Raw genomic sequence first — 57,671 nt, 5'->3', positions numbered from 1 at the left:
TGGGCAGAGCCGGCCATTACAACGATACCGATACCGGCATGCATATTTGGCGGATGGCGGCCTATAGCCGGCTGTTGGCGGAAGCGGTAGGTTGGGACTCCGACCGCTGTAAATTATTGGAATTAGCCGCGCCTATGCACGATACCGGCAAAATCGGCATTCCGGATTCGGTATTGAAAAAGCCCGGCAAATTGAATGCGGATGAATGGGCCATCATGAAAACCCACACCCAAATCGGCTACGGCATCTTAAAACAAAGCAACGCGCCGGTGTTTCAATTAGCCGCGGAGGTCGCGCTGAATCATCATGAAAAATGGGACGGCAGCGGTTACCCGAACGGTTTGTCGGGGAAACAAATACCGGAATCCGCGCGTATCGTCGCAGTGGCCGACGTGTTCGACGCACTGTCGATGAAACGGTCGTATAAAGACGTATGGCCGTTGGATCGCATCTTGGGGTATTTTCAAGATAACGCAGGCAACCATTTCGACGAGGGCTTGGTGCAGGTGTTTTTAAGCCGCTTGCCCGACGTTTTGAAAATTCGAGACGAATGGGATAAGCGCGAGCAGGGGATGGAAGACGGCTTCTCCATCAATGAAGGTTAAAAACGCACGGGTAGCGCCTTTGCCGATTCGATGCGGCCGGCGTGGCGCCGGCCGTTAAAGTCCAAGCCTTGCGATGTTTATTTAGGGTGCGGCCGGCGCGTCCAATTGCCGGGTGACCCAACGCTGTTCCGGTATCGGGTAGCCGGCCGCTGCAAACTCCCGGGCAATTGCCTGATTGGTATCGAAATAGACTTGCCAATAATGGTCGTTGTGGCAAAACGGCCGCACGGCCAACACCGTGCCGTACAGGTTGAAATCCAATATTTCCACGCTGGGGGTAGGGTCGGTCAATACGTTAGGAATGCTTGCCAATGCCTGTTGCAAACGGCGTATTGCGTCATTCGGATCTACGCCGTGAGCTAGCTGTGCGATACGCTCGACCCGGCGATAGGGGTTGGCCGAAAAATTCTGGATATTGTCCGAGAAGATTTTGTTGTTGCCGATAGCGGCCATCACGTTATCCGGGGTATTGATGGTCGTCGCGAACAAGCCGATTTGCTTGACAGTTCCGGTGAGGCCGGCCATGGTTACGAAGTCGCCTACTTTGAACGGGCGCAACACGATCAGAAACGCGCCGGCGGCGAAGTTGGCCAATAGGCCGGCCCAAGCCGCGCCGATGGCGATACCCATCGCAGCAATCAATGCGGCAAAAGAGGTGGTTTCCACGCCGAAATAGCCCAGCAATGCGATGATCAGTACAACATTCAAGCCTACCGACACCACGGAGCTGATGTAGCTGACCAGTGTGTGGTCGAAATGCTGACGGTCGAATGCGGCGGACATCAAGCGGATCGCAATCTTGATCAGCCAGCGGCCGATCAGAAACAGCAGCAGCGCGCCTATGACTTTCAAGCCTACTTCGGTTAAATGGGCAAGAGCGGTGTCGGTCAATTTCGATAATTTGTCCGTGTTTATGTCGAGATTCATGGTAGGCCTCGTTTGGTTTTTAGTGTGCGGCACAAAATATTCGCCAGCCGCCGCATGCTACAAGCAGCAGTCTTTTAGGTTTGGCGGAGACGGTCGAGTCTTCGGCTGTTCGTTCGAAAATCAGCCGGACTCACTATAACCTTAGAGCCGGCAATAATTCAAAAATCGCACTGCAAGACTGAGAGCGGCGAGAGAGCATCTCCGCTGAGACACTTCGTAAACCCAAGTCCGGCCATAAAGCGTCTGCCGATTAGCGTATTCGCTCTCCTTGTCTATTCTTTGTAGCGTAAAACTACCCCCCTTTCGGCGCGCAGGGAGCTAGCGCACCCTTGCCGCGATAGGCGCTCTATTTATGGTTTTCGGCGGAGACAAGTAGCGAATGAACAATTTGAAACTGGCGTATAAATTCATAGCGTTAACACTGCTGGCAATCATGATGTTTGCCCCGCCGAGCGCTGCGCTACTGAGCGGCAGCCTGGAACAAATTGCCATGACCGAACAAGAGAAGCACGGCGGCGAATACTTGCACAAGACCGTAAAACTACTGCAGGCAGTACAGATGCATCGTGGCCTCGCTAACCGGGCGCTGGCCGGAGATTCTTCGGTAGCCGAACGCTGGTTGGCGACTCGGCGAGACATCGACGCGCAATTAACCGAGATTGCCGCAATCGACCAAAACCACCCCGAATTAGGCATGGACGCGGATTTGGCGCAATTACGGCAGGAATGGGCGAAGCTGCTTGCCTCCTTACCCCAAACCAAAGCTGACGACAGTTTTTGGCTGCATACCGCTTGGATAGAAAGTCTGTTGCACTTTAACCGGAAAATCGCCGATGCTTCGGCGCTTTCGTTGGACCCGGAAATCGATAGCTATTATTTGCAAGCGTTGTCGGTAAGCCAATTGCCGGAAATGGCCGAACTGTTAGCCAACGTGCGCGGACTGGGAACCAAAGCCTTGATGCAAAAGCAGCTTGCCCGGGACGATTTGGTGCTGATTTTTTATGCGCTGAAGTCGTTTGATAACCAGCAGATGTTGTTGATGGAAAACGTGGTGAAAATTTCGACGCTGAATGCCTCCACCCTCGCCGACATTCAAACGATGATTCAAAAGGCCAAAGGCCTCAGCAAGTTGGTGGAAACCGAGCTTCTGAAAGCGCAAAATTTCGATCTTGCCCCGGACGTATTCATGCGGGACCTAACCGCCGTCATCGACTTGCATTTTTCCGCCTCCGAGGCCTTGAACGGCGCTTTGAACGCGGCGCTGGACGGCAGAATCGCGCGGATTCGGCTTTCCAGTATCAAGCTGTTCGGGACGGTATTGCTGCTGTTGGCGTGCTTCGTTTACGTCAGTTGGACAACCACAACCGGCGTGTTGCGCTCGGTCAAGGCCATGTTGTCGGGCTTGGGCAAGCTGGGCAAAGGAGAAATGCCGGCGCCGGACCATAACGATTACGGTTTGGAGTTCAATCAACTGAAAAACGGTTTGAATTCGGCGGTATCCAGCGTGCATGCTTTGATAGGTGACGTGACCGGTTTATCCGCGGCGGCCGTTGCCGGCAATTTAAGTGCACGCGCCGATGCCAACCGCCATCTCGGCGACTATCGGAAGATCATCAACGGGGTCAATTCGACGCTGGATGCCTTGATCGGTCCGTTGAACATGGCGGCCGGTTCGATCAACGCAATCGCCATGGGCAACATGCCTGCAAAGATCACCGCTGAATACAACGGCGATTTCAATGTCATCAAGAACAATTTAAATACTTGCATCGATGCTATCAACGCCTTGATAAAAGACGCCAACGACCTCGCGGCGGCGGCGGTGGCCGGGCATTTGTCGATGCGTGCGGATGCCGGCAAGCATCAGGGCGATTACTGCAAAATCGTCGAGGGGTTCAATGCGACCTTAGACGCAGTAATAGGCCCGTTGAACACGGCGGCGAATACCATAGACGCTATTTCCAAAGGCAATATTCCGGCAAAAATCAACGCCGAATACCAGGGCGACTTTAACCTGATCAAGCGCAATTTGAACGGGTGCATTGACGCCATCAATGCCTTGGTAGCCGATGCCTTGATGCTGGCTGGTGCCGCACAACAAGGGCAGCTGAGTGCGCGTGCCGATCTCGGCAAACATCAGGGCGATTATCGAAAAATCGTCGAAGGCGTTAACCATACGCTGGATAACCTCATCGCGCCCTTAAGCGAAGCGATAAACGTGCTGAACAGCGTTGAGAACGGCGATTTGACCCGGTCGATGCAAGCTAGTTATCGCGGACAGTTGCAGGCGTTCAAGGATACCGTCAACAACACCATCGACAGGCTGGCCTTGACCATTACCGAAGTAGCCGGTGCCGCAGAACAATTGGCGAACGCCGCAGATCAAATCAGCGCGACTTCGCAATCCTTGGCGCGAGTATCCTGCGAGCAAGCCGCCAATGTCGAGCAAACCTCCGCTAACGTGGCGCAAATGACTTCCACCATCTACCAAAATGCCGAAAATGCCAGAAACACCGAGGCGATTGCCGGTAAAGCGTCCCAGGATGCCGGCGACGGCGCGCAAGCCGTCAAACTCACCGTGGAAGCGATGCGTGACATTGCCGACAAGGTGCGTATCATCGACGACATTGCTTTTCAAACCAATATGTTGGCTTTAAATACCGCTATCGAGGCGGCTAGGGCGGGCGAACACGGCAGAGGATTTGCCGTGGTCGCGGGCGAAGTGCGCAAACTGGCCGAACGCAGTTCGATAGCCTCGCAAGAAATTGGTGAATTGGCGGTGAGCAGCGTCGATACCGCCGAAACGGCGGGAAGCTTGCTTCAGGAAATTGTGCCCGGCATCATCGAGACCTCGAAATTGGTGCAGGAAATTGCTCTGGCCTCCGGCGAACAGGCTAACGGCGTTAATCAAATCAATGCCGCGATGAGTTACATGAATCAAGTGACCCAACAGAATGCCGCGGCTAGCGAGCAGTTGGCGGCCACCGCGCAAGACATGACCAGTCAAACCGAACAATTACAGCGGCTGATGGCCTTTTTTACTCTGAAAGCCGCATAGGCAGACGATTTGTTGGATGTTCAGATTTGGGCCGTTTGCGTCATTTCGAGCAATGTCGTCAAATCCGGTCCGATTTTTGCCGGCATCTGCTCCAGCTGTTCCAACGGCAAGTGCTGGCGGTTGATCCAGGCGGTCGGGTAGCCGAACCAGGCGGCGCCAACCGCATCCCAAGCGCCGAAGGCGGCGAAGGCTATTTCCTGCTTGGTTAGCCCGAAAGCATTCAGCGCCATCGCATAAGCGCGCGGGTCCGGTTTGAAAGCGCTTACCCGGTCGGTGCTGAGCGGTGGATCGAACAGCGCTTGCAAATCGTTGTCGCGGCTCAGTTTCAGCAAGATCGCTTCCGGCAGATTCGACAAAAACGCCAGCCGTATCCCGCGTTCGCGTAATTCGGACAATACCGGTCGTGCGTCCGGCCAGGCCGGCAGTTGTTCGAACACCGCGACCAGATCGTCCCGGTCGCTGTCGGCTAACGGCAAACCAAGCGCGTTTGCCGCATAGGACAGCGCCTGCGCGGTAATGCTGCGAAAACCGGTGTAACGTCCACCCAGGGTACGCAACCAGCTGTATTCGAACTGGCGGCTGCGCCACAGCGCGCTGAGTTCGCTGCCGCGCCCTGGAAAGCGCCGTTCTGTTGCTGCTGCGACCGGTCGCGGGTCGAACACGGTAAAAGCGTCGAAGGCAATGGCTTTGATGGTTGGAGCAGCAGTGCCGCCGGCCTTGATCAGCGATGGCGACAAGGCCGCGCCGGCGGTTGCGCTGGTTAAGGCGAGGAAGCGGCGTCGGGTTAAGGGCATGACGGTTCTCCGGAAGCAAGGGTGTGGTTTTTGACTAAGCCAATCGCAAGCCGGCGATGGCTAGGCAAGGTCTTTACGGATAGTGAGTAATCAGGCGTCGGCGGAGTTGCAAAAGTCGGTCTGCCGGGCGCACTGAGTGGCGAGCAAAATACTACAAAACAACACCAACGCCTAATGTTAGGTGCGAACGCTTGCCAGGCGATTTGGAGTCATGCGGAGCGCATCCTTTGACCGCCGGCCGAACCGGGGATGAGCGGCGGCCGTTCACGGGCGTATCCTGCAGCATAGAAGTATTGCGTTGAGAGATGGCTTGTTTGTCGCGATTTGTGTTGTTATATTATAACAATTATCCGCCGTCTCAAGTGCGCCACTGCTGTCGCTAAACCGAGTGGGTCAAGACTTTGTCCGAAGCATTCGCAGGCGGAAATGCCATTAAATGTCTATTTTTTGTTCAGTCGAGTTGCTGCGAGGTCAGGATTGGTCCAGGGCAATGGATGCTTCGAACATTTAGAGCGAATGCTGGTAACAAACGATAAAGGCATGGGTATGGGTATGGGCTGTAAAAGGCCGGTTACATTGTCGGGATACACTACCCTGCTATCCGCAATCGTAGCGCCGACTGAAACCGGATCGGAATTGACGCGCTGTTTTGCGTCACCAAGAGTGACGATATAACATTGAAAATATGAGTTCAAAACACACCCGACTGATTTTATTAGTAGTGTCCGGCAATTTGCCGGGGCCTGTTTATGCGGAAGAGTCCCTTCCGGTATTGGAAACCGTGGTCGTCACTTCGCCGATTCGCGAAAAACTGTCCGACTTTTTGTCGCCGATTACCGTCTTGAGCGACGACGAATTACGAATGAAAACCGGTCACAGCATCGGCGACACCTTGAAAAACGAGCTAGGCATTTCCAGCCAGTCGTTCGGACCCGGCGTCGGCACGCCGGTGATACGCGGTCAGGCCGGTCCGCGGGTGCGGGTATTGAATAACGGCATCGGCGCCAACGACGTGTCGGCGATCAGTCCGGACCACGCCACCAGCGTCGAACCGCTGCTGGCGGAGCGCATCGAAGTGTTGCGCGGGCCGGCGACCTTACTCTACGGCAGCGGCGCCATGGGCGGGGTAGTCAACGTGATCGACAACCGGATTCCCGGCAAGGCCTTCGACAAAGCCTTGAACGCGGCGTTGGAGCAACGCTTCGACTCCACCAGCGACGAAACCAGCACGACGATGAAAATCGAAGGTAGCCGGGATCACATCGCCTACCACCTGGATGGTTTTTACCGCCACCGCAACAATTTGGACATCGGTGGTCGCGGCATCGACAGCGCCAAGGTAGCGACTACCGATCCGTCGTTGTCTGTCGTCGACAATCCTAAGGGCTATTTAAACAACACCGGGGCGGAAGCGATCAGCGGTTCGGCCGGTTTGTCTTGGATCGACGATTTCGGTTATGCCGGCGCCTCGATCAATAACCTGAACAATACCTACGGCATCGCTCCGGACGGCACCGGCGAAGAAACCGTACAAATCGCAATGCGGCAGAACAAATACGATTTCAAAAGCGAACTGAACAATCCGTTGCCGTTCGCTAAAAGTGTGCGTACCCGTCTTGGTTACACCGATTATCAGCATACCGAAATCGCCAACGGTGAGCCCGGCGCGTTCTTCACCAACAAAAGCTACGAAGGCCGTATCGAACTTAATCACCAGGACATCGGTCCGCTACGCGGCGCGGTCGGTTTTCAAGCCCAGATCAGCGATTTCAACGCAACCGAGAAATTGAGCGGTGCCAGCATCGTGCCGCGATCGGATACCTATAGTTACGGGGTGTTCGGCGTCGAAGCCTTCGATCTCGGCCCGGTAACCTACCAGCTCGGTACTCGCGTCGAGCAAACCGATATTCATCCGGACGGTTTCAGCCCCTTGAGTTATACCCCGGTCAGCGCATCGGCGGCGGCATTATGGAAATTGGACCTTAGCAACAGCATCAATCTGGCTGTGACTCGCTCATCGCGGGCGCCCAATGTCCAGGAACTGCTGGCCAACGGTTACCACGACGCTACTCGCAGCTTCGAAATCGGCAGTTTGAACCTGAACGAAGAAACCGCATACAACCTGGACTTGGGTTACCGCTTCAACGGCGACTGGTTGCGGGCCGAGCTCGACCTGTTTCACAATTGGGCCGGGGATTACATCTACCAACGCCGCACCGGGCAATTCGTCGACGAAGACGGCAACCCGTGCGCGGTGGATTGCAAACCGGTAGTGCAAAGCAGCCAACAGGACGCCATTTTCAAAGGCTACGAAGCCAAGCTGATTTTCCCGATGCTGGAAAACCATTTCGGCCTGCTGGAACTGACCTTGTTCAGCGATTACACCCGCGGCCAATTCGTCAACGGCGGCGACGTGCCGCGCATGCCGCCGCTGCGCTACGGTTTGCAACTGGATTACAATCAGGACAAACTCTCCAGCTATCTGCGTCTGACCCGTGCCGACGAGCAAACTCACGTCGGCGAGTTCGAGACCTCTACCGCAGGGTATTACTTGCTGAACGTCGGCGTCAATTACCAGATTCAAGCGACCAACGACACCCGGTTGCTGGTGTTTGCCAAAGGCAACAACTTGCTGGATCAAAACATCCGCAACGCGACCTCTTATCTGCGCAATTTTGCGCCGGAAGCCGGACGCGGGGCGGAAGTAGGGTTTAGATTAAGTTATTAATTATCGATAGCGGCGAAGGCGCACCGAGAGGAGCGCCTTTTTTTGAATCACCAATTGTTATAATATAACATACCAATGACAGCAATTAATCCTTTTCCTCAACCCAAACTCCCGGTAACCGTGTTATCCGGCTTTCTCGGCGCCGGCAAAACCACGCTGCTGAATCACATACTCAGCAATCGCGAAAACCGGCGAGTGGCGGTGATCGTCAACGACATGAGCGAAGTCAACATCGACGCCGCGCTGGTCAAGAACGAGGTGCAGCTGAATCGCGGCCAGGAAAAACTGGTCGAAATGAGTAACGGGTGCATTTGCGCAACCCATCCTTGGGTTGCGTGCTCCGCACCGGGCCTTGCCCGTCCAAGTTTGCTCCCGGCAAACTTGTGCTGCACCCTGCGAGAGGACTTGCTGATCGAGGTCGGCAACCTGGCCAGGGACGGCCACTTTGACTATCTGGTGATTGACCAATTTGCCGGGAGCAAATTGGGATGCGCAAGCACCGCGCCAGCGGCAAAACCCAAGGATGGGTTTTGTCAATCCACCGGCATCGCCGAACCGCTGCCGATTGCCGAAACCTTCACCTTTCGCGACGAAACCGGCGCTAGCCTGGCCGACATCGCCCGACTGGATACCATGGTAACCGTGGTCGACGCCGTCAACTTCATGCGCAACTACCAGGAAGCCCTGAGTCTGAAGGAGGCCGGCGAGGCTTTGGGCGAAGACGACGAGCGCAATGTCGCCGACCTGCTGGTCGACCAAATCGAATTCGCCAACGTGATCCTGATTTCCAAAATCGATCTGATCGCCAGCGACGAAATCGTCAACCTCAAGGCCATCTTGCACAGCCTGAACCCCGACGCCGAAATCGTGCCGATGGCGATGGGCCAAGTCGACCTCGGCAAAGTATTGAATACCGGGCTATTCGATTTTGAAAAAGCCGAACAGGCTCCCGGCTGGCTCAAGGAATTGCGCGGCGAGCATGTTCCCGAGACGGAAGAATACGGTATCAGCAGCTTTGTGTACTCTGCCCGCCGCCCTTTCCACCCAACACGCTTCTACCAGCATTTGCACGAAGGCGAGTGGGAAAACGGCACGTTGCTGCGCTCCAAAGGCTTTTTTTGGTTGGCTTCCAGACCCGAGCACGCCGGCAACTGGTCGCAAGCCGGCGGCATCATGCGCCACGGTCTGGCCGGACGCTGGTGGGCGTCGGTACCGGAGGATCAATGGCCGGAAGAGTACCTAGAAGACATTCGCGAACATTGGCAAGAACCCTATGGCGATTGCCGCCAGGAACTGGTGTTCATCGGCCAAAACCTCGATGCCGAACAAGTCTGTCGGGAGCTCGACGCTTGCTTACTGACCGAGGCCGAATTGGCGGCAGGCCCCATGGCTTGGCGCCGGTATGCAGACCCGTTTCCGCTTTGGTTCGCGCAATGACGCGCAAGCAAACGGCTCGACCCGCCGGCGATGCAAACCGTATCGCCGGCCTACTTTTCCAACCTTTGCCTTGGAGGGCAATACCATGAAAAAAAACCAACTGTTACCGGTAGCGCTGCTTGCGATGGGATTGAGCATAGCCGGCCAATCCCTCGCTGCCGAGAGTAGCTTGGCCGGCTATTACATCGGTATCGACGGTACCGACACCTTTACGTCCGGCACTTACAACGGCTTGGCAAACCCCAATGCCGGCAATCTGACCTTACTTCTCAACCACGGCAACCATTATCACGGCATCGGCGCCTACGCATACAGTGGCCCAGCAGGGTCGCCAACGACCAACGACACCAATACCAACAACCGCATTCCGGAAATTTCCTCGCTGGATGCGCCTCTGGCACTCAATTGGGGCAGCGGTAGCCTGTATAGCGGCAAACTCACGTCCCAAAACAATCCGTCGGAAGACTACGGCAACCTGACCTTCGCTCGGGTAGACGACCTGGCAGGGCACGAAACCGGCAGCGAACAACAGATTCTGTTCAACAGCAGCAACAACCGCTGGTCGACCTTGCTGGGCGATACCGCTATCGGCCTGCAATTGATCTCCGCCACGGCCGGTTTGTTCGTCGGCGACCAACAAACCGCCAATCTGTTTGCCATCAGCGACACCATCAACCTGGATAGCTACCTTACTACTGGATTCGCGCCGATCTTCTGGACCGCATCCGATGCCGTTGCAGGCACGTATACCGCCGAATTTCGGTTGGTCGGCTTAAATGACGCGAATATCAATTCCGGACGTTTTTACTTCGACTTCGCACCGACCGCGGTTCCGTTGCCGGCGGCGTTTTGGTTTTTTGCATCCGGTTTATTCGGATATATCGGCCTTAGCCGCAAGCGCGGCCTCCCTACGGCATGAGTTCCACCGGTGAAAATAACTCGGCCGGAAGCGACATGTGCAGCGTACCGCCATTACGCATGTGCTTGGCTTGACTAGCCGTGCGCTCCGGCGGCTAGCCATTTTCGTGTAGGAGGATGAGATGACCGGTCTGGATAGTTATCTGCACCTGATAGGCGCTGAACTCTTGATCATTCTCGGCGCCGTGATTCCGTTGTTGGACGATAAAACCCACAAACGGGCGCTCACCCTGGTGTTTTCGGCGGTGCTCGGTTTCATGTTGGCCCATTTCATCTCCCACGTACTGCCGAACCGGTTGGCCGATTTTATCTATAGCTCGCACCGCGATTATCGCTCGCTGAAAAATCCGGGCAAAGAACCGACATGAACAGCGTTTTACCTAGCATTGCCGCTTGCCTTGCCGTCAGCCTGTGCTCGCTGTCGAGCGCGCTTGCGCTGTGGCTGCCGACGGAGCGCCTAAAACAAATCGTGCCGTTCTTAGTTGCCTTGGCGGTAGGGGTATTGCTGGGGGACGCTTTCATCCATCTGATTCCGGACGCCACGGCCAGACAAGGCTCGGTCAGCGATGTATGCCTGATGGTATTGATCGGCGTCTTCGGCTTTTTCGTCATGGAAAAGCTAGTGCGCTGGCGCCACGATCACACTGTCGACACCCAGGCCGAAGCCGGCGAAATTTTGCCTTTGGCCAAAATGAATCTGATCGGCGATGCGATCCACAACTTCGTCGACGGGGTGTTGATTGCCGGCAGCTTCTTGGCCGACCCGGTAGTGGGTTTGACCACCACGTTGGCGATCATTGCCCACGAAGTACCGCAGGAACTGGGCGACGTCGGCGCGTTGCTGCGTGGCGGATATGCACCCAGGCAAGCCGTGTTGTACAACTTTTATTGTTCCTTAACCGTTGTGCCCGGCGCCTTGTTTACCCTGCTGCTCGGCCAAGTCGCCGAATCGTCGTTGATCGTATTGTTACCAATAGCTGCAGGCGGCTTTATCTACATTGCCGCCTCCGACCTGATTCCGGTATTGCACGAGCGTTCGACCTTGCCCCATCTTGGCGGGCAAGCCGTCTCTTTCGCTTTGGGCATTGCTTGCATGCAGGCCGTCGTGCTGTTCGAACAAATTTTGTTAACCGCATAAGGAGGCCTAAATGCCCGTAGCCCATTTTTTGAGGCAAACCTTAAGCCCTGCCGGCCAAGCCGTTCAACACTTAGCGCCGCCATGGCTGCACTCTCCGATGAAAAGCCTGGTTTCCCGCGATTTTGCCGATTTGGCGGATATTTACCGGCACAACGTCAACTTATGCCTGCTCGAACGGACGTTTCCGGTCGACATGGAACATTTTGTTTATACCGCGCTGGCACGGAAAGTCGGCGTCGAAATCAGCCTGCGAATCGATCCACTGCAGTTTGATTTCGGCGAAATTTGGCCTCAAGCATCCGTGCTGCCGGGTTACCAAACTTGGTTGGACGACGTCGAAATGTTGGTCGGGGCATTTTGCGACTTATTCGAGTTGCGTGAGGCCGGATTCCGTCTGTACACGCTGGACAAAGCCATGTGCCCGCGCTTTCACGTCGACCGGGTGCCGGCCCGGTTGATTTGCAGCTACGGCGGCATCGGTACCGAATGGCTGCCCGAGTATGCCTTGGACCGCGGCAAGCTGGGCATGGGCGCTTGCGGAAAGCCGGACGACTGTTCCGGCTTGATCTTGGACCCGACCGCAATCCGGCAAATGCCGGCCTACGCGGTGGGCCTGATGAAGGGCGAACACTGGGAAGGCAACGAAGGCCGCGGCCTGGTGCACCGCTCGCCGGCCCCCACCGCGGTGCAGCCACGCCGCTTGTTGCTGACTTTGGATATGTTGTAAAGCGTAGGTACGCAGTGCGTACCTTTTGGCAAACGATTCATCGGAAACCTTTAATCTGGTACTGGTACGCGGTGCGTATCTACTGACTACCGCAACAAAAACCTACATGCTGATCAAACTGTACAACGGCTCGATTTACGACCCCAGCCAAAACCTGCACGGCGATACCCGCGACCTGTTCATCCGCGACGGGGCGATTGTCGCCGACCCCGGACCGGCCGCGCGTTTCGACGCGGTGTACGACTTGACCGGCAAGATTGTGATGGCCGGCGGCATCGACATCCACAGCCACATCGCCGGCGGCAACGTCAACACCGCCCGGGTATTGTTGCCGGAGCAGCACCGCAATCATATGGCGCGGCGGCTTAACCATCCCTTCAGTTCCGCCAAGTGGTCCAGTACCGACATCGGCTACCGCTACGCGCGGATGGGCTATACCAGCGTGGTCGAACCGGCGATGTTGCCGGTGGGCGCGCTGGACGTGCACCTGCAAATGGCCGACATCCCGATCATAGACACCGCCGCGCTGGCGATCCTGGGCAACGACGAACTGTTGTTGCGACTGCTACGGGCCAAGGCCGGCCAGAACCAAATCAACGATTACGTAGCCTGGACCTTGAACGCCACCCGCGCGCTGGGCTTGAAGATCATCAACGCCGGCGGCGCCAACGCCTTCAAAAGCAACGTCCGCCAATTCGGTCTGGACGACATCGTACCGGATTACGGCGTCAGCTCCCGGCAGATTCTGCAAACCCTGCAAACCGCCGTGCATCAGCTCGGCGTGCCACATCCGCCGCACGTGCATTGCAACAACCTGGGCATCCCCGGCAACGTCGACACCATCGTCGCCACCATGGAAGCCGCGCAAGGCCTGCCGATGCACCTGGCCCACGTGCAGTTTTACGCTTACGGTACGGAAGGCGCCAAAGGCTTTTCCTCGGCGGCGGCCAAACTGCTGGAAGCCTTCAACCGCCACCCCAACATCAGCATGGACGTCGGCCAAGTGCTGTTCGGCCAGACCGTGACCATCTCCGGCGACATCATCGCCCAATATAGCCGCCACGCCGACGCCAGCCCGAGCAAATATGTAATGTGGGACGCCGAAACCGAAGGCTCCGGCGGCGTGGTGCCGTACCGCTACCGCCAAGCCAGCTTCGTCAACACTCTGCAATGGGCGATTGGCCTGGAACTGTTTTTACTGGCCGAGGCGCCGGAGCGGCTGTTTTTCACCACTGACCACCCCAACGGCGCGCCGTTTACCGCCTACCCGGAACTGCTGCGCTTGCTGATGGACGCCGATTACCGACAGGAATGCATGGCCCACCTGAACCAGGAAGCCCTGGCATTGACCTTGCTGCCGAATCTAAAGCGCGAATTGACCCTGAGCGAAGTCGCCAGCATGACCCGCTCCGCCGCCGCCACGCTGCTGGGCCTCAACGACAGAGGCCATCTGGCGCCGGGCGCCATTGCCGACATCGCCGTTTACGATCCTGGTCAGCGTACCGGCGCTCGTCCCGACTACCGGGCAATGTTCGCCGACGCCGCCTTGCTGTTCAAAAACGGCCGGCTGGTGGTACAAGACGGCATCGTGATCGAACGGCCGGCCGGCTTGGCCCAGACCGTTACCCCGGTTTACGACGCCGGCATCATCCGTACTGTCAAACAACACTTCGACCGCTTCTACAGCCTGAAACTCGGCCAATACGCGGTCAACGACGCCGACTTCGGCGAACATCCCAGGTTTAAGGTGCATGAATGACGACATTGCGCTACGAAGTCGAGATTTGTCATCCCCTCTGCCGCGCCGAGCATCGCAGGGTTTGAGCGGAATAGCCCGAAGGGGCGCGGCAAGGATGCCGCGCGTTTTCCGCGGGGGCTGGGAAGCCCCTTCGGAAAACCCCGTTCAAACCCGAGGAGCGCAGGGAATAAGCGGCAGCGGGGGTGGCCTTTTCTTTGGATACTTTCTTTTGGCCACGCAAAAGAAAGTATCTCGGCTGTCGGGCCGAGACCCGACATTAAAAAGCCGTCGCGATAGTGACACAACAATGACAGTCGCCTCGACCAATACACATTAAGCCGTTACAACCAGTAAAAACCATGAACCCCATCGAAGACATCCAGGCCCGCGCCGACAGCCGCCGTATCGCCATCGACAAAGTCGGCATCAAGGACATTCTGCATCCGGTGCGGGTGCGGGATAAAAACGGCGGCGAACAACATACCGTGGCTCGTTTTGATATGTACGTGAATCTGCCGCACGACTTCAAGGGCACCCACATGTCGCGCTTCGTGGAAATCTTGAACGGCCACGACCGGGAGATCAGCATTGCTTCGTTTCCGGTCATGTTGCAGGAAATGCTACAGCGGCTGGAAGCCGAATCCGGCTACATCGACATGCGTTTTCCGTATTTCGTCGAAAAGGCCGCGCCGGTCAGCGGCGTGCGCAGTCTGCTGGATTACCAAGTCGGTTTTATCGGCGAAATCGACGCCCAGGGTTGCCGCACCAAAGTCAAAATCGTGGTGCCGGTGACCAGCTTGTGCCCATGTTCCAAGGAAATCTCGGAACGCGGCGCCCACAACCAGCGCTCCCACGTCAGAGTCACGGTAGCAACCTCGCAATTCATCTGGATCGAAGATCTGATCGCGCTGGTCGAGGCCGAAGCCTCGTCGCCTATCTACGGCTTGCTGAAGCGTCCGGACGAAAAATACGTCACCGAATACGCTTACGACCACCCCAAATTCGTCGAGGACATGGTGCGCGACGTTGCCGCCCGCCTGGACGCCGAGCCGCGCATCGGCGCCTACACGGTGGAATCGGAAAACTTCGAGTCGATACACAACCACTCGGCTTATGCGCTGGTCGAGCGCCGTAAACCGACGCTATGAATTTCCATGCCTTAATCGTTCGTCCTTGACGACGGACGAGTCATTCCCCCCCAAGGAGACCGCCATGCAAACCGCCCCAAAACTCAACTACCCGGTACCCGTGACGATATTGACCGGCTTTCTCGGCGCCGGCAAAACCACACTGCTGAACCGCATCCTCACCGAACAGCACGGCCGCCGCATCGCGGTGATCGAAAACGAATTCGGCGAAACCGGCATCGACAACGAACTGCTGGTACAAACCGACGAGCAAATCGTCACGATGAACAACGGCTGTATCTGCTGCACCGTGCGCGGTGACCTGGTACGCATCCTGGCCGAATTGTCCGAGCGGCGGGAAAGCGGCGTTATCCACTTCGAACGGGTCATCATAGAAACCACCGGTCTGGCCGATCCGGCGCCAGTGGCGCAAACCTTTTTCATCGAACCCGACATCGCCGAAAATTACAAACTGGACGCCATCGTCACCGTGGTCGACGCGGTGCATGCCCACATGCAATTGCAAGAGCATCACGAAGCGCAAGAACAAGTCGGTTTTGCCGACCGGATTTTGCTATCGAAAACCGATTTGCAGGAAGCCGAAGTGGTTGCCGACCTGGAAACCCGCTTGCGGGCGATGAACCCCAGGGCGCCGATCAAGCGCGTGCATTTCGGCGCCACCGAGTTGCACGACATACTGGACATCGACGGTTTCAACCTGGACGACATCCTGAAAATCGAGCCGGATTTTTTAGACGACGTCAGTCACGAGCATGAAGACGACATCGGTTCGTTCGTGTTCCGTACCGACCGTCCGCTCGATGCGGCCCGCATCTTGGCGTTTCTGGACATCATGGTGCGCGACTACGGCAACGACCTGCTGCGCTACAAAGGCATCCTCAATATCGCCGGCTGCGACAAGCGGGTCATTTATCAAGGCGTGCACATGCTGATGACCGAGGGTTTCGGCAGCCCGTGGCCGGACGGCGCGGCTAGGGAATCGAATCTGGTATTCATCGGCCGCAATTTACCCAAGCAGGAGATGCTGGAGGCGTTGGCAGCCTGTCAGCTTGCGGTTTGAATGACGTTGCCCGCATCATTCTTGACCTCTCGCGCTACGCGTCGCCACGCGCCAAGTCTCCGAGAGTTGGGCCCATTTCATGAATAAGCCATGCGGAGGTGAGATCGCGCGAATGATCCCGTCAGGCTAGCCTTAGGGAGCAGCACAAATGACATTGTGCTCCTGTATGAGATGTTATAATATAACATAGTGACTTGGTTCACACAGCTCGTCGCCTAGAGTCAGGCCGGGCTTTCACTTGCATAACAGGAGAACGTTCATGAGTAATCTTTGGTTAAAACCCGCGTTGATACTGGGTTTAAGCATCAATCTGTCCGCGCCGCTGGCGGCGGAGCAACACGACGGCGACATTCAGCCTTGGAAACAAGGCGGGCAAATCGAATTGAACGGCACGTTGTTCGAAGCCGATTTCGGCGACCTATCCGGCGGCGCTTACCGTACCGACGATCCGGGCTACGATGCCGACACCGCGTTAGGCGCATTCGGAGACGGTAACTGGCTATGGTTTCAAGGCATCGGTTCCTTGCAATTCTGGAACGGCTCGGCTTGGAGCAATTCGGTATTGAACGGCGAACACATCCAAATCGAAGACGCGCTTGGCAACACCTCGGTATTTTCGGCTGACGGCGTAAGCAACGGCGCCGGGGTAATAGGGCAATTCGACAGCAATGGCGATATTCACGAACATCTGGACATGGCGATTCGCAACGCCAGCAACGCTTTAGGCGGCAGCGTAGGCGCCTATTGGATTACGCTGCAATTGTTCGAGACGGTTGCTGAATCGCAAACTCCGCTGGCGATTTCGGCAAGCTACGACATCATTTTCAACCGCGGCTTGGCTAGCGCAGACTTCGAAGCGGCGGTCTCTGCGGCAACCGCACCGGTACCGCTGCCGGCCGCCGTGTGGATGTTCGGTTCCGCCTTGATGGGCTGGCTGTACACAGGACGCCGCCGCCAAGCGCATGTTTAAAGCGTCGTCCGCTTGCCGACCTGCAATTGAGCTCGCCGCCGGGGGTGGGGTTTAACTCCCCCCTCGGCCCTTGCGGCACCGCAAAAATTTTTAAGCAATGCAACGATTCCCGATCATCAGGCCGCGCAGTTGCGCTCCCCCGCGCCCCCCCCGGCCTATTCCCAGCGGCCCCAATCGGCTTGAGCCAACAAGGTTTGCTTGCGTTTTCCGGCACAGCCCGTTGTGTGCACGCTTGACGCTAACCGCGTTTTTGCTGACGCTCAGCCCGCTAGCAAGCGCCGCCGACCCGGCGGCTACGGATTTTGAACGCAGCACGGTAGACGATGAAATAGCCCTAGACACGGTCGAAGTGATCGGCGACCGGACGAAATCCACAATCGCGCCGCAAACCAGCGAACTGCGCGGCGACGCCTTGTACCGGCAGCAAGCCGACACCTTGGGCAAAACCCTGGAAAACCAAATGGGCGTTGCCAACGCCTCGTTCGGTCCCGGCGTCGGCGTACCGGTAATCCGCGGCCTGAGCGGCTCGCGGGTGCGCATCATGCAAGACGGCATCGGCAGCCACGACGCATCCTTTTTGAGCCCGGATCACGCGGTGGCGATAGAACCGCTGTTTGCCGAACAAATCGAGGTGGTACGCGGGCCGGGCACGATTCGCTACGGCGGCAACGCGATCGGCGGTTTCGTCGATGTCAAAGACAACCGGATTCCGGAAAAGGTACCGGGGCGCGTCATCGAAGGCGCCGTCGAAAACCGTTTCGACACCAACGCCGACGGCACTAACGCCGGTTTTAAATTCGACCTGGGCCGGGAGCAATTGGCGATGCGGGTCGCCGGTTTTCACCGTAACCGCAACGACACCGAAATTCCCGGCGCCGCGATCGATGCCGGCGCGGTTCGCCAACAATTCGGCTTGAACAAGCTCATTAACGCCTACGGCACGATACCCAATACCGACAGCGAAAGCGTCGGCGGCTCGCTGGGTTTGTCTTGGCTGGGCGAATCGGCCATGGCGGGCCTGTCGGTCGGCCACTTCACCAACCGCTACGGCGTGCCCAAAGGCACGCACGGCATAGACCCCAGCGATTTGGACGGATTGGAATTGCTGTTGCCGGACATAGACCCGGCTTTGCTGGACGAATTCGCCGACATCCTGGGAGCGGAAGCCTTGAATCCCAGTATCCGCATCGACATGCGCCAGACCCGATACGACTTTAAAAGCGATTGGTATCCGCGCTTGCCCGGCATCGAAAAAGTCGCGTTCCGCTACGGCATCGTCGATTACGCCCATACCGAAGTCGAGGGCGGCCTGCCGTTCACCACCTTCACCAACCAAGTCGGCGAAGGCCGATTCGAAATTCACCACACTTTCTTCGACGCGCTGACCGGCAGCTTCGGCGCGCATTGGCAAGACCGCGAGTTCGCCGCGCTAGGGGTGGAAAGCTTTGTGCCGCCGACCCAAGGCGATACCTTAGGCTTGTTTACCCTGCAAAAACTGCAATTCGGCGATTGGACGCTGGAAGCCGGCCTGCGTACCGAGCGGTTGCGCATCGACCCCAGCACCGACTATCTGCGCTTCCCGACCCCGCCCGGTCTGCCGCCCCGTTTTGCCGACATTGCCCTGCCCGACAGCTTGCAATTTCGTGCCGACACGGCGTCCTTGTCCGGCCGCTGGGATTTCAGTCGCGACGCCGGGCTGACCCTGACGCTGAGCCGGGCCAAGCGTGCGCCGGACATCCAGGAGCTGTTGGCGATAGGCCCGCATCTGGCGACGCGTAATTTCGAGGTCGGCAACGTCAAATTGGGCAACGAAACCGTCAATCTGGCCGATCTAGGCCTGGACTGGCAATCGGAGCGGCTGTCGCTCAAATTGAACGGCTATTACAACTGGAGCGACGATTACATCTATCAAAAACGCCTGTCCGGCTTTTACAGTTATCACCAGTCGCAGTTTTACGCCGACTGCGTCAGTCTGGTCGATTGTTTGCCGATTTACGCCTACGACCAACGCAACGCCTGGTTCACCGGTTACGAAGCCGAGGCACAAGCGGTATTGGCCGATACCGGTCTCGGCCGGTTGAAACTGACGCTGTTTTCCGATTGGGTGCGCGGACGCTTTGCCGACGGCGACCGCAGCGATGTCCCACGCCTGCCGCCGCTACGCTTCGGCGCCGAACTCGGCTTCGGCGACGCGATCTGGAACGCTTCAATCCGCTATACCCGCGGCGAAGCGCAAAGCCACCCCGGCAACGCCGAAACGGCGACGGCCGGCTACCACCTGCTGGCCGCCGGCGCCGATTACCATTGGAAAAGCCTGGAGCCCTTGGATTTATGGCTTTTCGCCAAAGCCAACAATTTATTGAACGAAGAAGTGCGCAACTCGGTGTCGTTTTTGCGCAATTTCGCGCCGGAGCCGGGCCGTAGCGTCGTGATCGGCTTTCGCGCCACCTTCTAAAACATGCTTAAGCCATGACAACGTTTAGGCCCGACGAGTTGCAGCTACAGCCTATCGCCACGACATTTTTCGAGCCGCAAAGAGCCTGTTTGTTCCCGCGCAGCTTTCACAGTAATCCGTAACGCCGGAGATTCCCTATGTTTCGTCACCGCTTGCCGCGCCTAACCATTCGTCCCCAAATTGCGGCCTGCCCGTCCGGCCTTGTCAAACCAAAGCGGCCGCACGTGCCGGCGATGTTGAAGCCGCTGGCTTGGCTGCTGGCCACCGTCGCCGTTCCGGTTTACGCCGTGCATTTGGACGTGGAAATTTGGGCCGACGGCGACGCGATGCAGGCCGGTTTTTGCCGCACGCCCGGTGCGGTCGGTTGCGACCTGACCCAATTGACAGGCAGCCTGAATTTGCCGGCCGGGACTTTACCGGTAGACGGTGCCAGCGGGCAGATGGTGTATTTGACGGACTTTCGCGATTTCTCCGGCGGCCCTTACAAGACGCCGAATCCGGGGTTTCAAGCGGTAGACGGCGCGCTGGAGGCCGGCGAATTGGTCAATTACCAAGCGCTGGGCATCCTGGAATATTGGAACCCGGAGACTCGCGCCTGGCAGCCGGCCCCGGCCAATGTGCGCGTCAAACTGGCCGGGGCCATCGATCCGGCCTACGTAATCACCGACTACAACCAGTGCGGCGGCCAGTTGTTTTGCTTTGCCGACGGTTTCGATAACCAAACCGCGGTAACCTTGTTTACCGGCAGCGGCATCGCCGGCAAGGCGCAAATGGTGGTAGACGCCGCCAACAACTCGGGCAGCTTGCACACCCACTTGAATTTCTTTTTGGAAAACCCCCAAGGTACGCTCGGCGGGCCGGTCGGCGCTTATTTGTTGGAACTGCAAGTCGGTTCCAACCGCCGCATCCAGTCGTCCACCCCGTTCTACGTATTATTCAACGCCGGATTGTCGACCGAGGATTTTTCCGCTGCCTTGCTGGAGCGCATCGAGACATTGCCGGTGCAACCGGTCGCACCTATCGCCAACGCCGGCGCCGACCGCTCGGTCAAGGTCGGCGATACCGTCGTGCTGGACGGCTCGGCCAGTTACGACCCGGACGCCGCGCCGAATGCGTTAAGCTATCAATGGCTACAAACCGTCGGCAGCCCGGTCGAGTTAAGCGGCGGCAATAGCGCCGGCGCGAGCTTCGTCGCCAGCCAAGCCGGCCAATATGCCTTCCGCTTGACCGTCAACGACGGCGCCGCCAGCGCCAACGACGAGGTCGCGGTCACGGTGAGCGCCGCCGACACGCCGATTGCGCCGGTCGCCGATGCCGGCGCCGATAGGACAGTCGGTTTGAATGCTGTGGTAACCCTGGACGCCGGCGCCAGCTACGACCCGGAACCCGGCCCCGGCGAATTGAATTTTAGCTGGCAACAAACCGCCGGGACTAGCGTGATCTTGCAAAACGCCGATACCGCCACCCCCGGTTTTACTCCGGTTCAAACCGGTCGTTACGCCTTTCGCGTCGCGGTTGGCGACGGCAATCTGATCGCTTACGACGAAGTCGTCGTTACCGTGCCGGAGCCGCCGCTGGCCGATGCCGGCGCCGACAAGCTGGCGCGCTTGCACAGCCTAGTCGCGTTGGACGGCAGTGCCAGCGTCGATACCGACCCCGGTCCCGACGCGTTAAGCTATCGCTGGCAACAAACCCAAGGCGAGGCGATGGCGTTGAACGGCGCCGACGACCGGTCGGCCTATTTCACCCCGACCCGTCCCGGCAACTATTCCTTTAAATTGGCGGTCGGCGACGGCGTCGGCATTGCTTACGACGAGGTGACTTATACCGTCCCGGCGCTGGGCGACGTGGATTTGGACGGCGACGTCGACCGAATCGACGTCGCCCTGATTTTGCGGGCCATTAAAAAAGCGCCTAAACCGATAGACGTCAACGATGTGCGCGACTTGGACGGCAATCGCAAAATCAACAAAGCGGACGCCCGGGCGGCGAAAAGACGTTGCACGCTAAGGCGCTGCCGGCCGACCCGGCGTTAGCTCGGACACGGGGAAAGGCATGACGCCAAGCGCAGTTACCCGGCATCTCGGCGCCGGCAAAACCGCTTAATCGCATCGAGCCTTATCTATTGGAAAATCCTCCACTGGATGTGGTCGATTGGGTGGCTGAACTAACCTCACTGACTGAGCAATGACTATGAAAGTCATTGTGGGAGCGACGCCTTCGTCGCGTCGAAGGCGTCGCTCCCACCGAAAAACTTTCATTTGCTGGGGTGCTGCGATTTAGCAGCCGATCCATCGACCTGCTGTTCCCCAAGTTATTTGCCGAGAGCTGATGCTGTCGGGCTTTAGGCGAATTCGGTTTGGCTGGATTTCAATCAATATACACTGGTAATCAGAGCGTTTGTGTTCGGCCATTACCGGACTCCCGCGTTTCGATCATCAGTGACCGCCGTTAACTTGGTAGCTGTCCAACAGTTTAGCTATACATGCGTTATGAAAGACCTGGCCCTGCTCCACTTTTAGAGACAGCAGAATTTACATTGTTAGTTTGAATTTTCACCATCTTGATCGATTTCATCAGCCTGAATAAACAGAACGTTAGCTGGCAGCGAAAATTCACGAGCTATGTCTTTTGGATCGGACATGCTGATTGGTGTACCCGCCTGACATAGACATACCTGCTTGAGGATATCTTCTACGTTCAAATTAACTGATTGCAACATGGATACAAGATCTTGTTGATCCCATATCGAATCTGGAATACCTCTGCTGTTTTTGAACGATATTGCATCATCATGCCAAATACACGATGAAACTTCATTCTGCATATATTTGGGCTGAGTATTTGGCGTGAATTCACAGTAAAACATTTCAAATACAGCCAGAATGCATTTATGCTGTTTTTGTCTTTCCAATTGATCTGAAAAATGGGAAAGACCCGTAGATGTCTGAGCGTGATCCCATTGATAATTTTTCGTTGCCAACCTAGGCCACTTTGCTTCAAATACAGCGATTTTTGATTCACCTTTCGAGCATATGATTATTGCCGCATCACATCCAATTTGCCGCTCCAGTCTCGGTTCAAGCAAATAAGAAGTAGCTTGAAGACCAGTTTTCGTATGGCTATTGATGTTTCTTCGGAGAGCTCCAGTGAAATTTGATGTGTAGTCATTTTCTGACGTTATGTAATTACGACATAAGTCACTTCTTATTTCCTTATCGGAAATATATGCAAAATAGCTAATCTCGTCTATTTGTTGCGAACTCAATTTGAACATTGACGTATCCTAAAAAATTAACGATAAAACTCAGACGACCAAAACCGTTCAACAGATTTTAAGTTAACTGGAGTTACAGGTTCGGGCTTTGCGAAAAGCCTGCTATCTAAAATTGTATTTTTATACTCGGTTTTAGTGGGATCGAAGCACTCAAAACAACCGAATATCTACAATCGTTTATTCAAACTAATATCAGCAAATTGTAAGGGTTTTAACCTTCGAATCCTCGATTCCAACAAGGCTTGCTGATGGACATTGGCATTAGGGCATTGTCGAGTAGTTTTTTAAATAGTCATAAAATTCCATTGCCTGTGAGATAACATAATTCATGAAATTTTTAAACATCATAGCAAGAGGCTCAATCCATTCCATCTCAATCAGCACTCCAACCAATAAAGCTAAAACCACAAATGAAACAACGATTCCTGCGCGTTTCTGCATGCAGCGATATGCCATATCTGCATCTTGAAGCGGTGTATCAGCTAATGCTTGATAATCTTTTTCATCTAGGAAGCCGTACAGATGAACGCGCCAAGAACTTCTGGAGGCATTTACTATTTTTAAAAATTTATTATTTGTCGTAATAGATATTAAGTACGAAATTAATATATACGCAGCAACTAGCGTAAATATTAGAGCAAAACCAGTGCTCAAGTTATTAGCAGGCTGTTGATTTTATCTCCCCTGTAACCCGCATTGGCTGGTTGAGTCAGATGTGTTGGTAAATCATAAAGTATTGTTCTAAATGATAAAATAGTTCTATCTCCAATATATTGCACTGTCCCCATGCGCGGCGCCGACATTACTCAAGAAGACCTGTTCAGTTACCGAACCCTGGAAAGCCGGATTCCCAAAAAGCATCCGCTACGCAAGCTGCGTCAAGTGGTCGACTTGTTGCTCGCCACGCTAAACGACGAGTTCGACGCGCTCTACGCTCGTCGCGGTCGAGATTCCATTCCGCCGGAACGCTTGTTGCGCGCCAGTTTGTTGCAAGTGCTATTTTCCATCCGTTCGGAACGGCAACTGGTGGAGCATATCGACTTCAACCTCTTGTACCGCTGGTTTGTCGGCTTGACGATAGATGACGAGGTGTGGGATCACTCGACCTTCAGCGCCAACCGCGACCGTTTGCTCAACGAACGGATCAGTCGTTTGTTTTTCGAACGGGTACTGGCCTTGGCGGAGTGGAAACAGCTGATCTCTGACGAGCATTTCTCGGTGGACGGCACGCTGATTCAAGCCTGGGCCTCGCACAAGAGTTTCGTCAAGAAAGACGGCTCGACCCCGCCGCCGGAAGATGGCGGCCGCAATCCCACGGTCAACTTCAAGGGCGAGAAACGCAGTAACGAAACCCACGCCTCGACCACCGATCCCGATGCTCGGCTGTACAAAAAGAGCGAGGGCGACAAATCGCAGCTGGCTTTCCTCGGTCATGCCTTGATGGAGAACCGTAATGGCTTGGTCGTCGACGTCGAAGTCACCCAGGCCACCGGCACCGCAGAACGCGAGGCGGCCCATGCCATGGTCAAACGCACGATCCACAAACCGGGCGCGACCTTGGCCGCCGACAAAAATTACGATACGCAGGATTTTGTCGCCAAGTTACGCCAGCGCAAAGTCACGCCGCATGTCGCCAGCAAAGACAAAGGCTCCGCCATTGACGGTCGCACAACCCGGCACGACGGTTACCGTAAAAGTCTCAAAATCCGTAAGCGGATCGAAGAAGTCTTCGGTTGGGCCAAGACAGTCGGCCCGCTACGCCAAACCAAGTTCCGGGGGTTAAAGAAGGTCGCCGCGCAAACGATTTTTACCTTTGCCGCCTATAACCTGACGCGCATGGGTACCATTTTCGGCTGGCGATACAGTACCGCCTAGGCGGTGGTGCGCCTGAAATCCGCCAAAAGGCGGAATTTAACGCCCTTCGGGGCGAATATAACCGGCTAAAACCGGTTTTTGAGGTGTGATCGGGCTTCCAGAAGCCCAACAAAACCAAAAAATGGTTTTGAAGCCGAAGGCATATAGGCAAATTTCAACACCCTGTTAGACTTTACACTATCGACAGAAAATCGAACTGCCAATACTCCTATTGCAATTGCCACATCACGCCAAATCGCTCCAGATAGTTCTTTTGACTGTTGGAGAAGCTTTTGAACATCATCATTAAGTGCTTTGCGAAGATCTGCCAAAGCTTTAAGGGTATCTTTACTCCCTGAACGAAGATGTGCTTTATAGACAAGTCGTGCGGACTCAAGGGCGTTCGCTAATCGGGAATCAAGCCCAATGCAAAAAGAATCGGTTGATGTCCATGCGCGAGCTAACTCTGAAGATAGAAATGTATGCTTTACTTCTACATCTTCCCCTTCCAGATAAATCCATGCAGCAACCTCTTGAAGTAATTGAAATACTGATTCATTTAGTTGAATTTCCCCAAACTCAAGTCGGCGTGGTGGTTGACCGGCTAATAGCGCTTTTTGAACGCTTTCTTCTTTGTACAATTCATTTGGCAACGACTTAGCTATCATCGTGGCAGCAACTTTTTTCCAAATAGTAATTACTTCAGATTGTTCAGTTGCTGGTGATATATGAATCCATGGCTCGATTCGCAATGGGGCCATAAATTCAGCTGATTGACACCTAACCAATTTACGTGGACTATTCGAAACAATTTTATTCGGCTCTTGTAACCCGCTAGAAAATGGGGCATCAATCCAACGATCCACTGTAAAGGCTTTGGTGCTAAAGCCGTTTTCAATAAAAGCTAATTTTACTTCTACAGCTTTATACAGAAGCTTCTCATTCAACAAAAAGGAATTCCATCCTTCAGGGCTGAATAAATGAGGCGAAACATCGGAAGAAGTAAATTGGACAGTAAAACGATAACTCTGATTTTCTTGTCCCGATGATGGCTCCACGTCATCCCCGGAATCATCTTTACAGTGATACGTCAACCAATCTAGCTTTTCATCAAAAACATTTTGCCAAGCCAACAACGCAGCACGAGGCATGCAACCAACGACGAAAAGATCACCCGGAGTCTCGGTTATTTTCAAATCGACCGATTCGCGGCTAGCACTAATGGCTTCTTGGATTTTTTTCAGTATCAATATCATCGCTTTTTATTCCAGCTGTAGTGATGACGATTTTTGTGACACCATCATGACCAGGTTGTGTCGTTATTTTGTTCCGGTATTCCTCGTCATAACATATAGAAATCCCTTCAATAGTATCCATCCGGCGACGAGTTGGTTTTGGAACATCCTCTGGTAAAATTTGAAAGGTTTCTTCAGAGATGCCTTGAATCTTCAAATTGCTTTTAAAAGTTTTTCGGACGGTTGAAGCTTCAGACAATGGGCCAAAAACTGCCGTTATTAGCAATTCCAGTTCATCTGGATTAAATTGGTGTCCTCCTTGTTGTAAAACCTCATAAATACGGTTTACTCCGCCTTTTTGAATGTCTTGTGCAAGCTCAGATCGATGCGCTTTAAAAGTATCTTTTATCGCATTAACCAGCTTGATGCTCATTTCTTCTGGTTTATTAATACGCCGAACATCAAGAAACGCCTGAAAATAATCCGATATATTCGTTGGTTTGCTTCTATCTCGCACAACAACTTTTCCACCACTCGCCTCTGACAGACGGACTAAAGCAATTTTCTGCATTGCTTCTGGTTTTTTAACCCAGTTCTGATGAGATAAATTTAGCCTTGGTTTGCTAGTATTTTCTGGCAAAAAATAACTAACCACATCATCATTATCATATTTTATTAATGCATAAATTCGATTTCCATTTTTAATCGTTATTTCAAAAACAAAGAAAGCCCCCATACTCATGGTTTTATGGATGTGCAGCCTTTGAAAATCTTTTGTTAATGATTTTGTGTTTTCAGAAAATGTGCCGCCATCGGCAATGATATCTCTTATTAAACGCTCTACATTTGAATTTGTCTTAAACTCAAATAAATTTCCTGTCAATACTGACTTTATGCGATCTAAAAAGAAGTCTGTGTGCTCAGGAGGATTAATTTCTTCTAACAAAATAGGCTCTTCAAGCATCTTGCCAACCACATGAAAAATCATGCGTGTAATTGACATTGAATCCTTTTCTTCATCTGTTAATAAAATCATACTTACTTCCTTTGATAGCCTTATGGGGTTTGCATTGTTTTACATATTGAAAGATATTTCGTAATTCATCAATCTTGTAAAGGCAAGGTTAACGGTGCAAAACTAGATTGCTCCTGGCATGTAAAAACGTCTGTACTCTGTCATTCTTCGTTTCATACTCGACCAATGAACACCATTAACAGGGTGTTGAAATTTGCCTATATGCCTTCGGCTTCAAAACCATTTTTTGGTTTTGTTGGGCTTCTGGAAGCCCGATCACACCTCAAAAACCGGTTTTAGCCGGTTATATTCGCCCCGAAGGGCGTTAAATTCCGCCTTTTGGCGGATTTCAGGCGCACCACCGCCTAGGCGGTACTGTATCGCCAGCCGAAAATGGTACCCATGCGCGTCAGGTTATAGGCGGCAAAGGTAAAAATCGTTTGCGCGGCGACCTTCTTTAACCCCCGGAACTTGGTTTGGCGTAGCGGGCCGACCGTCTTGGCCCAACCGAAGACTTCTTCGATCCGCTTGCGGACGTTGAAGCTTTTCCGGTAACCCTCATGCCGTGTGGTACGTCCGTCGATGGCCGAACCTTTTTCCTTGCTGGCGACATGCGGCGTGACTTTGCGCTGGCGTAACTTGGCGACAAAATCCTGCGTATCGTAATTTTTGTCGGCGGCCAAGGTCGCGCCCGGTTTGTGGATCGTGCGTTTGACCATGGCATGGGCCGCCTCGCGTTCTGCGGTGCCGGTGGCCTGGGTGACTTCGACGTCGACGACCAAGCCATTACGGTTCTCCATCAAGGCATGACCGAGGAAAGCCAGCTGAGACTTGTCGCCCTCGCTCTTTTTGTACAACCGGGCATCGGGATCGGTGCGTGATGCGTGGGTTTCGTTACTGCGTTTCTCGCCTTTGAAGGTGACCGTGGGATTGCGGCCGCCGTCTTCCGGCGGCAGGGTCGAGCCGTCTTTTTTGACGAAACTTTTGTGCGAGGCCCAAGCTTGAATCAGCGTGCCGTCCACCGAGAAATGCTCGTCAGAGATCAGCTGTTTCCACTCCGCCAAGGCCAGTACCCGTTCGAAAAACAAACGACTGATCCGTTCGTTGAGCAAACGGTCGCGGTTGGCGCTGAAGGTCGAGTGATCCCACACCTCGTCATCTATCGTCAAGCCGACAAACCAGCGGTACAAGAGGTTGAAGTCGATATGCTCCACCAGTTGCCGTTCCGAACGGATGGAAAATAGCACTTGCAACAAACTGGCGCGCAACAAGCGTTCCGGCGGAATGGAATCTCGACCGCGACGAGCGTAGAGCGCGTCGAACTCGTCGTTTAGCGTGGCGAACAACAAGTCGACCACTTGACGCAGCTTGCGTAGCGGATGCTTTTTGGGAATCCGACTTTCCAGGGTTCGGTAACTGAACAGGTCTTCTTGAGTAATGTCGGCGCCGCGCATGGGGACAGTGCAATATATTGGAGATAGAACTATTTTATCATTTAGAACAATACTTTATGATTTACCAACACATCTGACTCAACCAGCCAATGCGGGTTACAGGGGAGATAAAATCAACAGCCTGTTAAGTCGGATCGTCCAATTGGGGCCGTGATTACCGTAGCGTCATCACATTTTGAATGACAGCTTATTTGCCTTTTACTGTCATCGCTAATTAAACTTTTTCTGTCGGATTAGGGTCGTAAGCCGCCAATCAATTTTATCGAGAGATTCAATCAAAAAGGTGACGGGCTTGATTGATGCATTACTGTTGTCTAGCCCACTCGTTGCGCAGAGCGTTCGATTTGCTTCTGGCGCCGTTGCCTTAAGCTCGTGCCACCGTCGCGCGCTCCTCATCCAAAGCGTGACGCCGTTGCTTTAACTCGGCGATCTCTTTCGAGGCTATTCATAGGTATAAATTACCGACCGGTAACGTTTGATTGGCAAAAGGATGGCTCATCATCTAAAGCTCCCGATCGGGAATATAGCGACAACACGATGCTATGCCAAACCCAAAACCACCGCTCGGTAATATTCAGAATGCCATGGTTTTGGGCCAAATCGTCGCACTTCACCGTAAAGCGCAAGGATTGACGCAAGCCGATTTAGCAGGACTGGCTCCAAGCCGGTACGCGCTTTATCAGCGCTCTGGAATACGGCAAGGGTACGGTGCAATTCGATAAGGTCATGCATACTCTGAATTTGTTGGGCTTGGATGTCGTGATTATGGATAGGCAATCATGAAACGCTTGGCCGTATTTGCCGGCGAGCAATTGGTCGGTTATTTACAGGAAAGCCAACAGTACCAACTGTTATTTCGTTACGCGCCGGATTGGTTGACCAATCCCAACGCCATTGCGCTTTGCGCCAATCTGCCACTCACCGAACAAATCTTCACAGGCGCCCAATGTCGCGGCGAAATTAAAGCGGATGGTTTCAAATCCTGCAGAACTGCAAATGCTTGAGCAGTTGGCCAACCAAACTGAATGTTGTGTTGATCTGGTGAAATCCAGGTTTTATTCTTAATTCGCCGATATCCGATATGCGCACTCAATATTCCGGCCAACTACAGGCGGATGGAACCCGCGTGCCGCTCGAGCAAATAAGCCGCAATGCGCTTATCCAGCCAGGAATGCGGCGCCTTGCGGCCGACGCCGTCTAAAAAACCGACATGACCGCCGCGGTCGTAAAGCTCCAAAGTCACCGGTGCCGCCAGCTCAGCGGGTGCGGGTAAGACCGCCCGCGTCATGAAAGGATCGTCCTCGGCTTGAATCAATAAGGTCGGCACTGCGATGCGGCCCAAAAACTGCCGGGAGCTGGAGCGCCGGTAATAATCGTCGACTCCGGCGAAGCCATGCAAGGGTGCGGTGACTTGATCGTCGTATTGCCAAAAAGACTTCAAGCGGCGCAGATCGCCGAGGTTGCGCAATTTTTCCGCTTCGGCGTCCAAACCTTGCGCATCGAGAAAAACCCGTTTTTTGCCGATGTAGCGGCGCAATTCGGCCAGCAAATAGGCGCTGTAAAATTTGGAAAATCCGCTATCCATCCGGTCAGCGCATTCGCTTAACACCAAGGGTACGGAAACCGCAACCGCAGCCGTCAAATCGAGCTGCTCGCCTTGTTCGCCCAACCATTTCAACAACACGTTTCCGCCCAACGAAAAACCGACCGCCGACAGCTTGGCTTGCGGAAATCTGTGCCGCAACCTGCGATATACGATATTCAGATCGCCGGTGTCGCCGGAATGATAGCTGCGCGCCAAGCGGTTGGGTTGACCGCTGCAACCGCGAAAATTCAGCGCGACACTGGCAAAGCCCTGTTGCCGTAGCAAATGCTGCAAACTCGTCACGTATTGCGATTCGGAGCTGCCGGCCAAACCGTGCAAAATGATAACGACGTCGGACCCGGTTTCGCCGTACCAATCCAAATCCAGAAAATCTTGGTCCGGGGTTGGCAAACGCTCCCGGGTGCGAAACAGCGTTAGGGGAGCGCGCAACAAGGCGGGATAAATGGTCTGCCAATGCGGATTTCCCAGCCAAATAGCGCCCGGCAAGCGCTTTTGTGTGATTGGCACAACAAGCTACCCGGACGGAATTAGGGCTGAGACAATACCTCGGCGCATTTAGCCGGCAAAGGCGGTTTCACGCTAGGCTTGGCGGCAGGCTGCGGGGCGAGCGCTTCGGCGCTGAACCACCAGGCTAAATCGGCGCCGCACCCGTCGCCTGCCGGTACCGCTTCCTGGCTGCTGCAATCGTCACTGCCGCCGGGACACTTAAGCCGCACGTGAAAATGGTCGTCGTGTTTCCACCAGGGACGAATCTTGCGTAACCATGCGCTGTCGGCGAAGCGCGCCTTATCGTTACACAAGGCTTGTTTGATCGCCGGATTGACGAATATCCTCTCCACCCTGGCATCGCGGGCCGCCGTCTCCAACAGCTGTTCGTGGGCTTGGGTCCAACGGCCGAAATCGACGGCGTTATGGGCATCCAACATCGAAGGCGCTCCCCAGCTTTCCCGCTCCTGACTGGACAACACCCGGCTTTCCAAATTGTTCGGCAATAAAAACCACATATCCACGTCCAGCCCGGTTTGGTGGCTCTTATGGCCGCTGACTGTCGGGCCGCCGCGCGGCTGACCTAAATCGCCGACCAACAAAGTGCCCAGCTTTTGCCCTGACGCAAACGCGCCCAAGTCTTGAATGTAGCGGACCAAATCCGGGTGACCGTAAAACCGGTTACGCGACAAACGCATGACTTGATAGCCGACGCCGGTAACCGGCAAGGCCTGGGCGCCGCGCAAACAGCCGTTGGTATAGCTGCCTATGCTTTCGGCCCGCGCGCTTTTAGTCGGCGCTGCCACTTTCGCCCAAATTTCCGCTTCCGAACGAGCCGCGCAATTGGCGCTGAACCCGGCCGCAATCAAACATAACACTAGTTTATTCATAACCGTTGTTTACCGCATCAAAGCACAAGGCAAGCTCCACAATAACAACCATCGCCCCGTCCCGTTATCGAACTGTAATCGCGTCAAAGACGCTTTTTTTACTTGTAAACAGAATTGGCCGATCCCAAGCAATTCGGCGACCAGCGCGGAAATATCAGGCTCGTGGCCAACCAGCCAAACATCGTCGGCCTCGCGACGAAGACTTTCGATCCGGCGCCCGGCCGTTTGGACCGGCGTTCCTAACCTTAACCAATCCACCACCTCCGGCGCGGGACAGCCGCTCAACTCGCCCCGCAGTAATTGCGCGGTCTGTTGGGCCCGGAGCAGCGGGCTGGTCAACAGGCGTTGCGGCAGCAATTGATGTAGGCTGCAAAATTGTGCAACTCTAAGCACTTGTTTTTCGCCCTTTTCTACTAACGCCCTGTCGGCATCAGGCTTGGAAAGACCGTGCTGTTCGGCCGTCGCATGCCGAAAAAAAGTCAGCAACATAGCTTTATATCCCCTTCCGGGCGCATGCTATCGGCCCGACAACGGTAATCACAAAAAAAACTCGGTTTGCGCCAATTCCTGCTGCAACCAGGCCAGCACTTCTTTGCCGCTACGCAAATTTTGCTCCCGCCACCGGCAAGAATCCAAGCCGCGCAGACTCGACCAACGCTGCAACAAGGTTTTTAGCTGTGCGGCAGCGGTGACGCTGAAATGAAACTCTTGCCGCAAGCGATGGAACAATTCCACGTCCGTTTCCTGTAAATCCGCGCGCAGTTCCAACAAGGCCTGACTCAAACTGTCGACGATAGGCAAATGCCGGCGTATCAAACTGGCAACCAAATCCGGCTGAACCTGCGCCAACGGCTCGCTAGGGTTGTCGGACACTACTTTCAGCGCGTGCACTAACTCCGCCGTGCTGAATTTGAGGCCGATCTCGGCAAAACCGGAGGCCTCCATATCCAATAAACCGGCATGCGCATACTCGGCCGAGGGTTTGGACAAACTCCAAAGCTTAGCTGTTTGGCACGGTACAACGAATGGCAACTGGGGATAAAACACTTTACCGTTATCGCCATCCGTGATTTTGTGCGCCAGATACGCGTGCCCTAAAGCCGCCTCGGCATGCCCGGCAACCCCCAGATTCAACAGCGCCGGCTGCGGCTCGACCGGCAAAGCCGCCAAGGCGTGCGCCACTGCGGCCGCCATCGCGGTTTTGCCTATGCCGCTAACGACTAGGGCCTTATCGCGATCGGCAAAAAAACCGAACGGCCCCAGGCCCGGCAAAGCCCTCAAACGCCAATACTCGATCAGCGGTTTGGCTTCGCATGACAACGCGCAAAATATCAATAGCCGATAGCTGACTTCGGTTTGCTTGCTCCCGGCCATGCGAAAAACGGTAGCGCTTACTGCTTGGGGGCTTTAATCGTAGTGCCGGACGTCGAACCGTTTGCCTGCTTGAGGAACGACTCTTTCAAGCTGGCAAACGCTCCCCACAGCGTGGTGTCCATCACCACCTGATTGCCGATGGACACAATGACCCGCGCCAATTCCGGGATTTTGTTTTTAGTCGCTAACATGTAGATCGGTTGCACGTACAACACCGAATTACCCATGGGCAGAATCACCATACGGCCTTTTTTCACCTCGGAACCGAGCTGGTTCCACAGCGTGAATTGGGCGGCTATCTCCGGATTTTGGTCGATCAACGCATTAACCTGGGACGGCCCGTTGACCTGCACCGCCTTAGGAAATTTATAAATGGTGACGCCCGGTTTATAACTATTGTCGCAGGCATGCTGATCCAGGGTACTGGCCACGCCGACCATGCTCAAGTTATCCCTGTGCACCGGCGTCATGGGGTTGATCATCACGAATTCCTCCCGATTGCCGCAGCGACCGAAGTCCATGGTGATGAAGTACGGCAACACCGGTTCGCCGTCCACCGTCGCATATTGCCACGTTTCCGCCTGCTCGTAGAACAGCTCCGGACTGTCCTGGTGATATTTGGCGTAAAGCTTCATCTGCATGTAGTAAAGATCGCGCGGGTAGCGCAAATGCTTGAGCAAACTCTCCGGCATTTCCTCCAGTTTTTTGAACAAGCCGGGATACGCCCGGCTATACGCGCTGACGATAGGGTCGTCCGGTTCGGCAATATAGTAATCGACGCTGCCGTCGTAGGCGTCGACCACAATTTTCACCGAGTTGCGGATGTAATTGAATTTCTGACTGCCGTCCAAAAAGTCGTCCGCCGCCGGCTGAGACACCGGATATTTATCCGATAAGGTGTATGCGTCTTGTATCCAATAAAAGCGCTCTTTCTCGATGACCAAATACGGATCTTTATCCAAATGCAAGAACGGCGTCAGCGTGGCGATACGCTCGTCGATGTTACGCCGAATCAACAATTTGCTGTGCTTGGTAATATTGGGCGAGAAAAATATCTTTTCGTCTTTAAAATAAAACGCAAACAGCAACTTGCGAAAGTACGACGCAATCGGTATGCCGGAGTTGCCGTGATAATCCGGAGTATCGTCCAAATCCGAACCGGAAATATCCTTGATGATTAAGTTGTTCGGCACGATCGCGTAAGGATATTTTTCTTGACCGTAATAAATATCCGGATATTTAACTTCGAAACCGACGTTGGACGTCAGATTCAAGTCCCTTAAATACCAAACGATGGGAATGCCAGCATCCTGGGCCGCCGGCGACACCACCGCGCCGTAACCGTGGGTATAGCGCAAATGGGTGTTCTCCCAGTTTTGCGCTTCGCGCGGCAGGTTGCTGATATTGACTTCGCGTGCCGCCAAATTCACTTGCTGATGGTGGTCGTGAATGAAGTAGCGGTCTTCGTCCACCGTAGTAAAGCGGTAATAGGGCCTGATCGCTTGCAGTTGCTGGTAGCTGTCGATCAAAAACTCTCTATCCCACACCGGGATATTTTCGAAATGCTCCTTATTGGACCAGTCTTCGATGTCCTTGGTCGGTTCCAACTTGATCGGCAATTCGATGGTATGGATGTTGGTCAAACCGTAGGCGGTCAACGTCGCGTCGATGTTGTATTTCATGAATGCGCCCTCGGTGCGGGTCGGATTCGGCCTAACAATGAATTTGTCGATCAATCCCGGCAGCATGTCGGAGTTTTTCAACAGCAAAATGGCCGAAAAGCTCAACACGGAAATGACAATCGGGGTTTTGCTGCGGTGCCGCTCCGAGAACACGTAAAAAATCAGCGAACCGGCAATCGCTAAAAATGCCAGTATCGACAACCAAATCAGCGGTAGATGGAAGCGTAAATCGACGAATCCCGGTCCGAAAAACACCGGCTCGCGGGTATTGGTAAACAACAAGCCGAAGCGGTCCAGCAAGTAACCCCAGACGACGAACAGGACAACGAACAAAAACAGTACCGTCATATGAATCTTGGCTCCGAGCGGAAATTCCTTGCCTTGATTCGGAATAAAGATGTGTTCCATCCAATACAACAGACCGGTAGCCAGAAACACCATCAGCGCGGTGGTCAATAGCTCCTTTTGGATCAACACGTAAATCGGATAGGAAAATAGATAGAAACTGACGTCGTTGCCGTACACCGGGTCGGCGATTTTGGCGTCGTTCCCGAAGAAAAACAGCAAGGCGTCTTCCCACTGCAAATAAAACGGTACGGCGATGGCGACCGCCAACAGCACGGAAACCGGAGTAAACACCTTGACCGAGCCGGACATGAATGTGTCGGCAAAACGTTGAAAACGCCGGCGTTTTTTGTCGTCCAACCAGACCTCCTCCGGCGGATTCAAACCCAAATAACGCGACGCGATCCAAAAATGAAATTGAAACACTCCAAAGAAAAATAGCGTCACCGCGCCGGAGAAAATGAATCGGTACAACAAACGCAGCCAGAAATAGGTCTCGAAATCCAGCGACCTAAACCACCATAAATCGACGAAGAAATCCAGAAACACGAAATAAAATGCGATGTACAAAACGATAGCACCGACTATCGTCACACCGACTAACGTAGGTATTAGCTTCCAACTACGCATACATTCCTCTTTATCAAAGATTTCGGTCTCGTTTGCTGAATCGACGGCGCGCACCGCCACACCCGCCGGCATTCTATCATCCTAAGACGCAATGCCGGTTATAGCTGTAACGCAGTCAGGTAGGGGTACGGTTCAAACCGGGACGGAGCCGGCTTACGAATGGAGACCGGCTCAAAACCGGGCGGTGGGGCTAGCGCGACTTACGTCGCTCAGTAAAGTATTTGCCTAGCCGGCATAGCGGGATGACGAGCGGGACATCGGGGTTAACCCGACTAAGCCGGTTGCCGGCCTCGCTCTCGCCGGCGTGTGTACAGCAGCATCAGGCCGGTCGCCATCATGACCAACGATGGCGGCAGAGGGACTGCGGCAACGGTTAGCGATGCGGGACTGGCCGACAAAGCCTCGCCGTCGGCATCGGCTAAGGCGTTGATTGTCAAATCCAGCGTGGTCTCGCCCGCTTGCAGCACCACGAAATTCACAAGCGCCAGGCGAAACGTGTCGGCTTGCAATGCATTTAAATCCGCCGGATCGTCGAACGACAATTCGAACAGATTTAACCGGCCGGGTTGGGACAGCGAGGCGGAAATCAGGTTGTTACCCGCGTCGAACACGTCCAGTTCGTCCCCCAATTGCCCGTCACCGACCACTGTGTCCAGATAAGCCAAGCGGGAAGCGTCGAAGTACAAATCCAAATCGTAGGCTGACAGGGCCGGCGCGATGCCGGCCTCCAAACCGGAAATCGCAATGCTCACGCTCAACACCGCCGCGGATTGGCGCGAACCCAGGGATAGTTCGAGCGCGGCATTGGCGGCAGTGGCACTCGACAACAGCAAGGCCAAAAGCCAGACCCGGCGAAACATGCTGTTCATAGCTATCCTCCTCGTAAATTTCAATTTCCGGAAAACAATCTCATTGGTTGGCACAACGCGGCCGGGTACACAGCAAGGTCAATTTGCGGACATCCAGTGCGTTGACTAGGCCGTTACCGTCCAGGTCCATAGGATCGCCGGCCGCGACCTGCCGGTTGAGTTGCGCCACAAGCCGCGCCAAATCCGCCCTATCCACGTCGCGGTCACCGTCCAGATCGGCTGCCACCTTGATAGTCTCGCAGCTGTCGGGAATGTGATTGAAATTGGCATCCCCCACCCGGCGCTGTTCGATATCCGACACATCGGAGCGGCCATTGCCGTTGCAGTCCGGAAATACGTTCAGATAGTAAACGTCCTGTTCGCCGTTGTAGGTCGCGGCATATGCCACGCTGGCGCCGTCCTCGCGCGCCACCAAGGTCGAATAATCGCCCATTTTCTGCGAGCCGTGCGGCAAGCCTATGCTGGTATCGAAACTCGGACTGACCGGTTGATTCCGGCTCCAACTGCGGCCGCCGTCCCAGGAATAGCTGTAATACAGGCGGGACACTTGGTATTTGCCGCTATCCCGGGTGTCGTACCAAACCGCGTCTATGCGACCGTTCGGCGCAACTCCCATCATCCCGAACCAGTTCCAATTATTCTTGCCCTGCGGATCGTCGTTGACGCGTATCGGCGCGGACCAGGAGTCGCCGCCGTCGCTGCTGCGAACGAAGCTGATATCCAGATTGTCCGCACCGGGCGGATCGACGCCGGCCAGCACGTACAGCTCGCCGTGGCGCGCACCTGCCGAGGTGTCGACCGCGATTTGCACGTCGCCGACCGGTCCGTAGGCATTGGGATTTTGTTTGAACAGAAACAACGGCGCCCAACCGCCCAAATCGATTTCTCTGGTTTGGAAACTAGGCGTCCGCGTTGCATCGCGGGCATTCAGCGATTTGACGAACACGTGTTTATGCAGATTGCGGTCCATGTTTTCTTCGTCGAAGAACGGCGGTTCGATCCGGCCCGCCATGTACAATTCACCGTCGTTACCGACTCGCATCGTCCCGAAGGTCGGCGTGATCGGCAGCTGTATAGGCGGCTCGAAACTGGTGCCGCGGTCCACCGAGCGGCTGAAACATTGCTCCGCCAGACAATCGCGCCAGTTCAGATACACGTGGCCGTCGCCGGCGCCGCCGCTACGATCCACCGCCAATTGGGCCTTGTCGCCGCCTTGGCCGTAAGCGAATACCGGGGTTTCCCAGCTGCGCCCGCCGTCCAGCGATTTAAGCAGCTGAATTTCATCGACAAAGGTGTAGCTCGGATCGAAATGCAGACTTTGATAATAAAAATGGCCGAGCGCATCGACATCCAAGGTCGGATTGCTGCGGCCTTCCCCCGGCGTCAGCGCTCCGGAAAAATGCCAGTGTGCGCCGCCGTCGCCGGTATAGGCCCAGCCGCCCTGGCGAAACGACGAGGCGGCGGAATCGAACTGACGCCAGGCCGCGACCATGTTGTTAGCATCCAGGGGATTGACCGCCAGCGTGGGTTCGTTGGCGGCGTCGCCGACGATATTGTTACCGGCCGCGTCGACATTGATCTGTACGCTATGGTAAGCCCCCGTCGCATACGTCTGCGCCGAGGCGCTTGGCGGAGCGCAAGCCAGCAGCCATAAGGCAATGCCGCCTAGCAGGTACCGCGGCAGTTCAAAATCCGCAGCATCGTGCACCGCGCTCATCCGCGCTCACCCTTAGTAAATCGGCGCATTCCCAGAGCCAACAATCCGCTCGCGAACAACCCCAGGGCCGGCGGCAACGGAACCACCGCGGTTTCCAGACGAAAGTCGCCGACCAGCGCCCCGCGGCTGCCGGACAAATGATCGTAGCCTTCGCCCAGCCCCAAATCGCCGGTCAATATCAAACTGCCATTCGCCAAATCCATGACAACATTGAACAGATTGAACGACTCGGCAACAAACGAAACGTGGTTGTACAAAGTCCAGCCGGACCGGCCGGACCCGGCGTCAACCTTGTTCGCATCGTATTCCAGCGTGTAATCGCCGGATAGAATGCGGTTGTGCGTCGAATCAATATCGATGCGGTAACGCAGCACCCCCGCCAAGCCGATGGCGCCGCTGACGCTGCTCTCGAAATGGGCGGGATCGAAGTCTATCGTGGTCGGTTTGCCGAAGCGCCCGGTCAGATTGCTCACTTGGCTGCCGTTGACCGCAAAGCTCAGGTTGGTGGCCGGAATTTCGGCCACCCCCGGCACGATATGATCTTCCAGAATTTGACTGAAGGTACGGCTATTCGCCGCTTGTGCGTCGAAAAACTCCTCCAGATACATCGACGGGGCCGGCGTGGCGTCCAGCGCGATGGCCGCCGCCAAGGCGTCGCGATCCAGATTGATGATCATGTTGCCGCCGGAAACCGTCGCGGCCCGTACCGGTAAGGTTACGCTCAGCAGCGCCAGCATGCAAAATCCGAGTTTGACTGAGAAAAGGGTGGATAAACACAAACGAATTGAGCGATTAAATAACATGGGTGATGATTCGGCGAAGGTTGAACGGATGCGTCCGACCACGACCGGTCGGACGCCTGAGACGCTTAGGCTTGGCGGCGCCTGGAAGCAATCACGCCGAGGAGGCCGCTAGCGAATAACCAAATGCCTGCCGGCAGCGGTACGGGCGCCGGAGAGATCAGACTGAAAGTTCCGGCGCGTCCGGCCGAGGACGATCCGTCACCGCCGAATAGAAACGCCGAGGTGCTGGGCGACCACCACAGTTCGCCGGTAAAGACCAGGCTATCCCCGTCGGTGGTGACGCTGATATTGCGGGTATCGTAAGTGGTGGAAGCGAAGCTGATGTAGTTGGTTAAGGCCCAGCCGCTATTGATGCCGTCGTTGCGGGCGGCAATATAGGAAAATTTGTAATCGCCGGAAATCAATGTGCCGCCGAAGCTGCCGCGGGTCATCACCACCCCGTTCAAACCGACTTGGCCTGTCGCGCTAAAACTCGAAGCATCGACCAAGGCGTCTTGATCGGCCGCCCAAGCCAGCGTCGTGATCTGGTTGTTGCGGCCGCCGCTGCCGGAGGGAATCCCGGTTCCTGCCAGACTGGCGGGATTAAGCTCGAAAGATAGCGTCTCGGAGGCCGGGTAGGTGTAGCTAGGCACGGCGATCAGTTCGCCGGTTTCGTTTAAGGCCTCGGAATCGGCTAAAGATTTATCGAAAAAATTAGCGACATAGTAGGAGGAAACCGCACCCGGTCCCAGGGTCAATCCTTCCAGCAAATTATCCGGATGGTCGAACGAAATGTTAAATACCCCTCCGTTCAAAGTACCGGCGCCGGCGGTATTCGCCGCCAACAATACCATAGCCGCCACCAGCGCTCTGGGCGCATTCAAAGTCATCGGTCCAGTTAAAGTCATAAAGTCAGTCCTATCGGTAGAAGGTCAATTTCGAAACCACGGCGAGCGATTCAATCAATCGGGACGCCAAACAGAGGAGCGCGTCCCGCCGGCTGGTCTCCGCTAGAGCGCGGCTTGGCCGCTGCCGGAACGAAATGACTCGGAAAGAAAACCGCGGATAAAAACGGCAAAGGAAACGCGCTAGCGGGAAAGCATTTAGCGCGCCAATTTTTTGAAGTTTAAAGTCGGCGCCGCCTCAGCCGAGGGGCAGGGACGATATTGCAACAACAGCTACAACAACATGAATTTAAATAAGTTTTATGCTCTGCCCGGCCAAAAGTCTAACCGGCTCGAACCAAAAAATTAGCGAGGTATCCTGCCAATTTGCCGAAGCTTTATAGGGCTTACCGGCAAATAACACAAAAGCCGCGATTGTTGCGGTTTACAAGCAATTGTTTTTACAGGCCTCATTGTTGAATTGAGTCATTCTGCTCACCCCTTGCGGCATTTAACCTAAAAACTCAGTGGCGAGCGAAGGGCCCGGCGTGCCCGGTAGACCAGCATCCGCCGTCACTACTTTATAGACCACGCATCACACCGGCCCCATGTTGTTTGAGCCATTGCCGGCGTTGCGGATAATCGGGCATGTGCGCAGCCACCAAGGCCCAAAAGGCCGGCGAATGATTTTTATGCTTGATATGGCAGAGCTCGTGGACCACCACATATTCCAGCATGTCCGCCGGTGCCAGCATCAACAACCAATTCAGGTTGATATCGTTGTTCGGTCCGCAGCTGCCCCAGCGCGACTTTAGCGTTTTGATACGTAATTGCCGTGGATATAGGCCGAATTTACCGGCATGTTTAGCAATTAACGCTTGCGCGTGTTGTCTTGCCTGATGCCTCATCCAACTTGCCAACCCGGCGCGAATGTGTTCCGAACGATCGCCGATCAGATTTTGCGGAACATAGACGGTAAAGTGCTCCAGTCCCTGCAATTCTACTCGTAGCCTGTTAGTTGTAGTCTTGGCTATCGTTAACGGCAACATGCGGCCCAGATACGGTACGTTCACGCCTTCGCTATAGTCGGCGGGCGCTAAACCTAAACAGCCGGCGCCGGCAGACCGACTACGCACCCGGTTTAGCGCTTTTTCTATCCACTCTTGCTCGGCTGCGATAAAAGCCTGAATTCGACTCTCCGGCACGTCGAACGGCGCCACCACTTCCACTTTTTCGTTGGTGATCACAATACGCGTCCGCTTCGCCTTGGCGCTGCGCCGCACTTGATATTCGAAAGACTGTCCGTTTTTTGCCGCCCAAGCGGGCATTTTCAGTTCAATCATGCTCGGACTGCGCCGGAGCTATATTGGGCTCCAGATTAATCATATGCGTAGCCAATTGCTGCAAAGCTTGCCGAATATTCTCTCTGAGCCTAGAATCCATCGGCGTTTCCTCTAACGCCTTATTCATGCATAACATCCATTGATCGCGTTCGGCTGCACCGATTCTGAACGGTAGATGCCGCATCCTGAGCATAGGGTGGCCGTATTCTTCTACATAGAGATTCGGGCCTCCCAGCCATCCTGACAGGTATTTGAATAATTTTTCCTTTGCCGTAGCCAAATTGGCTTGATGCATGGCCCGGATAGCTTGCGCTTGGGGCAAAATATCCATATAAAAATAAAACCTGTCGACCAAACCGCGAATCGCGGGCTCCCCGCCGATAAAGTCGTAAGGCGTTTGACCTGACATGACGAATTACACCCTCGCAACTGATGTTGTTTATACTAGCTCGCGGGAACGCACTGTTTGGAAACTCTTTCCCCAACGTACAGTCCTATCGACGCTCTCATTCCTAAGGAGGATATTAACATGCGTTTAAATGCAGCCGTTCGTTCGCAAACGGAAGTTTTAGAAACCAATAGAGTATTACGTAATACCTATCTATTGCTGTCCGCTACGCTGCTGTTCAGCGCTGCCATGGCCGCGCTGGCAATGTTCCTGAATTTGCCTCACCCCGGCTTGATTGTGACCTTGGTCGGCTATTTCGGTCTGCTGTATTTGACCCATAGATTTAGCCATAGCGCCTTGGGCATCGCTTGCGTGTTTGCCTTAACCGGCTTCATGGGCGTGACACTAGGCCCTATACTCAACATGTATTTACATGCCTTTAGCAACGGTCATCAATTAATTTTGACTGCTTTGGGCGGTACCGGCGTTATTTTCTTAGGCCTTTCCGCTTACGCGCTGACTACTCGCAAAGACTTCAGCTTTTTGGCCGGATTCTTGATGGTGGGCATATTGGTGGCGTTCTTCGCCGGCTTGGGCGCTATTTTATTTTCGCTACCCGCTTTGTCCCTAGCGGTCGCCTCAATGTTCATCCTGTTGATGTGCGGCATGATATTGTTTCAAACCAGCCAAATCATCCACGGCGGGGAAACCAATTACATTCTGGCTACCGTTTCTTTATACGTTTCGCTGTATAACTTGTTTACCAGCTTGTTACAACTGTTGGGCGTATTTGGCGGCGACGATTAACCGTCTTGTTTTGCGGCATAAAAAAGCCCGGCTATGCCGGGCTTTGTTTTTACGAGGTAAAAATTGAAACTTTAGATACTTAAAACTTCAATTTTTACTTTGGCGAGACCGGCCGTGATAAACCCAAGTTTACGTGCCGCTTGCTTCGATAAATCGATCAAACGGCTATTGGATTTACGCATGCGGTCGTTCACGCGAACCACTACAGCTTGATTATTGTGCAAATTGGTCACTCGCACTGTAGCACCCAACGGCAAAGTATTGTGCGCTGCGGTCATAGCGTTTCTATCGTAGGCTTCGCCACTGCTAGTGGCTTTGCCTTGATATCTATCGTTATAGATCGAAGCGACACCGGTTTTTCGATAAGAATCGCCAACCGGTTTGTCAGCCTTTGCCAAACTGACGGAATAAAAGGACATCAGCGAAACAGAAAATATGGCATTCAAAATCCATCTGTTTTGTCGCATCCTTCACCTCCTTACATCGAGTAAATTGATAAAAGGCGGTTCAGGGTAACCCAGCATCTAATCTTTGACAACCCTTTTCGTGGCCGAACAGCATCCAATGTTGCACTTTGGCTACAAAAAGTGGCCCATATCACATATCGCTAGCCTAGCGCGATTAGGGGCTGGCCGATGTTTTTACTTGTGGCTATGCAATTTTAAAAAAACGGAAAAATTGCTTTGCTAAAAGCCACTTTAACGATATAAAAAAAACTCACGAAGGCCCCCGCCGCCGCCAGCCAACGCTGCTGACCTTGCGAGCGCATCGCCAATATGCCCAAGCCGATGAAAACGCACATCACCACGATTTTAGCGACTATCCAACCGAAGTTAGCGCTCAACCAACTGCCTTGAAACACCAAGCCGATTCCGCTCAGCAGCAATAGCGTAGCTAATACGTGGGGTGCGATTTTCAACCACTTTTGCTGATTGAGCTCCGGTTTCCATTCGGCGGCGGCCAAGCGCACAACGAAACTAACGATCACGATGGCCACAAACAACAAATGTAAATGTTTAAGCATAAAACGTCCTAGGGTATATGGATCAGGGTAAAAACCAGAGACTTAGCCACGGTACGTAAGTAACGATCAACACCGCGACCAACAAAATCAACATAAACGGCAAAGTAGCACGGTACAGCTCCGGAATCGGCTTTTCGAACCGGTAGCTGGCGATAAACAAGTTCATGCCGACAGGCGGAGTCAAATAGCCGATTTGCATGTTGGCCAGAAAAATAATCCCCAAATGCACGGGATGCACGCCATATCCGACGGCGATGGGCACGATCAACGGCACCACGATGACCAATGCGGAAAAAATGTCCAAAATCGCACCCAACGCCAATAAAAACACATTCAGCAACAGTAAAAAGCTGTTCTTAGAGTCCACATGGGACTTTACCCATTCAAACAATACCGTGGGCACTTCCGCGTCGATCAAGTAATTGGTAAAAGCCAAAGACACGCCCAAAATCAACAAAATACCGCCCAACATCTGCATGGCTTTACTGACAATTGCCGGCAATGCCGACGGCGCGATCTCCCGGTAAACGCACATTTCGACGATCAACACGTACAATGCGGTACCGGCGGCCACTTCGGACAACGCCAAATAACCGCCGAAAATGCCGATTAATACAAACGCCGGTAACGGCAGCTCCCAAGCCGCAGCTTTGCCGGCTTGCCAAAGCTCGCTCCAGGCGAAAGCCGTTCGCTGCACCGCCATGTCGCGGTTAGCCCAAGGCGTCCAGGCAATCAACAATGCAAGCATTAATACACTGGGTAGCAGCCCGGCCAAAAACAATTGTTGCAGGGTAAACTTTTCCGCCGCAACATCCATTTGCTGCACGACCACGCCGTACAAAATCAGCGGCACCGACGGCGGCAACAATAAGCCTAAGCTGCCGCTAGTGGTCACCAATCCTAAGCTGAAGCGGTGTTGATAACCTTCGTGTTGCAAAATGGGCAGTAACAATGCGCCCAACGCAATAATGGTCACGCCTGAAGCACCGGTAAATGCGGTGAATGCGGCACAAACCACCTGCGCGATTGCGGACAAGCCGAAAGGCAACCAGCCGAATAAGGCGCGCGATAACCGTAACAGCCGCTCCGAGGTTCGGCTTTCCGACAATAAATAGCCCGCCAAGGTAAACAACGGCAGTGCGACCAGTAGCGGCGTATTGCTCAAGCGGTAAATCTCGGCGCCAATTACGCTCAAGTCTATCCCGCTGTGGTAAAAGCCAAAAATGGTCGCCAGCGCTATTACCGCGAACAGAGGTAAACCCAAAATCAATAGCAACAACGGTACTAGAATGGCCAATGCGCTCATTGGTCTTTCCGACAGTCTGTGTCTGCGAACAGTGCGGCGGCGCTATACCTCCAAGCCATGACGGCAAATCCGATCGGCAAAATAGCCTCGCACCACCAGACCGGAACACCGGCAAAAGCGATGTCGGCATAGCCAGCCTCTTGCACAACGAAATCGCCGCTAAACCAGGCAACCGCCACGCATATCAGGGCGGTAAGCGCATGCCGGCACCTCAGAAATACCGCCTTCCAGGCATCCGGCAAATGCGCGCTCACTAAATCGACCGCAATGTGATTGGTGTGCCTGCTGGCGACCATCGCTCCCAACATGGCTATCCACAATACCGCAATACGCATATAGGCATCGGCCCACAACAACCCGCTGCCGAATGCATTGCGCAAAATGATTTGCGCCACTGCCACCAGCATTAGCGACATTGCGGCTAAGGCCAGCAACAAATCCTCGGCAACCAACAACAGCCTACGCAATTTAGCCGTCCAGCGCGCGGTCACGGCTGTGTTTGTGAACGTAGCGCCCCTAAATATTCGCGTATTCGAGCAACTTTTTCGCTGCTAAAGCCGGCTTCCCGTTCAAAATCGGCGGAAGAATCGAGAATTTTTCGGGTAAACTCGGCCGCCGCATTAGGATCCGGCTTAATAAATTCAATACCTTGATTGCGCAAGGCCTGGATGGCATCTTGATTGTCCTGGCGCCCGCGCCTATCGATTTCGCTGATCACCGCCGCCATTGTTTCCCTAACGATTTTTTGATCCTCGCCTGATATTTGTTCGAATGCCGATTTGTCGACGACAAGAGCGCCGAATAAATACAACATGGGCAGATCGGTGACATATTTGACTTTGCTATGCCATTGCAACGCCAGCGCCCCGACCGGAGAACCGGCCACCACGTTAATCATGCCGGTCTGCAAGCCCATCAACACGTCGCGCAAAGGTAACGGGATAGGCGATAAATCGAACGCTTTGAAGGCTCCCAGCGCTATCGGATTTTCATCGGGCACCCAGGCTTTTTGGCTGTGCATATCCGCCAAGGTGGTAATCGGCACGGTGGACATCAAATACGCGAAGCCGACATCCGCGAAACCCAAAGCCACCAAGCCTTGCTGCTCCAAGCCCTGCATCAATTCGCCGTCCATTTTCTGTCTGACGTAATCGACTTCTTTGTCGTTTTGAAACAGCAACACTTGGTTATACAGCTGAATATCCGGATAGACGGTGCGCAAAGCGCTGCTGGTAACGGCTGCGCCTTGTAATTGGTGCAAGCGAATTTTCCTAAGCACCGTCGCATCATCCCCCATCGCCCCACCGGGATAGAACTTAAACACCACTCTGCCGTCGGTTAGTTTCTCTACCGCTTGCGCACCGGCATGCATTTTCTGCATCCAAAAAGAACCGTCCGGCGATAGGGTGGCGATTTTCAAGGTGACGGCCGCTGCGGCCGATTGCGCCTGAAGCAATAGCAGACCTAAAGCTAAGGCATTGATGAATTTGCAAAACATAGGAAGGTTGTAGTTATTGTTATTCAGAAATAGTCGTCCGCGCTGTCCAGCAACTGTTGCGCTTGCTGTTGCGCTAAGGCGTTGACCAGATTCAAGTCAGGTTTATCGATTTGCGTACTTAACACCTTTTTTAACAGATTGTCGTGTAAATCGCGATCGAACGCCATTCTAGCGTAATGCTTGGCATACAAGACCGCGAACATTTGATTATCCGGCGCCAGCTGTAAAGCCCGAACAAAGTGTTGCTTAGCCAGCTCCGGATGCCCGCCCAAAGCCTCGGGAAGCAAACTTTCCATCACGGCCAAGTACGCATGCGCTTTGCCTTGTTGGTAATCGTCTTGTAACTCGACCACCCGCAGCATGACGGCTTTAACCGCCGCGAGTCCTGCCACGGCGTTCCAGTCGTCACTCCTAGCCTGTATCCACGCCGCCCAGATAGTGCCTATCCGGTAAAGATTTTCCAACTCGGCGACTTCGGCTTCGGCCACCCGGGCTTGCAAGCGTTCGGCAGAGTGCTTGGGAAAATCGCACCATGCAGAGCCTTGCCGGCAAAGGCCTTGCTGCAGCAAAGTGAAGGTTTTTTGCGTCAGGCGGCGCTTTCTCGCCGGGTCGTCGGGTATTAGGCCGACATAAGCGTTGTACAAGTCCGCCGTGGTCAGCAGCAGGTCCGGATTGTCCGCATCTTTCGCCAAAGCCGCTTCCAAGGCCAACAAATACGCCGGTAATGCTTGCACGACCGTTTGCGGGTCGCTATGCGCCATCACGGCTTGCTGCAAACCGGAAGCAAATCGCTCGGTGGCGGAATCGAGCAACCAGCCACAGCCGTTGGTTGCCGCCGCCATAACCAGCCATAACAGCGGCTTAACGGCATTATTTGCCCATTTCATCCAACATTTCCTCCAACCGTTCGCAATACGCTTTAAGCACTTTTATCCGCGCAAAATATTTATCGTTCGCTTCCACCAGCAACCAAGGCGAGCGGCCGGTACTGGTGCGAGCTATCATTTCGTTGACCGCTTTTTGGTATTCGTCCCACTTTTCCCGGTTACGATAATCCTCATCGGTAATTTTGAATTGCTTATAACCGGTTTTTTCCCGGCGTTTGAAGCGAGCCAACTGCTCGTCTTTATCGATGTGCAGCCAGAACTTGACAAGCCCTATGCCGTGGCCTACCAACGCCTCTTCGAAATTGACGATTTCCGAATAAGCCCGCCGCCATTCGGCCTCGCTTGCCAAAGCTTCTACCCGCTCTACCAGCACCCGGCCGTACCAGCTGCGGTCGTAAATGGTCACCTGTCCGGCTCTAGGAATATGTCGCCAAAAACGCCACAGATAATGATGGGCTCTTTCTTCGTCACTGGGCGCCGCGATGGGGATCACTTGATAATGCCTGGCGTCCATCGCCTCGGTCAATCGCCGGATTGCCCCGCCTTTGCCTGCGGCATCCCAGCCCTCGAACACCAAAATGCTGGAACGTTTGGCCGCCAACGCGAAACGACTCAATTCGTTCAATTTTCCCTGATATTTTTCCAATTGCTTCTTGTATTCCGACTTGGGCAGCTTGAGCTTTAGATCCAAAACATCCAGCAGATTATTTTGCTGCACCAAAGTATCATTCGCAGGCTGGCTCGTCTGGCGTTCTTTCCTCGCACGGTCGAATGCTCCGATATGCCGCTCTATGCGTTCCAGCACGTATTGTCCGACCGTCACGCTGCTATAACGCCTGTCGGAACCTTCGACGATCAACCATGGAGCGTATACGTTACCGGTTTCGCTGAGCACTTTTTCCGCGACCTGTATGAATTCGTCGTACAGCCCCAGATGCTGACGATCCTTATCCGTTACCCGCCATTTGGTAGCCGGATTTTTCGCCAAATCTTTCAGCCTTTTCACTTGCGCTTCTTTTTTCAAGTGCAACCAACACTTGATGATCAGGGCATTATCGTCGGCCAATAGCTGTTCCAGTTGGTTTATGCGAGCCAACTCGGCCTGTAAGGCATTGTCGTCGATTTTACGATAAACCCGTTGCGCTATCGGCTCGCTATACCAAGACCCCACATAGATACCTATGCCGCCTTTGGCCGGCAAGGTTCGCCAATAACGCCAATATTTAGGCCTTTCCCGTTCTTCGTCGGACGGCTCGGCCAACGCGATAGTACGCAAATAGCGCGGATCCAGCCACTCGTTCAAGGTATGGATGACCTCGCCCTTACCGCCGCCGTCCACCCCGGAGATGATTATGATCACCGGAAAGGGATAAGCCTTCAACTTATCTTGAATGGTTAGCAAGCGGCTCCGCAGCTCTGCCGACCGCTGTTTGTACACCGATTTTTCGATGCGATGCCCAAGTTCAGCTACCTCAAACACCTTACACCCCCTCAATTTTTCTGCCGTCTCAGCAGCCCGCCGTTCGATAACGCAAACGAATGAAAATTATGTTTTGACACAAAACAAATTTACGTGTAAAAAATGCCCCGTCGACCAAGAATAATACTAACTTCGACATGCAACTCGAGTTGCTCCTTTTTATAAAGGGCTTTTATTATTACAACAATCAAATGAGGATTTAAAAATGGCTGAACAAGAAAAAGATAACACTATGACCGTCGTCATCGCAGTTACTCTGATCGCTATCATTGGTGTATTCCTGCTGAAAAGCCGCGAAACCGAACACTTGAAATACGGCGGCGCTTCTGACGTTACCCAAGAAGCTCAAGTTCTGAAAGGACACAAAGACTACAACAACGACGTACTGAGCCAAGCAGAATAAGCAAGCTTACAACAACAATAATAAGCTCTTAAAACGATCTAGCCATCTCCTAACGCGTTGGGAGATGGCTTTTTTGTTTCCGCTATATTCGTCCTCCAGTCCGTTTTCCGCAAACATCCCGGCGCTTGGTAAAATGACCGGCTTCATAGCCGATTAAGTTTTTAATATGGACGTCATCCAACGCATAGCCCAAGAATTATCCGCCCATCCCAATCAAGTCGCCGCTGCGGTCGAATTATTAGATGCCGGCGCCACGGTCCCGTTTATCGCTCGTTACCGGAAAGAAGCAACCGGCGGCTTGGACGACACGCAATTGCGCAATCTGGAAGAACGCCTATTGTATTTACGCGAACTCAACGCCAGACGCGACAGCATACTCGATAGCATTCGATCTCAAGGCAAACTGACCCAGGAACTCGAACAAGCTATTTTAGCGGCCGAAACCAAAACCTTATTAGAAGACCTTTACCTTCCTTACAAACCGAAACGGCGCACCAAGGCGCAAATCGCCCGCGAAGCCGGCTTGGAACCCTTGGCCGACGCCTTGCTGCTCGATCGCAATCTGATTCCGGAACAAGTCGCACAAAGTTATATAGACGCGGGCAAAGGCGTGCCGGACATAGCCGCCGCATTGGACGGAGCCCGGCAAATCATCATGGAGCGCATTTCCGAAGACGCCGAACTAATAACCGAACTGCGGGAACGGATTTGGAACAACGGCATTCTGGAATCGACGCTGACCAGCGGCAAAGAAACCGAAGCCGCTAAATTTAAAGATTATTTCGACTACCGCGAAGCTATCAATAAAATTCCGTCGCACCGGGCCCTAGCCTTGTTCCGCGGCCGCAACGAAGACCTGTTGACATTATCGTTGAAGCCTGCAGAGCACGACCAAGAAGAACATCAATTATGCGTGCAATTCGTCTGCCGTCGCCTCGAGATCAGCGACACCCGCCGACCCGCCGATGCCTGGCTGGCGGAAACGGCCCGTTTTGCATGGAAGATCAAGTTATTCACCCGCATCGACATGGACTTAAAACTGCGCTTGCGGGAAGCCGCGGAACAAGAAGCGATCCGGGTCTTTGCCGGTAATTTGCGCGACTTGCTGCTTGCCGCACCTGCGGGCCATAAAACCACTATGGGTTTAGACCCCGGCATCCGCACCGGCGTTAAAGTAGCTATCGTGGATGCTACCGGTAAATTACTCGCAACCGAAACCATATATCCGCACCCGCCTAAAAACCAGTGGGATCAATCCATCGCCACGCTTGCGCGCTTGATCGGCCAACACAACGTCCGCTTGGTAAGCATAGGCAACGGCACCGCGTCCCGGGAAACCGATCAATTAGTAGCGGATTTGATGAAGCGCCACCAGGACTTGCCGATACAAAAAATCGTGGTTTCCGAGGCCGGCGCTTCGGTGTATTCGGCTTCCGAACTGGCCGCCAAAGAGTTTCCGGAACTGGACGTATCGCTACGCGGTGCCGTCTCTATTGCCCGCCGCTTGCAGGATCCCCTGGCCGAACTGGTCAAGATCGAGCCTAAATCCATCGGCGTCGGCCAATACCAGCACGACGTCAACCAAACCCAGCTGGCCCGCACGCTAGACGCCGTAGTCGAGGATTGCGTGAATGCAGTCGGGGTAGACGTCAATACCGCATCGGCTGCACTATTGAAACAAGTATCCGGCCTGAGTGCCGGCATTAGCGAAAACATCGTCAACTTTCGCAACCAGAACGGACCGTTCGCCAACCGCGAACAACTGAAGAAAGTGCCACGCCTGGGGGAAAAGGCTTTCGAACAAGCCGCCGGCTTCCTGCGCATCGTCAATGGCGATAATCCCCTGGACGCCTCGGCAGTTCACCCGGAAGCCTATCCGGTCGTCAATGCCATCCTGGACGACACCGGCAAATCGATTAACGAACTGATAGGGCAAGCGCCGTTTTTGCGAAAATTGAATCCCGCCAATTACACCAGTATCGAATTCGGCCTGCCGACGGTCACCGATATCTTGCAGGAATTGGAAAAACCCGGCCGCGATCCGCGTCCCGAGTTCAAAAGCGCAACCTTCAAGGAAGGCGTAGAGAAAATTTCCGACCTGCAACCCGGCATGCGCTTGGAAGGCGTAGTCACCAACGTCGCGAATTTCGGCGCTTTCGTCGACATCGGCGTACACCAGGACGGCCTGGTGCATATTTCCCATTTGGCGGACACCTTCGTCAAGGACCCCCGCAGCGTAGTCAAAACCGGCGACGTCGTCAAAGTCCGCGTGCTGGAAATCGACGTAGCACGGCAACGCATTTCGTTGAGTATGAAAAGCGGCATAGAGGAAGCCGATCCGGTTAGAAAAGACAAGCCGGCGAAATCCGCGCAAAAGGCCAAGCCGCAACCCGCGTTACAAAACAGCATGAGTAACGCGTTCGCCCGCGCCCTGAAAAAGTAACAACTACGGCTCTGCTATACTTGCCTTGCTCGCAGCCCGGTAAAAATTCGGGCTGCAACAGCAGAGCATGCGCGGCGCAACCATCTCAACCCGCACCCGTTGACAGGAAAATTTATGAAACGAAAGCAACAGATTCTGGCAGTCTTGGCGGTAACCCTAAATTTATTAGCGACCAATACCGCTTGGGCGGAGGAAGACTCTACAGTAAGCTATGGCGAAATTTTCGGCCACAAAATTCTGAGCGGCCTGGCCAACATGACAACGGGCATGGCGGAAATTCCCAAGAATATTATTATCATCAACAACCAAAGCAATTTCGCCTACGGCTTCGTCGGCGGCACGCTTAAAGGCATGTTGCACATGGGCGGACGCATGGGCGTGGGTATGTTGGATTTATTCACCGCGCCCATTCCGAGCGAACCGATCGTAGACCCTATCTATGTTTGGGATGATTTTTACAAGGAAACCACCTACGGACCGGCATTCGTAGATCCCAACCCATAACAATCAGCCCGTACCTTTTACCCCCCACGCTTAACGAAGGGATGGAACGGTCGCTTGATCGAGCGACCGTTAGGCATTTTATAGCTTGATCAGTATTTCCCCGCGCCCTGTTTCCGCCATATCGCCGCCAAAGCGCTGCACCCGATTGAAGGCTGCGCCACTCTCCGCAAAACGCGAATTCAAATGCTTGAATGAAGCGAACAGCATGGGCAGAAATGCCAAGGTATGCGATCCGCAATCATTGAAGGTCGCCTGCAAAGCCGGCCGGTTCCATAACAGCAAGGTACCGCGGCGCATCGCATACCCGGCATACCGGCCGACGCTGCCCATGACCGCTATCGTGCCTGCCACCATTCGCGAACCGCAATAATCGCCGGCATTTCCCTCAATCAATATCTGTCCGCGACGCATATGATCACCGCAACGCTGGCCGACATTACCCTTAACCAAGAGAGTTCCGCCTTTCATGCCTTGTTTGTTGCCGGGCAAAGCTCCTCCTAAAAAATCGCCGGCGTCGCCCTCGATTTGGATCAAACCGTTTTTCATTTCGCAGCCCGCATATAACCCGACGTCGCCGCTGACGTTAATCGTCCCGGACTTCATCTGCATACCCAAGTAAGCACCGGCATTGCCTTGTACGCAAATGCTGCCGCCCTGCAGTTCTTTACCGATGAAATCCAATTTATCGGTACTGCCGGCGAACGCTAACTCCTGGGTATTGCTGCCGGTGATGTAAAACAATTGCTCGACCCGCAATGTACGATTACCGCATTGAAGCTCAATCGCCGCAATTTGATCCAGGCTCAACCCGGCTAATTTTTGACAAACCAGCGGCGACATATCGACTCGTTGAGCCGGCGGCGTTTCGATCAGAGTGAAGGTTAACGTGGTCATGCCATGATCTCCTGCAGATGAAAGTGGAACGGGCCGAGTTTGCCGCCGTAGTTGCCGGCGCTGATGCGCTTGATGCCGTTGGCTGCGCCCAGGTCGCAAACCGCCTGGATGCCGACGCGCATGGCTTTGTCGATGTCTTCTTTCGTTAAACCGTCGATGACGACCTCCATCACCGATTCAATCTCCGGCGACAAATCGGTTTTGGTAACACCTTTCAAAGTTGGGCAAAACGCGTCGTTGGTCGAAGCGCTCAAGGCTTTATATTTGGAACCGACCTTGGAGCCTGAACGCACCACGCCGCCCGGGAAGGGCATGATCACGTTGGGGATTTTTTTCATCGCTTCGATGGCCGCCTCGCAGGCCGCCAGGGCTTGCGGTTGCGATTCGGCCAGCACTAAAAAATTGCCGCCACCGACCGCATCAACCATGCCGGTGGTGGCTTCGGTCAGAAACTCGCCGTCCATGACCGGCACCCGCCAATAACGCTTGCCGGCAATTTTCTTGGCGATTTGAAAACCGTCGCCGAAGAAGCGCAGGTTTTTACCCAGCGGAATCGGCTTGCCGCCTGCGATGCCGGCAAACAACGCCGAGGTCGGCGAGGTCAGCACGCACTGGCCGGCGCGGGTTTCCAATTGCTTGGCCAAGCCCTTGCCGCCCATCGCATAAATCATGATGGACACGCCGGGGCGTCCGTCCGGGGTTTCTTCCAGGCTCAACACCCGCTCGATGCCGGCCTCGCAGCCGCAGGCAATCACGGAAGTGGCAAAGCCGGTCATGGCCTGCGCGGAAATCATCGCCCATTTCTCGTTCTGGGCGGTGATGATGGCCCGCGTCGCCTTCATCGGGAAGGCTTCGGCGAAGGTTTTGTCTATGGTTACGCCGTTGATGATCATGCTGCACCTCTTAGCGGATGCGCCGTCAAGCTGCCGCGTCCGTCTTCCGTAATCTCGTCGTCGCTGATTTTAAAGTTGCCGAGTTTCATGGTCAGGTATTTGTCGAAATAAGGCTTCAGGTCTTTTTCGATAGCCAGGTCGTATTCCGGCTTGACGATGTGGGTCGTGCCCCAGGTGACTTTGACCACTTCGCCGTCCTTGACCACCAGTTCGCCGTCCTTGAACACGTAATCCGGCTTGGTGAACATCGCCTGACGGTCGGGGTTTTCGGTGTAGACGGTAATGTCGGCGAAATTGCCGGGCGCCAACGCGCCACGGTCTTTCAAGCCGATGATGCGGGCCGCGCCGGCACGAGTCATGATTGCGATTTCGTTCAACGTGTATTCGCGCTCGATGCTGGCCAAGGTGGTCATTTTCTGCGCTTCCGGGTGGATGGTTGCCAGCATGTCGTTGCGGAAGCTGCGGTCCATTAGCAATCGGATCAAGTGCGGATAGCTGGTGAATGGCGCGCCGTTGGGGTGGTCGGTGGTTAGGAAGATCCGCCACGGGTCTTCGACCAACAGGAAGATTTCCAGACCAATCGCCCATTGCAAGGCGTTGACGAAGTTCTGGTCCTTGTATTTGAACGGCACCACGCCGCAGCCGGCATCGCATTCGATGTCCATGCACACCCATTTGTTCGGGCTGGCGAAGCGGTGGTTGGCGTGCTGGCGCATGTTGTCGCCGGAAGCGGTGACGGTTTGGCCGAACAGAATCTGGCCGACGTCGGCGGTGATGTTTTTATTGCTATTGATCGCCTCGGCGATTTGCGCGGCGCCGGAGGAGAATTTGAAATCGCCTTCGGTGCCGTAGCTGTGGAACTGGATATGGGTCAAGTGCATCGGCAAGCCTTCCACGCCTTGAATGGTATTCAAGGTGGTATCGACGTTACCCGGCACGCCCAGGTTGCAGCCATGCACGTGCAGCGGATGGGTGATGCCCAATTCTTGCACGGCCCTAGCCAGGGTTTGCAGGATTTGACGCGGAGTGACGGCGTAATGGCTGTTTTGCTCGTCCAGATCCAGTTTGCGCTGGTTAAATTTGAAGGCGTTGATGCCGCCGGCGTTGACGACTTTGATGCCGATGCCCTTGGCGGCGTTCAAGGTCCAGGCCACGTAATCGTTGACGGCTTTCTGGTCTTTCTTCGCGGTCAGCATGCGTAGTAGGAAATCGTCGCTGCCCAGCATCACGTAGCCGCCCTTGTCGACGATGGGCGTGTCGCCCATTTCCATGTGCGCCTGACGGGCATTGATCGGCAACACGGCCGGTTCGAAGCAGGCGGTGTAGCCCATCTCGGCGTAGCGATAGCCGGCGACGAAGCTGGACGGCATCGCATGGCCATTACCGGAGCGAGTGATGGATGTGCGATGCACCGGGTCCAGGCGGTGGTCTTCCGGCAACAGGGTGCGGGCAATGTTGCCCTTGCCGCCGCCGATGTGGGTGTGCATGTCGATGGCGCCGGACATCACCACTTTGCCGCGCAAGTCGTATTCCTGGTCTACCGGGCGACCGTCTTTCGGCGCATCGACGATACGGCCGTCTTGAATGTAGAGGTCTTGTTGCTGGCCGGCTATGCCGCTGGCCGGATCGTAAACGGTGCCGCCTGTGAGTTTTGTCAGCATGTCGGTATCCTAAAGGGCTTGTTCGATGGCATGCAGCACCTCGGCGGTGCTGGGCAGGCCGGAATCTCTGAGTTTTTTCAGGCGGATCGCCACCACGTTATCCAGTCGGTAGGCGTGGCCGGCATGGTCGATGCCGGGCGTGCCTACGGGAATGAAGACGTCGGGTTCTTTATCGAAGGCCATGCCGGAACGGCCGACTACGATGATCGGTAATTCGGTTTCTGGCGGTTTGGCGTTGCTGTTGAAAGCATGCACCCAAACCAGGGCGTCGGCTTCGCCGTTGCACAACATGGCTTGGCTGTCGTACAAAAACGGATCGTATTCCGGGTAGCCGCGGGCGAAATTGAGCCGCGCCGGATAGCCGGTAGTCCAGCCGCACACTTGGTTGGCGGTTTGATCGCCTTCACGACCGCCCAGTGGAAAGCCGGAGCAGCGCGTGCCTTGTAGGTTGATGTCCTTGACGATGTTGCAAATGGCTTGTACGGTCAATTCGGCGTGGTCGTAAGCCAGCGCGGCGGCGCCCCACAGTATCACGCCGTATTTTGCGTTTCTGAGTTTGTCGGCAATCGCTTGCAATTCGGCAACGGCAATGCCGGCGACATGTTGCGTTTGCACCGGCTGTTTTTTGACCAGTGCCGACAACACAGCAATTACATCCGGCAGGTCGGCGTCGGCGCAAGTCAAGCTCATTGCCGTTTTACCGGCAGGTGAAGTAGAGGCCGTGCCGGATGGCGATTTTCCCAAATAAATCACTTCGCGGTTGGCGGTGTTGTCGAGGAACATCGCTTCCTCGGTCCACAAATAGCGCTCGAAAAAGCGCGGCGCGAAGCCTTCCAAATCAGTGCCGACGATCAGCAACAAATCGCAGCGGTTTTTGACCTCCGCCAGCGTGGTATTCATCCAGCCGGAATCCTGCAAGGCCAGCAGGTTGCGGCGGGCGGCCGGGAAGTTGATGTTATCCACCACCGCGCCGGCTTTATCGGCCAGAGCCAGCAAGCCGCGCATGCCGTTGACGTCGGTGGCGCAACCGGCGATCACCGGTTGCTGGGTGCCGCGCAGCAATTCCGCCGCTTTGGCGACCGCCGTGTCCAGATCGACAGCCAGACCGCCAACGCGCGGCGCGGTGTCGGTGATCGGCTGCTCGAAGCCTGGGGTGTTGACCGCGCAACCGTTGGCGGTCACTGTCACGGCCAAGCCGTCCACCTTGACGCTCAGATCGTCGGTGCCGATACCGCAGAACGGGCTGGGTACCTCGGTGATTTCAGTCATCGTACTGTCCTCAGTCTTTTTTAATGTATTTGAAACGCGGGTCGTCCGGCGTGCCCTCGAAAATGCCGTCGGATTCGGCGGCGGCATCCCATTGCACGACGTCCTCTATCTTTTTCGCCAGCGCGAAATCCTTGTCGGTGACGCCCTTGGCGGCGTGGGTGACCAGTTTGACGATCACGAACGCATAGGAAACCGTCAAGTCAGGATGGTGCCAGGCTTTTTCGGCCAAGTGGCCGATGGTATTGACCACCATCAACGTGGCCTTCCAGCCGCTGGTTTTATATTTGCGCCTGATCCAACCGTTTTCGTAATACCAATGCGGCAATTGTGCCGCCAAACGGGATTCGATTTCGGTATCGGACAACACTTCGAGGCTGGCGTGAGTCATGGCGATACTCCGTTGAACGGCAAACGATAGCTTAGTTTAACCTTGCAAATCGGTTTCGCCATAACTCAGCCGGCGGTTATTTGACTATTCTGAGTTGCGGTTTTTTCGGCGGTTCGTTTTCCGGCTCCGGCGGCGGATCGGACTCGTGATCGTCGGGATCGAACACCATTCCCCGGCCGTTTTCTTTGGCATATATCGCCAATACGGCTTGAATGGGCGCATTAATCCGCATGGCTTTACCGGAAAATCGCGCGTTGAATTCGATTTCGTCGTTACCTAGCGCCAATCCTTGAATGGCTTGCGGACGAATATTCAGGACGATTCTGCCGTTTTCGACAAATTCGTTCGGCACGTTGACGCCGGGGAACTCCGCATTGACCAACAGATACGGCGTCAATTGATTATCGTTGATCCACTCGTAGATCGAACGGATTAAATAGGGTTTGAGCGGGGTCATTTATTTGGCTGCCATCAAGGCTTTTTCTTCGAAGCTCAAACTCTCTTGAAACGCCTTACGGGAAAATAGGCGATTGGCGTAGCCGGTGATGCCTTTGCCCAAACCGGCAATATCGACGCCTATGCTGGGCAAACGCCACAAGAACGGCGCCATCGCGCAATCGATCAACGAATATTCCTCGCTCATGAAATAGGTGTTGGCATCGAAAACCGGCGCGGCTGCC

The 57,671-nt window shown here is 54.5% G+C and carries 52 protein-coding genes (2 of these 52 only partly in view); 20 read left to right on the top strand and 32 right to left on the bottom strand.

Annotated features, from left to right (window positions below; translation table 11 throughout):
• Positions 1-605, top strand: the 3' portion of a protein-coding gene (locus F1E05_RS01575; protein WP_150046238.1) for a response regulator. The gene continues 415 nt to the left of window position 1, outside the view; only the last 605 of its 1,020 coding nucleotides appear in the window; the start codon falls outside the window, past its left edge; it ends in the stop codon at positions 603-605.
• 81 nt (positions 606-686) lie between these two features.
• Here the strand turns inward: F1E05_RS01575 and F1E05_RS01570 are convergent, their stop codons facing one another.
• Positions 687-1,532, bottom strand: coding sequence for a mechanosensitive ion channel family protein (locus F1E05_RS01570; protein WP_150046237.1), 846 nt, complete (start codon positions 1,530-1,532; stop codon positions 687-689).
• 379 nt (positions 1,533-1,911) lie between these two features.
• Here F1E05_RS01570 and F1E05_RS01565 point away from each other — a divergent pair, with 379 nt between their 5' ends.
• On the top strand, positions 1,912-4,590 hold the full coding sequence (locus F1E05_RS01565; RefSeq protein WP_197737402.1) for a methyl-accepting chemotaxis protein: 2,679 nt from the start codon (positions 1,912-1,914) through the stop codon (positions 4,588-4,590).
• A gap of 20 nt (positions 4,591-4,610) precedes the next feature.
• Here F1E05_RS01565 and F1E05_RS01560 read toward each other — a convergent pair whose 3' ends face one another.
• The gene (locus F1E05_RS01560; RefSeq protein ID WP_150046236.1) at positions 4,611-5,384 is read right to left on the bottom strand and encodes a haloacid dehalogenase type II; all 774 of its coding nucleotides are present in this window, start codon (positions 5,382-5,384) and stop codon (positions 4,611-4,613) included.
• Positions 5,385-6,069: 685 nt separating this feature from the next.
• Here F1E05_RS01560 and F1E05_RS01555 point away from each other — a divergent pair.
• From F1E05_RS01555 to F1E05_RS01495, 12 genes are all read left to right on the top strand, one after another.
• Positions 6,070-8,112, top strand: a complete 2,043-nt coding sequence (locus tag F1E05_RS01555) for a TonB-dependent receptor (RefSeq protein WP_150046235.1) — start codon at positions 6,070-6,072, stop codon at positions 8,110-8,112.
• A gap of 75 nt (positions 8,113-8,187) precedes the next feature.
• On the top strand, positions 8,188-9,549 hold the full coding sequence (locus tag F1E05_RS01550) for a GTP-binding protein (protein ID WP_150046234.1): 1,362 nt from the start codon (positions 8,188-8,190) through the stop codon (positions 9,547-9,549).
• An 85-nt stretch (positions 9,550-9,634) separates the two neighbouring features.
• Positions 9,635-10,468: an all3515 family Zur-repressed PEP-CTERM protein gene (locus F1E05_RS01545; RefSeq protein WP_150046233.1), complete on the top strand. Its 834-nt coding sequence runs from the start codon at positions 9,635-9,637 to the stop codon at positions 10,466-10,468.
• A 121-nt stretch (positions 10,469-10,589) separates the two neighbouring features.
• Entirely contained in the window at positions 10,590-10,835 is a 246-nt protein-coding gene (locus F1E05_RS01540; protein ID WP_150046232.1) for a hypothetical protein, read from the top strand.
• Entirely contained in the window at positions 10,832-11,605 is a 774-nt protein-coding gene (locus F1E05_RS01535; protein ID WP_150046231.1) for a ZIP family metal transporter, read from the top strand. The genes F1E05_RS01540 and F1E05_RS01535 overlap by 4 nt, the downstream gene beginning before the upstream one ends.
• A gap of 10 nt (positions 11,606-11,615) precedes the next feature.
• Positions 11,616-12,332, top strand: coding sequence for a DUF1826 domain-containing protein (locus F1E05_RS01530; protein WP_190303220.1), 717 nt, complete (start codon positions 11,616-11,618; stop codon positions 12,330-12,332).
• Between the two features lie 106 nt (positions 12,333-12,438).
• Complete coding sequence (locus tag F1E05_RS01525; protein ID WP_150051724.1) at positions 12,439-14,091, top strand: formylmethanofuran dehydrogenase subunit A; 1,653 nt, start codon at positions 12,439-12,441, stop codon at positions 14,089-14,091.
• Between the two features lie 338 nt (positions 14,092-14,429).
• Positions 14,430-15,218, top strand: coding sequence for a GTP cyclohydrolase FolE2 (gene folE2 / locus F1E05_RS01515; protein WP_150046230.1), 789 nt, complete (start codon positions 14,430-14,432; stop codon positions 15,216-15,218).
• A 64-nt stretch (positions 15,219-15,282) separates the two neighbouring features.
• Entirely contained in the window at positions 15,283-16,278 is a 996-nt protein-coding gene (locus tag F1E05_RS01510) for a CobW family GTP-binding protein (protein WP_150046229.1), read from the top strand.
• A gap of 259 nt (positions 16,279-16,537) precedes the next feature.
• Positions 16,538-17,248 (top strand): PEP-CTERM sorting domain-containing protein, encoded by a 711-nt coding sequence (locus F1E05_RS01505; RefSeq protein ID WP_150046228.1) that lies wholly within the window; start codon positions 16,538-16,540, stop codon positions 17,246-17,248.
• A gap of 220 nt (positions 17,249-17,468) precedes the next feature.
• Positions 17,469-19,703, top strand: coding sequence for a TonB-dependent receptor (locus tag F1E05_RS01500; RefSeq protein WP_190303219.1), 2,235 nt, complete (start codon positions 17,469-17,471; stop codon positions 19,701-19,703).
• Between the two features lie 137 nt (positions 19,704-19,840).
• The gene (locus F1E05_RS01495) at positions 19,841-21,739 is read left to right on the top strand and encodes a PKD domain-containing protein (RefSeq protein ID WP_150046226.1); all 1,899 of its coding nucleotides are present in this window, start codon (positions 19,841-19,843) and stop codon (positions 21,737-21,739) included.
• Positions 21,740-22,245: 506 nt separating this feature from the next.
• Here F1E05_RS01495 and F1E05_RS01490 read toward each other — a convergent pair.
• Both F1E05_RS01490 and F1E05_RS01485 read right to left on the bottom strand, forming a co-directional pair.
• The gene (locus tag F1E05_RS01490) at positions 22,246-22,980 is read right to left on the bottom strand and encodes a hypothetical protein (protein ID WP_150046225.1); all 735 of its coding nucleotides are present in this window, start codon (positions 22,978-22,980) and stop codon (positions 22,246-22,248) included.
• A gap of 261 nt (positions 22,981-23,241) precedes the next feature.
• Positions 23,242-23,634, bottom strand: a complete 393-nt coding sequence (locus F1E05_RS01485) for a hypothetical protein (protein WP_150046224.1) — start codon at positions 23,632-23,634, stop codon at positions 23,242-23,244.
• Positions 23,635-23,766: 132 nt separating this feature from the next.
• Between F1E05_RS01485 and F1E05_RS01480 the strand changes: the two genes are divergently transcribed.
• Positions 23,767-24,855 (top strand): IS5 family transposase, encoded by a 1,089-nt coding sequence (locus F1E05_RS01480; protein ID WP_150046223.1) that lies wholly within the window; start codon positions 23,767-23,769, stop codon positions 24,853-24,855.
• A 65-nt stretch (positions 24,856-24,920) separates the two neighbouring features.
• Here F1E05_RS01480 and F1E05_RS01475 read toward each other — a convergent pair whose 3' ends face one another.
• The 3 genes from F1E05_RS01475 to F1E05_RS01465 all read right to left on the bottom strand — a co-directional run bounded on the left by F1E05_RS01475 (position 24,921) and on the right by F1E05_RS01465 (position 28,538).
• Positions 24,921-26,090 (bottom strand): hypothetical protein, encoded by a 1,170-nt coding sequence (locus F1E05_RS01475; protein ID WP_150046222.1) that lies wholly within the window; start codon positions 26,088-26,090, stop codon positions 24,921-24,923.
• On the bottom strand, positions 26,053-27,105 hold the full coding sequence (locus F1E05_RS01470) for a nucleoid-associated protein (protein ID WP_150046221.1): 1,053 nt from the start codon (positions 27,103-27,105) through the stop codon (positions 26,053-26,055). Before F1E05_RS01470 ends, F1E05_RS01475 begins: the two co-directional genes overlap by 38 nt.
• 344 nt (positions 27,106-27,449) lie before the next feature.
• Positions 27,450-28,538 (bottom strand): IS5 family transposase, encoded by a 1,089-nt coding sequence (locus F1E05_RS01465; RefSeq protein WP_150046220.1) that lies wholly within the window; start codon positions 28,536-28,538, stop codon positions 27,450-27,452.
• 779 nt (positions 28,539-29,317) lie between these two features.
• Here F1E05_RS01465 and F1E05_RS01455 point away from each other — a divergent pair.
• Positions 29,318-29,542, top strand: coding sequence for a HipA N-terminal domain-containing protein (locus tag F1E05_RS01455; RefSeq protein ID WP_150046219.1), 225 nt, complete (start codon positions 29,318-29,320; stop codon positions 29,540-29,542).
• Positions 29,543-29,643: 101 nt separating this feature from the next.
• On the opposite strand, the gene F1E05_RS01450 is transcribed toward F1E05_RS01455, so the two are convergent.
• The 11 genes from F1E05_RS01450 to F1E05_RS01400 form a co-directional block, all read right to left on the bottom strand.
• Entirely contained in the window at positions 29,644-30,651 is a 1,008-nt protein-coding gene (locus tag F1E05_RS01450; RefSeq protein WP_232056742.1) for a hydrolase, read from the bottom strand.
• A gap of 20 nt (positions 30,652-30,671) precedes the next feature.
• A complete protein-coding gene (gene mepA / locus F1E05_RS01445; protein ID WP_150046218.1) occupies positions 30,672-31,520 on the bottom strand; it encodes a penicillin-insensitive murein endopeptidase in 849 nt (282 codons plus the stop codon).
• A 9-nt stretch (positions 31,521-31,529) separates the two neighbouring features.
• Positions 31,530-32,009, bottom strand: coding sequence for a SixA phosphatase family protein (locus F1E05_RS01440; RefSeq protein ID WP_150046217.1), 480 nt, complete (start codon positions 32,007-32,009; stop codon positions 31,530-31,532).
• A gap of 48 nt (positions 32,010-32,057) precedes the next feature.
• Positions 32,058-32,894, bottom strand: coding sequence for a hypothetical protein (locus F1E05_RS01435; protein WP_150046216.1), 837 nt, complete (start codon positions 32,892-32,894; stop codon positions 32,058-32,060).
• 17 nt (positions 32,895-32,911) lie between these two features.
• Positions 32,912-35,551 carry a UPF0182 family protein gene (locus tag F1E05_RS01430; protein ID WP_150046215.1) on the bottom strand — a complete coding sequence of 880 codons (2,640 nt, stop codon included), beginning with the start codon at positions 35,549-35,551 and terminating at the stop codon, positions 32,912-32,914.
• A gap of 272 nt (positions 35,552-35,823) precedes the next feature.
• Complete coding sequence (locus F1E05_RS01425) at positions 35,824-36,420, bottom strand: cohesin domain-containing protein (protein WP_150046214.1); 597 nt, start codon at positions 36,418-36,420, stop codon at positions 35,824-35,826.
• A gap of 40 nt (positions 36,421-36,460) precedes the next feature.
• Entirely contained in the window at positions 36,461-38,137 is a 1,677-nt protein-coding gene (locus tag F1E05_RS01420; protein WP_150046213.1) for a hypothetical protein, read from the bottom strand.
• Positions 38,134-38,874 carry a hypothetical protein gene (locus F1E05_RS01415; protein ID WP_150046212.1) on the bottom strand — a complete coding sequence of 247 codons (741 nt, stop codon included), beginning with the start codon at positions 38,872-38,874 and terminating at the stop codon, positions 38,134-38,136. The genes F1E05_RS01420 and F1E05_RS01415 overlap by 4 nt, the downstream gene beginning before the upstream one ends.
• A 131-nt stretch (positions 38,875-39,005) precedes the next feature.
• On the bottom strand, positions 39,006-39,827 hold the full coding sequence (locus tag F1E05_RS01410; protein ID WP_150046211.1) for a hypothetical protein: 822 nt from the start codon (positions 39,825-39,827) through the stop codon (positions 39,006-39,008).
• Between the two features lie 557 nt (positions 39,828-40,384).
• Positions 40,385-41,146, bottom strand: a complete 762-nt coding sequence (locus F1E05_RS01405; RefSeq protein WP_232056741.1) for a M48 family metallopeptidase — start codon at positions 41,144-41,146, stop codon at positions 40,385-40,387.
• Positions 41,139-41,555, bottom strand: a complete 417-nt coding sequence (locus F1E05_RS01400) for a group II truncated hemoglobin (protein WP_150046210.1) — start codon at positions 41,553-41,555, stop codon at positions 41,139-41,141. The genes F1E05_RS01405 and F1E05_RS01400 overlap by 8 nt, the downstream gene beginning before the upstream one ends.
• Positions 41,556-41,675: 120 nt before the next feature.
• On the opposite strand from F1E05_RS01400, the gene F1E05_RS01395 reads away from it, so the two are divergent.
• Positions 41,676-42,341, top strand: a complete 666-nt coding sequence (locus tag F1E05_RS01395) for a Bax inhibitor-1/YccA family protein (RefSeq protein WP_150046209.1) — start codon at positions 41,676-41,678, stop codon at positions 42,339-42,341.
• Between the two features lie 71 nt (positions 42,342-42,412).
• Here the strand turns inward: F1E05_RS01395 and F1E05_RS01390 are convergent, their stop codons facing one another.
• The 7 genes from F1E05_RS01390 to pap form a co-directional block, all read right to left on the bottom strand.
• On the bottom strand, positions 42,413-42,787 hold the full coding sequence (locus F1E05_RS01390) for a septal ring lytic transglycosylase RlpA family protein (RefSeq protein ID WP_232056740.1): 375 nt from the start codon (positions 42,785-42,787) through the stop codon (positions 42,413-42,415).
• A 215-nt stretch (positions 42,788-43,002) separates the two neighbouring features.
• Complete coding sequence (locus F1E05_RS01385; protein WP_150046207.1) at positions 43,003-43,365, bottom strand: SirB2 family protein; 363 nt, start codon at positions 43,363-43,365, stop codon at positions 43,003-43,005.
• Between the two features lie 22 nt (positions 43,366-43,387).
• Positions 43,388-44,671 (bottom strand): TRAP transporter large permease, encoded by a 1,284-nt coding sequence (locus F1E05_RS01380; protein ID WP_150046206.1) that lies wholly within the window; start codon positions 44,669-44,671, stop codon positions 43,388-43,390.
• Positions 44,668-45,162: a TRAP transporter small permease gene (locus tag F1E05_RS01375; protein WP_150046205.1), complete on the bottom strand. Its 495-nt coding sequence runs from the start codon at positions 45,160-45,162 to the stop codon at positions 44,668-44,670. The genes F1E05_RS01380 and F1E05_RS01375 overlap by 4 nt, the downstream gene beginning before the upstream one ends.
• Positions 45,159-46,169: a TRAP transporter substrate-binding protein gene (locus F1E05_RS01370; RefSeq protein WP_150046204.1), complete on the bottom strand. Its 1,011-nt coding sequence runs from the start codon at positions 46,167-46,169 to the stop codon at positions 45,159-45,161. The genes F1E05_RS01375 and F1E05_RS01370 overlap by 4 nt, the downstream gene beginning before the upstream one ends.
• Positions 46,170-46,192: 23 nt before the next feature.
• Positions 46,193-47,056 carry a TRAP transporter TatT component family protein gene (locus F1E05_RS01365; protein WP_150046203.1) on the bottom strand — a complete coding sequence of 288 codons (864 nt, stop codon included), beginning with the start codon at positions 47,054-47,056 and terminating at the stop codon, positions 46,193-46,195.
• The gene (gene pap / locus F1E05_RS01360; RefSeq protein ID WP_150046202.1) at positions 47,040-48,536 is read right to left on the bottom strand and encodes a polyphosphate:AMP phosphotransferase; all 1,497 of its coding nucleotides are present in this window, start codon (positions 48,534-48,536) and stop codon (positions 47,040-47,042) included. The genes F1E05_RS01365 and pap overlap by 17 nt, the downstream gene beginning before the upstream one ends.
• A 205-nt stretch (positions 48,537-48,741) precedes the next feature.
• On the opposite strand from pap, the gene F1E05_RS01355 reads away from it, so the two are divergent.
• From F1E05_RS01355 to F1E05_RS01345, 3 genes are all read left to right on the top strand, one after another.
• On the top strand, positions 48,742-48,939 hold the full coding sequence (locus F1E05_RS01355; RefSeq protein WP_150046201.1) for a hypothetical protein: 198 nt from the start codon (positions 48,742-48,744) through the stop codon (positions 48,937-48,939).
• 166 nt (positions 48,940-49,105) lie between these two features.
• Positions 49,106-51,382: a Tex family protein gene (locus F1E05_RS01350; protein ID WP_150046200.1), complete on the top strand. Its 2,277-nt coding sequence runs from the start codon at positions 49,106-49,108 to the stop codon at positions 51,380-51,382.
• Positions 51,383-51,496: 114 nt separating this feature from the next.
• On the top strand, positions 51,497-51,886 hold the full coding sequence (locus F1E05_RS01345; RefSeq protein ID WP_150046199.1) for an exosortase system-associated protein, TIGR04073 family: 390 nt from the start codon (positions 51,497-51,499) through the stop codon (positions 51,884-51,886).
• A gap of 78 nt (positions 51,887-51,964) precedes the next feature.
• Here the strand turns inward: F1E05_RS01345 and F1E05_RS01340 are convergent, their stop codons facing one another.
• From F1E05_RS01340 to F1E05_RS01310, 7 genes are all read right to left on the bottom strand, one after another.
• On the bottom strand, positions 51,965-52,780 hold the full coding sequence (locus F1E05_RS01340) for a formylmethanofuran dehydrogenase subunit C (RefSeq protein WP_150046198.1): 816 nt from the start codon (positions 52,778-52,780) through the stop codon (positions 51,965-51,967).
• A complete protein-coding gene (fhcD, locus tag F1E05_RS01335; RefSeq protein WP_150046197.1) occupies positions 52,777-53,673 on the bottom strand; it encodes a formylmethanofuran--tetrahydromethanopterin N-formyltransferase in 897 nt (298 codons plus the stop codon). The genes F1E05_RS01340 and fhcD overlap by 4 nt, the downstream gene beginning before the upstream one ends.
• Positions 53,670-55,334, bottom strand: coding sequence for a formylmethanofuran dehydrogenase subunit A (locus F1E05_RS01330; RefSeq protein ID WP_150046196.1), 1,665 nt, complete (start codon positions 55,332-55,334; stop codon positions 53,670-53,672). The genes fhcD and F1E05_RS01330 overlap by 4 nt, the downstream gene beginning before the upstream one ends.
• Before the next feature lie 9 nt (positions 55,335-55,343).
• On the bottom strand, positions 55,344-56,603 hold the full coding sequence (locus F1E05_RS01325; protein ID WP_150046195.1) for a formylmethanofuran dehydrogenase subunit B: 1,260 nt from the start codon (positions 56,601-56,603) through the stop codon (positions 55,344-55,346).
• A 10-nt stretch (positions 56,604-56,613) separates the two neighbouring features.
• Positions 56,614-56,991, bottom strand: coding sequence for a 4a-hydroxytetrahydrobiopterin dehydratase (locus tag F1E05_RS01320; RefSeq protein WP_150046194.1), 378 nt, complete (start codon positions 56,989-56,991; stop codon positions 56,614-56,616).
• Between the two features lie 76 nt (positions 56,992-57,067).
• A complete protein-coding gene (locus F1E05_RS01315; RefSeq protein ID WP_150046193.1) occupies positions 57,068-57,448 on the bottom strand; it encodes a ClpXP protease specificity-enhancing factor in 381 nt (126 codons plus the stop codon).
• On the bottom strand, positions 57,449-57,671 hold the final stretch of the coding sequence (locus tag F1E05_RS01310; RefSeq protein ID WP_197737401.1) for a glutathione S-transferase N-terminal domain-containing protein. It continues 380 nt past the right edge of the window; the window shows 223 of its 603 coding nt (coding positions 381-603); its start codon lies off the right edge, out of view; the stop codon is at positions 57,449-57,451.

This window comes from Methylomonas rhizoryzae, assembly GCF_008632455.1.
Lineage (GTDB): Bacteria > Pseudomonadota > Gammaproteobacteria > Methylococcales > Methylomonadaceae > Methylomonas > Methylomonas rhizoryzae.
The sequence above is the reverse complement of the archived record's forward strand: the minus strand, read 5'-3'. Positions and strand labels throughout refer to the sequence as shown.

What these genes read in the sequence shown, in the direction of transcription:
- F1E05_RS01570 (WP_150046237.1), bottom strand. Translation starts at nt 1,532, where the DNA reads ATGAATCTCGACATAAACACGGACAAATTATCGAAATTGACCGACACC.
- F1E05_RS01565 (WP_197737402.1), top strand. Translation starts at nt 1,912, where the DNA reads ATGAACAATTTGAAACTGGCGTATAAATTCATAGCGTTAACACTGCTG.
- F1E05_RS01560 (WP_150046236.1), bottom strand. Translation starts at nt 5,384, where the DNA reads ATGCCCTTAACCCGACGCCGCTTCCTCGCCTTAACCAGCGCAACCGCC.
- F1E05_RS01555 (WP_150046235.1), top strand. Translation starts at nt 6,070, where the DNA reads ATGAGTTCAAAACACACCCGACTGATTTTATTAGTAGTGTCCGGCAAT.
- F1E05_RS01550 (WP_150046234.1), top strand. Translation starts at nt 8,188, where the DNA reads ATGACAGCAATTAATCCTTTTCCTCAACCCAAACTCCCGGTAACCGTG.
- F1E05_RS01545 (WP_150046233.1), top strand. Translation starts at nt 9,635, where the DNA reads ATGAAAAAAAACCAACTGTTACCGGTAGCGCTGCTTGCGATGGGATTG.
- F1E05_RS01540 (WP_150046232.1), top strand. Translation starts at nt 10,590, where the DNA reads ATGACCGGTCTGGATAGTTATCTGCACCTGATAGGCGCTGAACTCTTG.
- F1E05_RS01535 (WP_150046231.1), top strand. Translation starts at nt 10,832, where the DNA reads ATGAACAGCGTTTTACCTAGCATTGCCGCTTGCCTTGCCGTCAGCCTG.
- F1E05_RS01530 (WP_190303220.1), top strand. Translation starts at nt 11,616, where the DNA reads ATGCCCGTAGCCCATTTTTTGAGGCAAACCTTAAGCCCTGCCGGCCAA.
- F1E05_RS01525 (WP_150051724.1), top strand. Translation starts at nt 12,439, where the DNA reads ATGCTGATCAAACTGTACAACGGCTCGATTTACGACCCCAGCCAAAAC.
- folE2 (WP_150046230.1), top strand. Translation starts at nt 14,430, where the DNA reads ATGAACCCCATCGAAGACATCCAGGCCCGCGCCGACAGCCGCCGTATC.
- F1E05_RS01510 (WP_150046229.1), top strand. Translation starts at nt 15,283, where the DNA reads ATGCAAACCGCCCCAAAACTCAACTACCCGGTACCCGTGACGATATTG.
- F1E05_RS01505 (WP_150046228.1), top strand. Translation starts at nt 16,538, where the DNA reads ATGAGTAATCTTTGGTTAAAACCCGCGTTGATACTGGGTTTAAGCATC.
- F1E05_RS01495 (WP_150046226.1), top strand. Translation starts at nt 19,841, where the DNA reads ATGTTTCGTCACCGCTTGCCGCGCCTAACCATTCGTCCCCAAATTGCG.
- F1E05_RS01490 (WP_150046225.1), bottom strand. Translation starts at nt 22,980, where the DNA reads ATGTTCAAATTGAGTTCGCAACAAATAGACGAGATTAGCTATTTTGCA.
- F1E05_RS01480 (WP_150046223.1), top strand. Translation starts at nt 23,767, where the DNA reads ATGCGCGGCGCCGACATTACTCAAGAAGACCTGTTCAGTTACCGAACC.
- F1E05_RS01475 (WP_150046222.1), bottom strand. Translation starts at nt 26,090, where the DNA reads ATGATATTGATACTGAAAAAAATCCAAGAAGCCATTAGTGCTAGCCGC.
- F1E05_RS01470 (WP_150046221.1), bottom strand. Translation starts at nt 27,105, where the DNA reads ATGATTTTATTAACAGATGAAGAAAAGGATTCAATGTCAATTACACGC.
- F1E05_RS01465 (WP_150046220.1), bottom strand. Translation starts at nt 28,538, where the DNA reads ATGCGCGGCGCCGACATTACTCAAGAAGACCTGTTCAGTTACCGAACC.
- F1E05_RS01455 (WP_150046219.1), top strand. Translation starts at nt 29,318, where the DNA reads ATGAAACGCTTGGCCGTATTTGCCGGCGAGCAATTGGTCGGTTATTTA.
- mepA (WP_150046218.1), bottom strand. Translation starts at nt 31,520, where the DNA reads ATGAATAAACTAGTGTTATGTTTGATTGCGGCCGGGTTCAGCGCCAAT.
- F1E05_RS01440 (WP_150046217.1), bottom strand. Translation starts at nt 32,009, where the DNA reads ATGTTGCTGACTTTTTTTCGGCATGCGACGGCCGAACAGCACGGTCTT.
- F1E05_RS01435 (WP_150046216.1), bottom strand. Translation starts at nt 32,894, where the DNA reads ATGGCCGGGAGCAAGCAAACCGAAGTCAGCTATCGGCTATTGATATTT.
- F1E05_RS01430 (WP_150046215.1), bottom strand. Translation starts at nt 35,551, where the DNA reads ATGCGTAGTTGGAAGCTAATACCTACGTTAGTCGGTGTGACGATAGTC.
- F1E05_RS01425 (WP_150046214.1), bottom strand. Translation starts at nt 36,420, where the DNA reads ATGAACAGCATGTTTCGCCGGGTCTGGCTTTTGGCCTTGCTGTTGTCG.
- F1E05_RS01420 (WP_150046213.1), bottom strand. Translation starts at nt 38,137, where the DNA reads ATGAGCGCGGTGCACGATGCTGCGGATTTTGAACTGCCGCGGTACCTG.
- F1E05_RS01415 (WP_150046212.1), bottom strand. Translation starts at nt 38,874, where the DNA reads ATGCTGGCGCTGCTGAGCGTAACCTTACCGGTACGGGCCGCGACGGTT.
- F1E05_RS01410 (WP_150046211.1), bottom strand. Translation starts at nt 39,827, where the DNA reads ATGACTTTAACTGGACCGATGACTTTGAATGCGCCCAGAGCGCTGGTG.
- F1E05_RS01405 (WP_232056741.1), bottom strand. Translation starts at nt 41,146, where the DNA reads ATGATTGAACTGAAAATGCCCGCTTGGGCGGCAAAAAACGGACAGTCT.
- F1E05_RS01400 (WP_150046210.1), bottom strand. Translation starts at nt 41,555, where the DNA reads ATGTCAGGTCAAACGCCTTACGACTTTATCGGCGGGGAGCCCGCGATT.
- F1E05_RS01395 (WP_150046209.1), top strand. Translation starts at nt 41,676, where the DNA reads ATGCGTTTAAATGCAGCCGTTCGTTCGCAAACGGAAGTTTTAGAAACC.
- F1E05_RS01385 (WP_150046207.1), bottom strand. Translation starts at nt 43,365, where the DNA reads ATGCTTAAACATTTACATTTGTTGTTTGTGGCCATCGTGATCGTTAGT.
- F1E05_RS01380 (WP_150046206.1), bottom strand. Translation starts at nt 44,671, where the DNA reads ATGAGCGCATTGGCCATTCTAGTACCGTTGTTGCTATTGATTTTGGGT.
- F1E05_RS01370 (WP_150046204.1), bottom strand. Translation starts at nt 46,169, where the DNA reads ATGTTTTGCAAATTCATCAATGCCTTAGCTTTAGGTCTGCTATTGCTT.
- F1E05_RS01365 (WP_150046203.1), bottom strand. Translation starts at nt 47,056, where the DNA reads ATGAAATGGGCAAATAATGCCGTTAAGCCGCTGTTATGGCTGGTTATG.
- F1E05_RS01355 (WP_150046201.1), top strand. Translation starts at nt 48,742, where the DNA reads ATGGCTGAACAAGAAAAAGATAACACTATGACCGTCGTCATCGCAGTT.
- F1E05_RS01350 (WP_150046200.1), top strand. Translation starts at nt 49,106, where the DNA reads ATGGACGTCATCCAACGCATAGCCCAAGAATTATCCGCCCATCCCAAT.
- F1E05_RS01345 (WP_150046199.1), top strand. Translation starts at nt 51,497, where the DNA reads ATGAAACGAAAGCAACAGATTCTGGCAGTCTTGGCGGTAACCCTAAAT.
- F1E05_RS01340 (WP_150046198.1), bottom strand. Translation starts at nt 52,780, where the DNA reads ATGACCACGTTAACCTTCACTCTGATCGAAACGCCGCCGGCTCAACGA.
- fhcD (WP_150046197.1), bottom strand. Translation starts at nt 53,673, where the DNA reads ATGATCATCAACGGCGTAACCATAGACAAAACCTTCGCCGAAGCCTTC.
- F1E05_RS01330 (WP_150046196.1), bottom strand. Translation starts at nt 55,334, where the DNA reads ATGCTGACAAAACTCACAGGCGGCACCGTTTACGATCCGGCCAGCGGC.
- F1E05_RS01325 (WP_150046195.1), bottom strand. Translation starts at nt 56,603, where the DNA reads ATGACTGAAATCACCGAGGTACCCAGCCCGTTCTGCGGTATCGGCACC.
- F1E05_RS01320 (WP_150046194.1), bottom strand. Translation starts at nt 56,991, where the DNA reads ATGACTCACGCCAGCCTCGAAGTGTTGTCCGATACCGAAATCGAATCC.
- F1E05_RS01315 (WP_150046193.1), bottom strand. Translation starts at nt 57,448, where the DNA reads ATGACCCCGCTCAAACCCTATTTAATCCGTTCGATCTACGAGTGGATC.